This is a genomic window from uncultured Marinobacter sp. (assembly GCF_913055835.1).
Taxonomy (GTDB): Bacteria; Pseudomonadota; Gammaproteobacteria; order Pseudomonadales; family Oleiphilaceae; genus Marinobacter.
Window position 1 is genome coordinate 1 of record NZ_CAJXKQ010000004.1, and the last position, 56343, is coordinate 56343.

Genomic DNA, 56343 nt, shown 5'->3' on the forward strand with positions numbered 1-56343 from the left:
CCCAGTTCCCGCAAGCGGGCAACTTTGGCAGCCGGGGCAAGATGGACAAGTGCACGTTCTGTGCAGGCGGGCCGGAAGAAGACAATTCCACTGTTGAGTTCCAGAAGTACGGTCGTAACCGTATTGCTGAGGGCAAACTGCCGATCTGTGCGGAAATGTGCTCAACCAAAGCCCTGTTGGCCGGTGACGGCGACGAGGTTGCGGATATCTATCGCCAGCGTATTGTGAACCGTGGTTTCGGTTCCGGTGCATGGGGATGGGGCACTGCCTACGAGAAGAAGGGTGCATAAACTGGCCTGACGGATTTGGGGCTCTTCGGAGCCCCGAATTCGGTTACGGCATAGATTTCTTCTTGCTGATTCCGCTGGAGTGCTCTAGATGAACAAAAAACTGATAGGCGTCGTCGCCCTGGTGCTAGCGACGCTGTTATTCAATTCTGCCTGGGCGCAGGACATTCCCGAACCGGAACGAAGCGCAACCGGTGGGGCTCAAACCCTCGAAGACATCCTGCGACGCCAAAAGCAGCTGGAAGTCGACGACAGTTTCCGCTCCCAGAACCTCGGTAATCCGGAGAACGCACCCTCTGTCTCGGCGCCTTTGGGAACCCGGGGCGGCGTCTCCGATTCGGAGAACTGGCGGGCTATCCGCTACAACGAAATTGAGCCAACCACTCAGGTACGCGGCCCAGCCGCCGATGTGCTGATTCAGGACGGCGGCATGCCCTGGTGGAAGCTTCGGGAAGGCCCGATGATCACCTATGGCGGCGGCGCACTGCTCGCGATCATCGGCCTGCTGGTGGTGTTCTATTTTGTTCGCGGCAAAATCATGATTGATGGCGGGCCTGCTGGTACCACCATTGAGCGGTTCAAGGCTGTCGAGCGCTTTGGTCACTGGTTACTGGCCGGTTCGTTCATCGCACTCGGCCTGACCGGGCTGATCACCCTGATGGGACGCAGCTTCCTGATTCCGGTTATGGGGCCGGACGCGTTTGCCACGTTGGCAGCCGGTTCCAAATGGCTGCATAACAATGTGGCCTGGGCATTCATGCTCGGCCTGGTGATGACCTTCGTGATGTGGGTTGCCCATAACATACCCAACAAACTCGATTGGCAGTGGATCAAGGCTGGCGGCGGTATCTTTACCAAAGGCCACCCTTCCGCCAAGAAGTTCAATGCCGGCCAGAAGATCATTTTCTGGACGGTGATGATTCTCGGCGTCTCGGTATCCCTGTCAGGTCTGTCACTGCTGTTTCCGTTCCAGATGCCGATGTTTGCCGACACATTCGCGGTGATCAACAGCGTTCTGGGAACCAGCTTCCCGACCGATCTCGCGCCCCATGAAGAGATGCAATACGCGAACATCTGGCACTCGATTGTGGCGTTTGTGATGATGCTGGCCATCATTGCCCATATCTACATCGGCTCCGTCGGTATGGAAGGCGCGTTCGACGCCATGGGCAACGGGCAGGTTGATCTCGAGTGGGCTCGCCAGCACCACGACCTGTGGGTAGCTGAAGTTGAGGCCAAACAAGGCAAAGGAGGATCATCGTGAAGATCATGATTTCCGCGTTTGTCGCAGCTCTGCTGATTGCTACGGCGGCACCGCTGGTGCTTAACCAGTTTGGCTGGTCGTCGGCCGCACAAACCAGCGCCGAGAGCGTTCGCCTTGACTGATCAGTCTGAGGTATACCAGATCGACGCCGTCGGTCTGGTATGCCCCCTTCCCGTCCTGCGCTTCAAAAAACGGATCAAAGACCTGCCCAGCGGTACACAGGTAGATTTTCTGGCGGACGACCCCACCGGCCGCAAAGACCTTCAAGCCCTGTGTGAGATCACTGGCCACCGGATTGAGTGGACTCGGGAAGAGAGCCACGGCATTACCCGATACCGGATTCGTCTCGCCTGACTGACTTATTCTGCCAGCCTATTGGGCGCTTGAGAGCCTTGCCCCTAGTGACCCCCTCGCGGATGCTTACGGGCTTCCAGAGTACCCAGCGACATCTGTACGTCACGCTCTGAAAGCTCTGGAAGATCATCAAAATTTGAAACCTGCGGAAATTTCGAATCGATCAGCGTCGCCAGCGTAGCATCGACACACAGTGTGTCTGCGACCGCCCGGTGGCACCCCGGCATCAGGATTGCCCTGATCTCACCGATTTCCCGTGTCCCCGTTTCAACGTCGCCGGAGCGACTGGCGCTGATTACGGTAAGCTGCGCACCCCAATCCACATCACGACCGTCAACATGCCTGGCTTCAATCTGCTCACAGGCTGTCAGGGTTGCTTCAAGAAGGGTCCGGAAATTTGCCGATTCGGCGAGCCGCTCGGCCTTTTCCCGGGCACTGCGCTCCTCATCAGACAGCATTAATAGGTACGGCGCGTTATCAACAAAAACACCCCAGTATTCGGCCATACTTGCTTCGGGTTTCGGGTGATAAACACCAGCGGTCAGGGTCGAGTGCTTTTTTCTTCGAGCCAGCAAAGCCCCGTTTTCGTCACAATCCAATTCTTTGCCTCGGTCTTTTCCGGATTTCACTTCTTGCAGGTGCTCTCAGGGAATCGCAGTTGAGCAATTTGCCTCGGCTAAACCGAGCACCGCTTCATGGACGCCGAAATATGGTGATTGCGGAAAGGTTTTACAAACCTTCAGGCATCCAGTTCTTTAATTGAGAACGAATCGATCAGATATATATATTTTTGTTCACAGCAAAACCCTCGGATACTACACCCATTAAATACTTCTGATTCCGAGGTTCTCGCATGCTCGATGTTCAGGCGATCGAATCCCTGCTCTCACTTCTGGTACCGCTTCTCTACGGTGCTGGCGCTGTAGCAACAGGATTGGCAGCCAGGCAAAGCCACCTCCCGGCACGCTCGTTGACCTTCAAGCTTGCCTTTGTTGCCGCTGTGGGAGCCGTGATCATCAGCTGGCGCTGGCCAGGCGCTGGAGAGTGGATCAGCCACGCGCCTCTAGCCTCCATCATGCTGATACTGATTACGCTATTGGGGATGGTGCTCGGGCAGTTCTCTGAAAGGTACCTTGCCGGGGATCCGGGCCAACGCCGTTTCATGGTCTGGCTACAGGTGATCCTTGCAAGCGTTGCGGTGATTGCCACCACCAACCATCTCCTGCTGTTCCTTGCCAGCTGGATTGCGATCAGTGTGAGTCTGCACCAGTTGCTGATGTTCTTTCCTGATCGTCCCCGCGCTGCCCTGGCCGCCCACAAGAAATTCATTTTTGCGAGGATTGCAGAACTCTGTCTCGGGCTGGCGTTCCTGCTTCTTTATATCCAGTACGACACCCCATTCATCGACCGGATCCTCGCTCAGGTATCCGACGCAGCAGAGGTGCCCTTCGGCGCCCAGATCGCTGCGGTTCTGATGGCGGTGGCGGCACTGCTGAAATGCGCGCAGATGCCGTTTCACGGTTGGCTGATCCAGGTGGTCGAGTCGCCCACACCGGTTTCGGCCCTGCTTCATGCCGGCGTAGTGAATCTTGGCGGTTTCCTGATGATTCTGATGGCACCACTGATTTCCGAGGTCAACGCTGCCCAGTGGCTCTTGCTGGCGGTGGCGGGCCCCACCGCGGTCTTTGCCAGCCTTGTCATGATGACCCGTATTTCCATCAAGGTGAAACTGGCCTGGTCAACCTGCTCGCAGATGGGCTGGATGCTGGTGGAGTGCGCACTGGGACTGTACGAGCTGGCACTCCTTCACCTGGTGGCCCATTCCGCCTACAAGGCACACACCTTCCTGAACGCCGGCAACACCGTTGAGTTGTCCATGAAAAAACGTCTGGTTGCGATCAACGAGCCCGGGCCAAAGCAATGGCTTGCCGCAGCAGGCCTTGCCGCTCTGTTCATGCTGCCCACCATTCTGTTTTCCAGCCAGGGAGGTACGGCCCACGCGTTCTCATGGATCGTGCCAGGCATCGCGCTGACGATTCTGCTCTCGGAGTTTTTGTCGGCAGGTGGCGGCATTCTCACCGTTGGCCGTGGCTTGATGATTGGTGGAGCCTTCTGGGCATTGTACTGGCTTCAGAAAACCTTCTTCGGCATGGTGCTCGCGCCACCGGAGAGCCAGGCAAGCCTCATGGAGGTGGTTTTTGTCGCCGCCCTTATCGCTATCCTGGTGCGCGGCTACTACCAGATTCGCTACCACCGCTTCTCGCCCGCCGGCGCCAGGCTTTACCGGTTTCTGTTTGCCGCAGGCTACCTCGATGAGTGGTCCACACGCCTGACCCTGAAAATCTGGCCGGCAAAACTGCCCGACGTTGTTCGGCCCCGGGCCGTGGTCAGCGTGTCCTCAACTTCTGGTTCCAGGGAGTCCGTGTAATGTTAGCGTCGAGCCTTAATGCCACCACCAAAGCAAACACCGATACACCGGATTGGCAAGCAGCGGTCACCGATGCCTCCAGTCGGATTGCACCGTCGTGGCCGCTGGATCAGATGATCGCGGTCAACCCGTTCTGGGAGATGCGGGATCTGCCTTTTACCCGGGTCGCTTCGCGTATGGCGGCACTTAACGGTACCTGCTGCCAGAACCAGGCAGCCCTCGAGGGACTGGGCAACGGCGGCCCTGCGGCCGCGGAGACCGCCAGCATGCCCGAGCACTGGCAGAATCTCAGCGCCCAATTGGACCGCAACCGCGATACGGCCCATCACGTAGGTTGGCAGGATGAGGTTGTGCACCAGATCAGCCAGTTCTGCGGCGACTACTTCCAGCGCCTGGATGCGGGAGATTTCAAAGCAGATGCCCAGGATCTGTATCACACCTGGCTGGAGATGACCCGGGCGGACCGTGGCATTGCCATCGTCATGGAAGAACCGTCATTGCCTTCCCAGTTTCAGGTCCTGCCCGAGCAGCATGAGAAGCTGATCACCGACGCCTTCAACGCCCTCGCGGCGGAACCGTCCTATACGGCAGACTATGCCCACGCACTCCTTCTGGATATCAACGGATGGTCCTCCTGGGCCGCATACCTGCGCTGGCAGGCGAGACTGCGTGGCAGCGGGGAAGATCTGCTGCCGGGCCTGCTGGCCATCCGGCTGGCCTGGGAGTTGGCCATCTGGCGGCATGTCCAACACGTTGGCGGCGCGATCTTCGCTGAGCTGAAACGGGGATGGCTCAAGCAGTGGAGCGCCTGGCCAGAAATGCTCGAGATCCATGAGCAATCCCAAACCACCGGTTGGCGCCAGCTTTCAGAGGCCGAGGCGGGCTATCAGTCACAGTTGGCAGACAAGCTTCTGTCAAAACCGGACAAAAAGGCAGCGGACAACCAGCCGCCCAGGCTTCAGGCGGCATTCTGCATTGATGTTCGCTCCGAAGTCTTTCGCCGTGCGCTGGAAGCCCAGGATCCCGCGATCCAGACTCTCGGTTTTGCCGGTTTCTTCGGACTCCCCATTTCATACCGCCCGAAAGGCACAAGTTTTTGCCGGCCGCAGTTACCGGGTTTGCTGGCGCCGGCGCTTGAGGTCACAGAGGCCGCGTCTTCTGGACGCTTCAGTCGGCAGGCACTGGCCAATCATTCTCACTGGTCTCAGTTTTCCAACGCGGGGCCGGCCAGTTTCAGCTTTATCGAAAGTATGGGGCTGGCGGGCCTGGGACGCATGGTGCGCAAGACCTTTTTCGGCAAGTCATCCGCCAATCCGGTCGATCAACTCCATAAAGGGCATACCAACTTCGAGATCCGCCAGAACGGGGCCCTGTTGGGAGTTGAAGAGAAAGCAGAACTGGCGGGCGGTATTCTCCGGGCCATGACCCTGACTCATGAGTTTGCGCCCACCGTCCTGCTGGTCGGGCACGGCAGCAGCACCCGCAACAACCCGCATGCCGCGGGCCTTGACTGCGGCGCCTGCGGGGGCCAGACCGGCTCGGTGAACGTTCGTGTGCTCGCCGGCATACTCAACGACACCGAGGTACGCGCGGCCCTGGCTGAGCAGGGCATTTCAATTCCCGCGGAAACCCGCTTCGTGGGAGCACTGCATAACACCACCACGGACGATGTGGAATGCGCCGGTGACGTACCCGACGACATCCGGAAGTTCCTGGCCAGGGCCGGCGCCCAGGCACGCCGGGAACGCGCTGTCCGTCTTGGCATCGCAAACGACAATGACGTCGACAGCGCCATCAAAAAACGCAGCCAGGACTGGTCGGAAGTACGCCCGGAATGGGGGCTTGCCGGCAACGCCAGCTTTATCGTGGCGCCTCGCTCAGCTACCCGACACCTGGATCTGGGCGGGCGCAGCTTCCTGCACGACTACCGCTGGCGCGAGGATGAGGGCTTCAAGATCCTCGAACTGATCATGACAGCGCCCATGGTGGTCACCCACTGGATCAACCTGCAGTACTTCATGTCCGTCACCGACAACCTGCATTACGGCAGCGGCAACAAAGTCCTGCATAACGTGGTCGGTGGCCACCTTGGCGTGTTCGAGGGCAACGGCGGCGATTTGCGGATCGGTTTGCCGCTGCAGTCGGTACACGATGGCCAGCGCTGGATGCACGAACCCCTGCGCTTGAGCGTTTACCTGGCAGCGCCCAAAGAAGCCATTGCCGACATTGCACAGAAACACAAGGTGGTTCAGGACCTGATCGATAACGACTGGCTGTATCTGTTCCGTATTAACGACGAGCAGACCTCCATCGAGCGTCTGTATCGAAACCAGTGGCACACCATGTCCGTCAATCCGGCCATTAACTCCTGAGACCTTATGCCCGCGACCATCAAGTTAGACGCAACACAAACAGCTGACCTTGAGAAAGCTGCCAGCCTGCTGCTGGCCGGCCAGCTCGTTGCTGTGCCGACCGAAACCGTATACGGATTGGCGGCGGATGCCAGCAACGAACAGGCGGTCAGAAAAGTATTTGAGGCGAAACAGCGCCCGGTCGGACACCCGCTGATCGTGCATGTTGCATCGCCGGACAGGATCGGGCTCTGGGTCGACCACGTCCCGGACTCTGCCATGCAGCTGATCGAGTCATTCTGGCCCGGCCCGCTTACGCTGCTACTGCCAAAGAAGAGCGGCGTCAGCGATTTCATTACCGGCGGCAATCCAGGCGTGGCTGTGAGGATGCCCGCGCACCCTGCCACGGTGGCAACCATGGAACGACTTGGCCGGGACCTGGTAGCCCCCTCCGCCAATCCCTATGGCCGGATCAGTCCGACCACCGCAGAGCACGTGCTCGGGGGGCTGTCCGGGAAGATCGCGGCGGTCCTGGATGGTGGCGACTGTTCAGTGGGCATTGAATCCACCATTGTCGACCTGACCGGCGATACCCCGGTCATCCCCAGACCGGGGCAGATCAGCCAGAGCGATATTGAAGCCTGCCTCGGAATCACATTGGCACCGGGCAAAGGCGCCAGCCAGGTGGTACCGGGAAGCGTAAAGCGTCACTACCAGCCGGTCACCCCCACCATTGGAGTGGCAACGGATCAATTCGCGCTGCGTCTGCCAGCAATCACACCGTCGGGCGAGAGGGTTGGCGTGATCTGGTGGCAGTCAGCACCAGGCGAGCTGGCCTCAGAGTCCATAATGCTCAGCGCCGATCCGAGCGAGTACGCCCGCATGCTCTACACCGCGATGCACTCAATGGACCAGGCGAATGTCGATCAAATCGTCATCGAGCTCCCGCCCAGGGAAAGCCGGTGGCTGGCCGTCCACGATCGGCTGGGACGGGCCTGTACCGAACAATTCGGTTAAGCGGGCACACCCTGGCACTCGGGGCAATAGTAAAGCCGCCGGCTGGCCATCATGGTTTTGACAAGCGGCGACGCGCAATCATAGCACCGCTGCCCGTCGCGATTAAATACCATGTGCCGGCGCTGCCCGAACGTCCATCCCGCCTGCTTCAACCGCTCTGCTCTCTCGGGCGAATTGGTGATGCCCTTTAACTGATAGGTTCGCTGCACAAGAGTCATAATCGCCCCGGCCAGTCGCGACTGCTGATCGGCATCCAGGTCACGAGGTTTAGCCCAGGGTGAGAGACGCGCCTCAAAGAGGATTTCCGAGCGCAGATAATTACCGATTCCGGCCACAAACCCCTGATCCAGAAGCAAGCCCCCCAGGTTTCGGCCCCGGAAACGCGTATCGTCAAACACCGCCAGCAGCTGATCGACGCTAACATCCTGATTGAGAGGGTCCGGCCCCAGCCGTGAAAGGTAGGGGACTGCGTTCAGTTCGTCCGGCCGCACCAGCTGAATATCCGAAGCGCTGTACAACCGGGCGGCTTTCTTCGGAGCGACAATCGCAAACCGCAGTTGCCGGTTGGTCCTGGGTTCACGATCAGGCTTACCCATGCGCCACTTCCCATAAAGCTGGTTGTGGCTGTAAACACACCATGGGCCGTCTTCATCTGTCGCCTCGAAAAACACCAGGACGGCCTTGCTCCGGGCTTCCACCCGTTCCACTTTGCGGCCGCGAAGGGTGCTTTCAAAAGGTTTCAGGTGTTCAAATGCAAAGAAGACAGATTGCGCGGTCTTGCCGCCAACCGCCTTGTTGATGTCATCGACCATGCGGCGTATTTCGGGACCCTCGGGCATACTCATCTCCGCTGCTGACCAGTCTCTCTCCATCACAGGTGAGCTTAACCGTACGTTGCTGCCGGCGATTCAGAGTTGTCCAGCCACAAAGTTTTTGCCCGGGGGATGTAAGCCCTTTACCCATCCTGCTCGTAGGTTCTGCTGCATTTAACGCAAGAACAAGGTGGGTCATGAAGGGCACCAAGCTGGCTTTATTGATTGCAGCGATCCTGATTATGTTGGCGGCGATGACACGGCAAGACCCGGTTGCTTCGGAAAGCTGGGCCACGACCCAGGTGGTACCTCTGGTATTTGCCGAAAAGCGCGGCGCCGATCAGTGGCCAACCTCGCTTAAAGAACGGTTTCTGAACGACCCGGAGAACCAGATCAGGATGAGTCAGCCCGACAGTATTCTGCGTAACGAACGTGGTCCCGGCGAGTGGCTGCCGACATCCGGTCAATGCGATTATATGGGTAGGTTTATGGCGGTGATGGAGCGCTACCAGCTCCACCACCAGGAGCCCCAATGGCGGGACTGGCAGACGAAACGGCAGCGCTGCTATACCCAGTTCCAGTAAAAGCAGCCTGACGTTCCGCAAAGGGGCGCCTAGCGTTTATCGTCCGGCCCGACCAGGTCAGACAACTGCTTGCGAATGGAATCAATGTTGTCCTCGCCGCTCTGCTTGAGTTCATCCAGCTTTTTGCGGCCATCAGAGATTTTATCTTCGACCGAACGCAACGCATCCGACGCGCTCTGCTGGATATCGGCGCTGGCCTTCTCGTTCTCGGCCTCCGCTTCCTTGGCTTTGGCGTTGGCTTTCAGGGAATCGGCCTGCTTTTCCCATTCTTCCAGCTGCGTTTCAGCCTTTTTGATCAGTTCGTCTTTCAGTGACATAAATGCCCTCCATGAAGGAGTTAATGAATTACTCACAACTCCGTACTTGGGCGGGCAATCCGAAAATACAACCCACACCGCCGTTTCAAATCAGAGTCAGCGTCCATCAATTGGGAAAACCACGAGCCGTTCACATCGGCCCGCCGACTCTGATCGATCAGGATGAGTTTCAGGTAGCCGCGTAAGCCACGATCTCTACCAGCATTTCTTCACGCGCGAATCCTGAAACGATGATCGCAGCCCGATTCGGGTAGGGTTCCGCCACATACTCCGCATAGACCTTGTTGACCGCGGCAAGATGGGTCCTGTCGGTCACGTAGATAAGCGCCTGTGTGAGGCTTGCCATGCCGCCCCCCGCACACTCCAGGGTGTGTTTGAGGTTTTCCATGGTTTGCCGGGCCTGGGATTCAATTCCGCCGGCAACCACCTGGCCGCTGGCGTCGATCGGGATCTGGGCGGTAAAGAGAATGCCATTGGCGCTCACGGCCCATTCAAGGGGAGCCTTGGAGCGCGGCAGTTGGGTGGTAATGGGGGTAATCTCGGGCGTTGCGGTCATGATGGTTTCCCTGTTCGGTCGTAATCGATCAGTCGTTATCGCTGGTGCCTGCGCCAGCTCCGCTCCGGGAGGCATCGGTTGCCTCAACCAGAAGCCGGTCGGCCAGGGATTTCAGGTTGTGCCAGAGCTCGTCATCCACATCCATGCCCTCCACCAGCGCCCTGTCTCTCTGCCTTTCCAGATCCTCTTCGGTCTGGCGCATAAGATTGGTGAGCTCGTACTCCGAACGCAGGCTCGGCAGTAAATCAACATGGTTGGCCATGATCAGCGTAATGCCATCGTTTTTCTCGGTGTCATCCGGCGTATTTTCCAGACTGTACAGACAGATCTCGGGAACCGGATGCCCCGCCTTGAACCCCACCACCAGTTCGGTCAGCGGGTCATGGGCATTGCGCCAGAAAGCCGTGACATTCATTCCCCGACGGGCAAGCCGGGAAAGATAGCCGATTATCAGGATGCGATTGTGGCAATGGCGAATCTTGGTGACCGACAACCCTCGCCCCCTTGCTCTGGCATAGCCCAGTTCCACCGCCAGGCTCGCGTTGCCCAGGATGCTGTGGTTGTGGGCATCGAGAACGCTGAAATCCTCATCCTGATAGACCAGGGTTGGCGACTCGCTATGATCCTCTGCCAAAAGAAACCTCAGGCCTTTCTTGAGTGCTTCGACGCCCCCCAGGCCGTGGGCTTCCATCCAGGCAACCATTTCAGCCGCATCAATGGCATCACCCTCGGCAAAGCCGATCCCGATAAACGCTTTCCTGCCGATACCCTGAAGTTCATTGAAAGACACTTTCATGACAGATTCAGCTCCGGTTCCACGGGAAAGCTCCAGTCGTCCAGCTCCGCCAGACGCGCCTTGTCGGTACCGTGGTCACTGAAGAGTTCACAGAACAGGGGCGCCCCCTGAAACATCGTAACCCTTACCCAGCGGTCAGACTTGGGGTCAAATCGGCTGGCACCGAAGAACGAGAGCTTGGTTCTCAGCAAGTGCATGGGCTTCATATCCCGGTGCCAGAGATTGGCCTGGATTTCTCCATAGGGCGTGGCGGCCATGGTCTGGATCCGCCGCACGCATTCCTTTTGCCGGGGATGGGCCATCAGAAACTCCACTACCGAACCCCGCGGGCTCCGGTCCAGAAACGCGTCCAGTAACTGGTGTGTCCGGTGAATCCTCGGTCCGATGGCCAGGGGCATCTCTTTTTCCGAGCCGGGCTCAAGGGCGCGCACCCCCAGCCTGGGCTCCTCTTTCTCCGCAGAGCGATACCAGAACCAGTGCTGGTGATCGGGGTTCTTGGGGTCGTATTCCAGCGCCCAGGCGAACCGGGTCTCAATATCCTGCTTCAAAGTTGCCGCCCGCATTTCCGGCTGGAGCTCGAGGATTTCCTCACAGCCGAGCTCATCCTCCACCGAATCGATCAGCTCCGGATACAGCTCAATCAGCAGGGTATTGATCAGTTCCTGGGCTTCCAGCGAGCATTGCCCCTCTGCCCAACCCAACAAATCGTTCCAGAGGGTCGACGTGGCCGGCGTTCTCTCCAGCCAGCCAATCACCGCGTCAATGGAAACCACGGTGGCTTCATTACGCCGGGTCTGCTCGGCGTCCTCCGTGACCGTTTCAGCGAAGTGCTGACGGGCACGTTTCAGCAATGCCAATAACTCGCGGCGGCTGGCGTCATCAGGAACCTGCTGGCGGGCATAGGCCAGTGCCCGCTCGCGGCAGTAGACCCATTGCTGGATAAGCTGGGGATGATTGATTAGAAACGGTGCCATGCCCAGTCCAGTGGAATTACCGATTCCGAGGTAACGCTGCAAGGCGGGATGAAGCCCAACGGCCCGCTCCGGCGAGCGATTCCTGGCCAGGTGCTCCACCTGCTGTACCGAGAAGTGGCGCAAAAGGTAGACCGCAAACATCTGTGCCGAGAACGGCCGGTTGAAATCCGGGTTGTTCTGCAGGCGCGCGTAATCCGCGATTCCGAACTTGCCGTTGCCGTAAACCGCTGTGGTGCGGTACAGATAACCGACCTTTGTGAGCCAGGCGGGGTCCGGTTGTTTGCCGTCCGCCAGCGCGTCCACAAAATGCGCGAAGTTCCGCAGGCTTTTGTTGGCGCGAGACAACACCAGCAACCTTGGGTGTTGGCGGCCGGCCTCCTGTAGCGGCACATTTGCCGCCATCTGTTCAAGCAGGCTGTCCTCAACCTCTCCCTCTACCAGGGCGAAGGTGACATCCCACGCCTCGGCGATCACCCGGTCTGACCGGCGTTCAGGGTCCAGGTGCTGGGAGAACACCACACCGTGATAGATGTGGTGCGGCGTATTCAGGCGATAGATCACAACCCCGTGACCGTCGACATCGAGGTCGAATCGTGCCGTGGTCACCGTCCAGTCCTCCCGGGCCATCTGGCGCACCAGGCTGCGGCAAAAGCTCAGACGACTGGCGTGGAGGCTACCCAGCCGAACCAGGTTCATCACCTGGTTGGCTGGTCGAAGCTGAAGCTCCGGCTGCGCATCTAATGGAGTTGCCATGTTTCAGACTCCTGAGTTCTCGGACGAACCCGTCGTCGCCACGACCAGCGCCACTTCACCCTTGGGCGCAACAATGCCCTGCTCGCGGGCCATGGCGTAGGCCGATTTGGGGCCGATATAGAGTGACGGCAGCAGGATCAACGAGACCGGGATGGCCGTAATCACAATGAACTGCTGCAGTGCACTGATCTGCCCCGCCCCCATGTACAGCAGCACTGCCGCCATCAACGCCATGGCGACGCCCCAGAAGGCACGCACGATTGGCTCGGGCTCATCATGGCCGGCACTCACCACGGCGATGGCGTAGCTCATGGAATCGCCGGTGGTAGCCACAAAGATAGTTGTCAGCAGCAGAATCGCCAGAGCCATCATGGCCCCGCCCGGCAGAGCTTCGGCGATGGTCAGTGTGGCAACATCAAACTGGAAGTTGTTGAGGGCCTCGGTCAGATCGATCGCTCCGGTGATCTGGTAGAAAATCCCGGAACCACCAAGCAGAGTGAACCAGATGGTGGTGGCAACCGGCGCCATAACGCCAACCGCGAGAATCATTTGCCGGATGGTGCGTCCCCGGGAGATCCGGGCGACAAAGATGGCCATCAAGGGTCCGTACCCGAGGAACCAGGCAAAGAAAAACACCGTCCACCACTGCATCCACCAGCCTTCAGCCGTTCCCGAGGTCACTGTGGCCATGGCAAAGAAAGAACTGATGTATTCGCCAAAGCCCTGGGTGTAGGCGTTGGTCAGAAACAGGGTAGGGCCGAAGATGAAGATAACGGCGGCAATCGCCAGGGCCAGAAACACATTGAAGCGGCTGAGCATCTGGATACCCCGGTGAATACCGGTCATGGCCGAGGTCACATACACAGCCGCAAGTACGCCCAGAATGATCAGCTGGGTGCCATAACCTTCGGCAAAGCCAAAAAGCTCATGCAGACCAAAGCTCACCTGGGTCGCAAGAAAGCCGATCGGCCCCACGGTACCGGCAACCACCGCAATCACGCAGGCGGCGTCCACACAGCCGCCCAGCCAGCCTTTCATCACCCGATCACCAAACACCGGATACAGCAGGGTGCGCGGTTGCAGAGGCTGGCCCTTCACGTAATGGGCATGGGCCAGAACAATGGCAGACAAAGTGCCGAGAATGGCCCAGGCCAGAAAGCCCCAGTGCATGAAGGACTGGGCCAGCGCCGGCGCCACCGCCTCTGCGGTGCCCGCCTCCGTGTCGAATACCGGAGGCGTGACAACAAAGTGGTACACCGGCTCGCCTGCGGCGAAGAAAACGCCACCGCCTGCAAGCAGGGTACACATGATAATGGACAACCATTTGAACGTACTGAGCTCAGGCGTATCGAGGTTGCCCACTTTGGCACTGCCTGCCGGCGAGATCGCCACCCCCATCGCGATCAAGAAGGTGAGCAGCAACAGGAGCTGGAAGTATGAGCCAAGATACTTGGCGGTCCAGGCGAAGCCGTCGCTGATCAGCCCGGCCGTCCACTGAATGTCGTACAGGGAAAGGCCGAGAAAGAGCAGGATAAAGCCTACGCTGAGACCCAGAACAATCGGATCGCCGAAGCGCTTGATGCCCGTTTCCGGGATAGCTACAGAGCTGGCTGAGTTTGTCATTGCGATTACCTGTTGTTGTTTTTGGAACAGTGTGTAATCAGAACGCGGCGTTTACAGCGGGCCGCGTACCCTCGGTTAACTGCCTGAGCCAGTTTCGGCCCATGATCTTTTCAATTTCCTCGTGGTTGAATCCCTTCTGTCGGAGACCTTCCACGATATTCGGAAAGTGACGGTTGTCGCTGAACCAGGCCAGTGGCGAGGGCCAGCCTGCGTTAGCGGCACTGCCCTCGCCGTAGTCCATGGCCTTGCTCCAGCGCCCGTTACGCATCCATGTCAGTACCGACTCCGGCTGTCCCTGGCACAGGTCCGTCCCCATGCCGATGTGATCAATCCCCATCAGTTCGGCGGTATCGGCCACCATGCCGCAGAATTCGTCCAGAGTGCAGTCCGGACCGTTCTTGAGGTGGAACGGGTACACTGAAAATCCGAGTATGCCGCCGCTTTGCGCGATGGCACGCAACACCGTATCGGATTTATTGCGCTTGGCTGGGTGGAAGCTGGCCGGATTGGCATGGGAGATGATGACCGGCCGCTCTGACAGCTCGATAGCCTCCAGTGTCGACCGCTCGGCACTGTGAGACATGTCAATCAGCATACCCACCCGGTTCATCTCGCGGATTGCCTGCCTGCCAAACCGGGTAATGCCGCTGTCTTCCGCTTCGTAGCAGCCACAGGCCAGCAGACTCTGGTTGTTGTAGGTCAGTTGCATGATCAGCAAGCCCAACCGGCGCATGATGGCCACCAGGTCGATATCGTCCTCAATGGGCGAACAGTTCTGGGCCCCGAAGAAAATACCGACCCGGTTCGTTTCCCTGGCCAGTTCGATATCGCTGGCCTCAAGCACCGGCATGATCAGATCGGAATGTTCCTCGAAGCGGCGCTGCCACTCGCCGAACCGCAGCAGGGTTTCACGGCAATTCTCGTGATAGACAAGCGTGGCGTGCACCGCGTCCACACCGCCTTCCCGCATTTGCTCAAAAATGGCTCGCGACCAGTTGGAATACTGAAGGCCATCAATGGTAAGCACAGACTTTGACATGGTGGCAGACCTCAGGCCTTGGTGTAACAGGTTTTGATCACCGTATAGAACTCCCGCGCATACTGGCCCTGCTCCCGAGGCCCGAAGGAGGAGTCTTTTCTGCCACCGAACGGCACGTGGTAATCGGTGCCAGCGGTCGCCAGGTTCACCATCACGCAACCGGTCTCGGCCCGGGCCTTGAAATCGGAGGCACGTTGCAGGGAACGGGTGATCAAACCGGCGGTCAGGCCGTAATTGGTGTCGTTCAGCGTCGCCAGGGCGGTTTCATAATCCGGCACACGAATCACACAGGCCACGGGGCCAAACACTTCGTCGCGGTTGATGCTCATATCGTTGGTGGTATTGGTGAACAGCACCGGCTGCATGTAGTAACCGTCTGTACCCGCACTCACATGGTCGCCACCGAAGGCCATGGTGGCACCCTCCTCGAGGGCAACGCTCACCCAGCGTTGATTGGCCTCAAGCTGGCTTTTGCTGGCAATGGGGCCGATCGCGGTATTCTCGGACAGCGCCGGGCCAACCTTTGCACCGGCCAACTTCGCGGTCAGTTTGTCCACGAACTGGTCATGCACGGAATCCACAACGATCAATCTCGACGATGCCGTACACTTCTGCCCGGAGCCGGAATAGGCACCGGCAAACGCCGCTTCAACCGCCAGATCCAGATCAGCATCGTCGAGCACAATCAGGGCATTCTTCGAACCCATTTCCAGCTGGCATTTCACCAGGTTGGCTGCGGTGGCCGAGGCCACCCGCCGACCCACATCCAGAGAGCCGGTGAAGGTAATGGCCTGGACATCCGGACTGGTGATCAGGGCCTCGCCGGCCTCACGACCACTGCCGGTCACCAGATTGAAGGTGCCGGCGGGCAGGCTCTGGCGGCTGATGATTTCGGTCAGTGCCCAGGCACTGGCGGGCACCAAGTTTGCCGGTTTGAACACCACCGCGTTACCGAAGGCCAGAGCCGGAGCAATTTTCCAGACGGCGGTCGCCATCGGGAAGTTCCAGGGACTGATTACGCCAACCACGCCGAGCGGCTCACGGCGGGTCTCTATCTCAACACCGGGTCGCACAGACGCAACCCGATCATCGATCTGGCGAAGCACTTCTGCCGCGTAATACTGGAAGAACTGACCGGAGCGATACACCTCACCCTTGCCTTCTGCCAGGGGCTTGCCCTCTTCCCTGGACAGAAGCTCACCGAGCTCATCCTTGCGGGCGATCAATTCATTGCCAATCGCCATCAACACGCTGTAGCGGGTCTCAAGACCGGTTTCTGCCCAGAGTTTCTGGCCGGCCTGTGCGGCACGGATGGCCTGCTTTACCTGCTCGGCACTGGCCTGGTCGTAGTGGCCGATAATGTCGCTGAGGTCGGAAGGGTTCTGATTGGGCTGGGCGTCATGGGCGCCTGCAACCCACTCGCCGCCGATGTAGAGTGCGTGTGACTTTGGCATGGGATCCTCCTTAGATGATCCCCAAAGACTAGACGCCTCATCCCAATAAAGATAATCAAAAATATCGTGTTTTTAGTAAGTTTTTCTTATACCTTGGCGGGATAAACAGGTTAAGTCAGGTGCCACATGTCGATCGAACTCAAGATTCAGCCTCTGCGTTACGTTCTGGCGGTACGGGATGAGGGCAGCTTTCACGGGGCAGCCCTGAAACTCCATCGGAGCCAGCCAGCGCTGTCCATGGCCATTCGCGATCTGGAGGAGCGGCTCGGACAACCCCTGTTCGAGAAAACCCACAAAGGGCAGCTAACCCCGTTCGGCGAGTATTGCCTCCCCAGGTTCCAGGAACTGATCAACCAGCACGACCGGCTGGCGAACGAGCTGCAACACATGGCCGAGGGGCATCAGGGGCGTGTAACCCTGGCAACCGTACCCTCGGTTGCCAGCCGGCTTATGCCGGAATTTCTCGCAGCCTTTGTCGCCCGGCATCCGGACATCAACATCAACCTTCATGACGAAAACGCGGAGTTCGTGTGTCGACTGGTGGCCAATGGCGAGGTGGATCTGGGCATCAGCAGCATGTGGGTTCAGGATGAAACCCTGGCCTTCAGCCCACTGTTTGAAGACAACGTTGGCGTCGTCATGCGCAAGGACCATCCTCTGGCCCGGCGCCGCAGTCTGAAATGGCAGGAGCTGTCCGAAGAGCGCTTTATTGCCAACGGCACATCCCGGCTTCTGAAGCACACCCCCGCAGCCAGCCTGGTGGACAACAATGACTTTTTTATCTCCAACATGATCTCGCTGCTCGCCATGCTGGAAGCCGGCAGTGGCATCACTACGCTTCCGCGACTGGCTTTCCCGATCAACAACGACAAGCTGTGCTTTGTTCCTTTGAGCGAGCCGAAACTGGTACGCAAGATCGGCATCATCAAACAGGCTTCCCGCTCGCTGTCACCCTCCGCCCAGGCTCTGGAGAAGATGATTCATGCCGAGTTGGCGGGCATGGCCATATCGTGAATCGTCAATACCCGACGAACCGGCCTTCACTGGGACTGATCGGAATCATCTGATTCCGACCTTCCCTTACGCTCGGGCTGCAGTTCCTCTTCAACCCAGCGACGTACCTGATGCCGATCCTTTCTGCGCACCAGCTGTTCGCTGTGAATATTGCGCGGAAAAATCTGGGGGCCGCCCTCATGCTCCAGAGAAAAACTCCGTCGCACACCAACCGGATATTTTGTAGGTCCGTGAATCACCGCTGCCCGGATCTCAACGCCAGTAATGTCCTCGAACAGGTAATCGCTTTCACTTTCTTCGCTGCGACGTCCCAGAATGATGTTCCGGAAGGACCCAAGAACCAGGTACCCACCGGGCTGCAAGGGCCCCTGCCTTAATACCTGATGCACATTGGTATCGTCCGCGCCGACCCGACGGTACTCGGTCACCGTGATGGTTTTCTCTTCGCCGGCACGGGTATGGAGAACCACTTGGACACACTGCACGTGCACCGTTTCCTTGCCCATGTTCACCAGAAGACACAGGGCATCCGGGTTTTCATTCTGGGCGTGGTGAATCACCAGGTAGGGGCGGTTGTTCCTTTTGTACTGCAGGAAAAACAGCTGGAAGTAGACAATCCAGACGATCGCCATGACGGCACTGCTGACAGGAGCGATGTAATCCATCTATCCGTTCCTTCTTACCCATCTCAATCAATACGCTAGCTTGCTTTACCTGATTTTTACACCCCGTTGACGGAGCCTCCCCGTAAACCCTGCGATCATTCCGGAAAACAGGATCGATTCAGGAGTGGTTCATGACAACCAGTAAGGTCTTGCTGATACTCAGTGTTCTCGTAATGGGGCTGACCGGCTGCAAGGTCACTACTTCAGACGATTATCATCACCCGGATTCAGATGGCTTCGTTTCCGGCCTGTTCTACGACGCACGGGATACCGGTCGGCACTTTCCCACCGTAAGCTGGGCACTCACCGGCCCTACCGAAGCCTGCCGAAACGAACCCCTGTATTTCGAGACTCACAGCGGTCGGGTTCGGGTCTTTGGCTCGCCGGCTTACAGCGAGACCTCCTTCCGGGCTGCCGCGTCGGAGCTTGAACGTCGGATCGACGGTGTGCTGAGTCGGTTCCAGTTGCGTTGGTCCGATTTTGTCGAGGACCGCAGCGCGGCAGTTCCCTATCCCAGACAGGTAATCGGCTGCCTCAGCCCGGGGGTGCCACACACTGAGTTTGTGTCGGCCTCAATGGCCGCCGTAGCGTTCACCCCGTATTACGGTCAGTGGCCCTATGAGACCGGCCAGTTCGTTGCCCACGAGCTGGCCCATTTCGTCCAGGAAAACCTGTCCCGGTATGATGCGGGTTACAGCCTTCTGCCCTACTGGTTCTCGGAGGGCCAGGCCGTCGTTGTAGCAGGGGAGCCCGTTGCTCCGGTTTATCAGCACTATGACTACGATCCCCTCTGGGATGTCACCGCCGCCGACGCTGCAAACACACCGTATCGCTTTGAGCATTATGGCCTGGCGTACCGGTACCTGGAAAAAGCCAACGGCGCCCTGGCGATGACGGTATTGCTGGAAATGGTGCAACTGCTGGACTGGGACGGCGGTTTCCGCGGCGAGGTCAACACGGGAGAGTCCCGGGCCTTTGTAGAGGCGTTCAACTCAGCAGGTTTGGTGGACCATCGAAATAACCATCTGAGTTTTCAACGATTTCGAAGTGATTACCACGACCTTCTGAACAGCAGCTATTAGCCAGCGGCGACCTGAACTGGATTAAATCTGCCCAATCAGGGATAATTTCGTCCGTTTTTTAGCCAGCTGTGTCGTTTGGTAGTCTCTGGACATGACCATTTTCAGCGTTCTTCAGTTAATTATATTTTCTGTTCTGTTGCTCAACACCGTGCACCTGATGCCGGCCTTCGGCCGTTTGCTCAGGGGTGCCGAATCGGCCTTCCAGTCCGGCTATCTGTGCGCCATGCTTACCATGCGCCTGGCCCGCAACATTCTGGGCCTGATCCTGGTAACCGCCAGCACTGCGCCCAACCCTGAAATTCACGCCCTGGTCCCCAAGGGCATCCTGTTGTTCCTGGTTCTGGCAACACTCAATGCGGCATTGACCCAGTACGTGAAGCGGTCCCGGGTGGAAGAAGGCGCCGGTTTCTAGGCCGCCTCACTCTCAGGCGTAAAGCGACTCGATCACCTCGGTGTATTTCTCGTAGATGTTGCTACGGCGCACCTTCATGGTGGCCGTCACCTCATCGTCGTCGTGGTCCAACTCCTTGGTCAGCAAATGGAAGCGCTTGATCTGCGCTACCTGAGGTAACTTCTCGTTGCCCTTGTTCACTTCGGCCTGGATGAGTTCATTTACCCGGGGCTGCTCGGTCAGGCTCCGGAAGGTGGTGTAGGCAATCCGCTCCTGCTCTGCCCACTTGGCCACCGTGTCGAAATCAATCTGGATCAGCGCAGACACATATTTTCTGGCCTCACCGATCACAATGCATTCCTTGATGTAGGGACTGGCCTTGATGGTGTTTTCGATCTCCGTTGGTGAAAGATTCTTGCCGCCAGCAGTGATCATGATGTCTTTCAGACGGTCAACAATCCTGAGCTGGCCGTCCCGCCATTCACCCACGTCGCCGGTATGCAGCCAGCCGTCTTTCAGGGTTGAGGCGGTGGCCTCGTCGTTCTTGTAATACCCCTTGAACATGCTGCCACCGCGCATGATGATCTCGTTGTGCTCCCCGAGTTTCACCTCAACGCCGGAAATTGCCACCCCAACCGTGCCCAGATGCACGTCATCCAGTGGTTGCGCCGTGGCAACACCGGTGCTTTCCGTCTGGCCGTAGACTTCCACCAGAGGAATTCCGATGGTTCGAAAGAACTCCAGAATGCCGGTGGATATGGGGGCCGCCCCGGTGAGGGCAATAGTGCATCGGCGCAGGCCGATAAAATTCTGCAATGCCCGCAACACCAGCCAATAGCTGAGGCCATAGAGGCACTTTTCCTTCAGATTCCAGTCCGAGCGCCGCTTCGTGGCCATGGGCGAACACACGCGGATCGCCCAGTTGAACAAGGCCTGCCGGAACCGGCCGGTCTCCTGGACCTTGATGTAAATGGCGGAGTGCAATTTCTCCCAGATCCTGGGCACGCCCAGAAACACGGTCGGCGCAATCTCCCGCAAGTCTTCCTGTACGGTTCTCAGGCTCTCGCCAAAGCTGACGGTACTGCCGACGTAGACCGGCGCTATATTGGTAAAGGCCTGTTCTGCCACATGGCACAGCGGCAGGTAAGACAGGCTGGAGCCGTGCTCATCCGTCTGCAGGAGTTCGATCAGTCCCGGCGCCGCCGCATGCAGGTTCCGCCAGCTGATCATGGCACCCTTCGGGCGGCCCGTGGAGCCAGAGGTATAAATCATCAGAGCGGTGTCATCCATCTGCTGGCTGTCCAGCAATTCATCCACCAGCCCGGGATGCTGTGTTTCAAATTCCCGGCCGCGGGCCTCGATGTCCTCGAACGCCGATGGCGGCTCCGGGTAATAGCGCAGGCCCTTCATATCGATGGCAATGCAGTGCTTCAGTCTTGGCAGATCTGGCCAGGCCTCGAGCACCTTGTCGGTCTGTTCCTGGTCTTCACAGATCACGAATTCCGCGTCACTGTGCTCAAGAACATAGGCCACCTCGTTCCAGGGGCTGGTGGGATAAACCCCGACACAGATGCCCTGCACCAGGCCGATGCCCATCTGGCCGATGACCCACTCCACCCGGTTTTCCGAGATAATGGCCACGTGACCGCCAGGCTCAAGCCCCATGGCACGGAGCCCCAGCCCGAAGTGCCGGGCCCGCCGGTAATAGTCCTGCCAGGAATAGGCCTGCCAGATACCGAAATCTTTCTGGCGCAGTGCCAGGGCGTCCGGCCGTTCACGAGCGTGGGCACGCAACATTTGAGTGAGGGTCAGGTCAGGTACAGCAGGTGTTGTCATGACAGCCACCGTTTACGGCGTTTGTAGTGCTTGATATCGCGGTAACTGCGGGCTTCACCTTCCTTACCACCCACACCCAGATAGAATTCCTGAACATCTTCATTGGCCGTGAGCTTGTCGGCCGGGCCGTCGATCACGATCTTGCCGTTCTCCATGATGTAACCGTAGGACGCAATCGCCAGTGACACCGCCGCGTTCTGTTCCACCAGAAGAATAGCGGTCCCTTGTTCGCGGTTGATTCTGGCCACGATGGTAAAGATCTCTTCAACCAGCAGCGGCGCCAGACCGAGGGACGGTTCATCCAGCATAATCAGCTCCGGCTGGGCAATCAGGGCCCGCCCCAGGGCCAGCATCTGCTGCTCTCCTCCGGAGAGGTAACCGGCCAGCTGCTTGCGGCGCTCCTTCAGTCTCGGGAAATAGTTATAAACCAGCTCATAGCTGTCACTCAGGGACGGCTTGTTGCCGCTGAGAGCGTAGGTGGCGGCAATCAGGTTTTCTTCCACCGTGAGGTCTTCGAACACCCGTCGCCCTTCCATCACGTGGAACAGTCCGTTACGCACCAGCTTTTCCGGGGGCGTGCCTTTCACATCCTGCCCCCGGAAACGAACCTCGCCGGCGGTTACCTCGCCGTCTTCAAGTGTCAGCAGCCCGGAGACACTTTTAAGAGTGGTGGATTTGCCAGCGCCATTGGAGCCGAGAAGCGCCACGATGGCGCCCTCCGGCACCCGCAGTGACAGGCCCCGAAGGACCTGCACCGACTTGTTGTAGACCACCTCGATATTATCGATTTCCAGTAAGGCTTCCATACAGCCCCTCAGTCGAGGTGGATCCAGTCCGACACCGGCTCATAGCGACCTTCGTCAGCGTTGACCCGCCAGATGCGGCCTACCGGGAAGGACATGTCCCGCACGGTTACCGGAATCCCGATGATGCCGCCGGTATCCCAGTCCTCGATGGAAGCGAGGGCTTCCGCCATATTATCCGCGTTGAGCTCCTTACCGGCATCGAGGGTGCGCTTGATTACCTCCGTCCATACCATGGCGTTGAACCAGCCCTGGATATAGCCGGTCGGACGGTAACCAGCCTCCGGATCACTCTTCTCGGCCTGTGCCCTCAGGGCATCCAGCATCGGGCCGCTTTCCTCGCTGTCGTAGTAGTTGTAGGGCATCACACCCATGTAGCCGTCGGCATCCGCGCCCATCTTGTCGATGATCAGTTTGTCGGAGGACCAGAAGGTGCCCATGAACTGGGTGTCCAGACCCATCTGGCGCATCTGCACCATGAACTCGTTGATAGGTGACAGCACGTAGCCGTGGAATACCACGTAATCCGGGCGCACCCGGCGCAGCTTCAGCACCTCGGCGGAGACATCGACGCTACCCGGCTTGGTGACAATCTCTTCCACCACTTCGATGCCCAGCTCGGCGGCGCGGGCCTTGCCGTTCTCGATCGGGTCCTTGCCAAATTCGGTATCGCTGTAGACAAAGGCCACATTCGGCATATCGCCATCCTCACCCTGGGACGCGATGTACTCGAGGATGATGCCGAACATCTGGCTGTAGTTCGGCCCCGGAATGAACTGGTACGGATAGGTTTCGTTGTCGGTCAGCACGGTAGCGAAAGACGCGCCGCTCATCAGGGTGTTGCCCTGGCTGTTGAGCTCCGAAGCAATGGCCTTCATGAAACCGGTGCTGTCACCGTAATAGGTGGCTGGAGAACTGCTGCCGGAAATCTTCTTGAACGCCGCCACCGATCGGTCCACCTCGTAGGCGGTGTCTTCCATGACATATTCCACCGGGTGACCATTGATGCCGCCCTGGCTGTTGATCCAGTTGGTGTAGTCGGTCAGCCCTGCGTGCAGGTGAATGCCGGCGAAGGCAAAGACACCGGAGAGCGGGATAGAACCGCCGAATACGATGGGCTCCTTGTCCTGCGCCATCGCGGGGGTAGCAACTGTCAGCGCAGCGACCAGGCTACCCAGCCCGGCAAGCCGGCGACCTTTTTCGAGGATGTTTCTGAACATGTTTCTTCTCCTTGCTGCTTCTTGTTGTTGGTGGTGCATGGGTTCCCGGTAGCGAACCCGTTGAAACACGATTAATTACGGAACGGCCACAGGCGGAAGAAGCGGCGGATCCGATGCCAGATCTCGGCCAGGCCGTGAGGTTCAAAAATCAGAAAGCCGACGATCAGGGCACCAAAGATGATTTCCAGCATCGGCGACATGAACACCGGGGCGTTGGGATAAAAGGGCGTCAGTGCAGCGGTCAGCAGTTTCAGGGCTTCTGGCACCAGGGTCATGAAGGCGGCACCCAGAATGCCACCCAGCAAGTTCCCCATACCTCCCACGATCACGGCCGCCAGATAGAAGATGGACATGGAAAGCGGAAAACTCTCCGGCGTGACCACCCGATAGAAATAAGCGAACAGGCCGCCAGCAATCCCGGCGTAGAAGGAGCTGAGCGCAAAAGACATCAGCTTGTAGCGCAACAGGTTGATCCCGAGAATCTCGGCGGAAATATCCCGGTCACGAATGGCGATAAACGCCCGGCCAATGCGGGTTCTGAACACGTTTCGGGCCGCCAGCACCATCAGCACCGCCAGGGGCACAATGATGAAATACATCCTGAAATCGCTCTGGAAGGTCAGCCCGAACAGGTGCGCCGGCTCCAGGCTCAGGCCGCCCATACCCCCGGTTACCGACTCCCACTCGGCAAAAATGAAGTGCAGGAATACGCTTGCCGCCAAAGTGGCGATGGCCAGATACAGGCCTTTGACGCGCAGCGAGGGCAGGCCCACGAGGATCCCGACTGCCGCGGCCATAAGACCGGCCAGCAACAGAGTCACCGGGAATGGCAGCGCAGTGTTAATCGACAGCCAGGCCACAGTGTAGGCGCCCACCCCCATGAATCCCGCCTGTCCCAGGGAAATCAGGCCGGTAAAACCGGTCAGGATATTCAGGCCGGTGGTACTGATCACGGCGATGCCAACCAGGCACCCGAGATAGAGCAGATAGGAATTCACTACAAACGGAAAGACCAGCAGAATCAGAAGAAACAGCCCCAGCCAGAATTTCTGGGTCTGGCTGGTCCAGATCGCCTCATCGGCCTCGTAGCTCTGTTTTGCGTCACCGATGCGCATCTTACACTCGCTCTATTTCGTGGGTGCCGAAAAGGCCGTAGGGGCGGATTACCAGGATGATCGCCAGCACCAGGAAGGTGGCCGGCATCCGGTACTCGCCGCCCAGATAGGCGCCCGCCACGGTCTCCAGCCAGCCGATGAACACGCCGGCCACCAGGGCGCCGAGAATGCTGTCCAGACCGCCAACGATCACCACCACCAGTACACTCAGGCCGATGATCCCGAATTGCGGGCTCAACCCACCGGTGGCCGCCACCAGCACACCTGCAAGCGACGCCGCCAGGGAGCCGAACACCCAGGCCATGTTGAACACCCGGCGCACGTTGATGCCCATGGAATAGGCGGCCGCCTGGTCCGAGGCGGTCGCTCGCAGCGCCACGCCACCCCGGGAGAAGCGGAAATAGAGCAGGTAGATAATCAGCAATGCCGACCCGATCAGAAAGCCGTAGGCAATTTTGGGGGCCAGATACAGCTCACCGATAAACACCGGCTCCCGGGGCAGGAAATTGGGCAGCAGCTGGGGATCAGCGGTCCAGATAAACTCCACCAGGCCCACCAGGATGTTGGCGATACCGATGGTGACCATCACCACGGAAATTGGCGATTCCCCCAGCATCGGCCGGATCATGGTCTTTTCAATCACACCACCGAGAATGCTGCCACCGATAACGGCCATTGGCAGGGCAATCCAGGGCGACAGTTCCATGCCACCGGCAAACGCCAGGAAAAGGTAGGCCGCAAACATCATGATCTCGCCAATGGCAAAATTGATGACCTTCGTGGCCTTGTAGATGATCACAAAGCCCAGAGCGATAAGGGCGTAAAGGCCACCCATGGCAAGGCCGGCGAGGCTGATTTCGCCGAAGAACAACCAATCCATCAGGCAGCCTCCCCTTCGGCGTTGAGCTTCTTGCGCAGGCTGTCGATATCACTGTTGCCCAGGTACGCCTTGATCACCTCGGGGTTGTTCTGAACATCCGCTGGCAGGCCTTCGGTGATCACCTGGCCAAAATTGAGCACCGCAATGTGATCGGAAATGTCCATCACCATGCCCATGTCGTGTTCCACCATCAGCACAGTGACGCCCCACTCTTCGCGGATATCCAGAATAAACCGGGCCATGTCTTCTTTCTCTTCCCGGTTCATACCCGCCACCGGCTCATCCAGCATCAATACTTTCGGCTGCATGGCCAGCGCCCGGGCCAGCTCGACCCGCTTCTGAAGGCCGTAGGAAAGGCTCGCGACCGGTTGGCGACGGATGTGGTCTATCTCGAGGAAATCGATGATCCGCTCTTCCACATCCTTGCGGACGGCCATTTCCTCGCGCCGGGCCGGGCCAAAATAGGCCAGGGCACTGAGCAGCCCGCTCTTCATATGCACGTGGGCGCCCAGCTTGATGTTGTCGAGTACGGTCATGCCCCGGAACAGGGCTATATTCTGGAAGGTTCGGGCCAGGCCCATTGCCGCCCGTTTCGGTGGCTTGATATTGCCCGGCAGTGGCTGCCCCTGGTAATGAATCGCACCCTGCTGGGGCTTGTAGAAACCCGAGATGCAATTGAACAGCGATGTCTTACCAGCGCCATTCGGACCGATAATGGTCGTTACAGTGTTCTCTGGCACCCGGAAACTCACGTCCTGCAGCGCCTTCACACCACCAAACGACAGAGACAGGTTACTGATCTCAAGGATGCTCAAACTACCTCCCGGCACCCCTGGCGCCGGGTACACAGGCACGCGAACACGCCCTGACAATACCCATCCCACGCCCGAAGATGATTGTAATTTTTGTTTTTTCTTGTCGTCGGGGTGAACCCCGATTCAGGTTTAAAGTAGTCCATTCCGGCAAGATTAGGCAAACCGCTCTATCCTGATACCCGACCGAGGACAATTAATAATCCGCAGGTTTCTGATCTTCAGATCCGGGTAAACGGGAGGCGATTCACCATGACAGACACACTGGTCACCACCGCATTTGACGCCGGAACAGGGGTGGTCAGGTTGACCTTCAATCGCCCCGCGGCCCTGAACGCCATCGATGTGCCTCTGGCAGAGGCCTTTCTTGCGGCCGTTACGGAAATAAACGACCTTTCCGGTGTTCGTTGCATTGTTCTGACCGGTGCGGGAAGGGCTTTCATGGCCGGTGGCGACGTGTCCAGCATGGCCGGCACGTCGGAGCAGGCCGGGGCAGCCATCAACGCCATCCTGGATGCTGTCAATCCTGCCATCCTGCTCCTGCGCAGCATGGATGCCCCGTTGATCGCTGCGGTCAGGGGCGTCGCCGCCGGCGCAGGGCTCAGTCTCACACTAATGGCCGATCTGGTGATCGCCGAGGAAGACGCGAAGTTTCTGGTGGCCTACAACGGAATCGGCGCGGTTCCGGACTGTGGCGGCAGCTGGGCCCTGGCCCACAAGCTCGGCGCCGGCCGAGCGGCAGAGCTGATGTTACTGGGGCGCACCCTGAGCGCCTCCGAGGCCAGGGACTGGGGCATGGTCAACGAAGTAGCCCCGGACAGCGAATTCGACAACCGGCTGAACCGGATGATCGAAAAAGTCGCCCAGGGACCAACACGAGCCTTTGGCGCCTTTCGCCAACTGATTGATCGGGCCAACGGTGACCGGCTGGCCGACCATCTGGAAGCGGAGCGCGCAGCGTTTATTGAAATGACCCGGACCGGGGATTTTGCGGAGGGTGTGTCGGCGTTTCTCGCCAAACGGGCGTCAGAGTTTCGCGGCCGCTGACGCCGGCACAAACTCCGCCCGGTTGCGGCCATTATGCTTGGCCCGGTAAAGCGCCTTGTCCGCTGATGCCATGACGTCTTCAAAAGAGCCATGGTCCCGGGTGAGCGAAGCGCCACCGATGCTGGCAGAGAGATGCACCGGAACACCGCTTACCTCCCGACCTGCCTCAACGATTCTGTGCAACAGGCGCCCGGTTATCGCCTCAATCGCTTCGCGATTATTGTTGCGAAGCAAGGCTGCGAACTCTTCACCGCCAACGCGGCCAATGATGTCGTCATCCCTCAGCTCGGCTTTCATCAGACTTGCAACGACCTTCAATACCTCATCGCCAGTGGCATGCCCCCATCGGTCGTTGATCTGCTTGAAATGATCCAGGTCGATCATAAGCACAGTGACAAGGTTTCCATCCTGCTGCGCTTTTGCAAATGCCAGCTCGCCTTCCCGGTAGAACGCCCTGCGATTGTACAGCTGGGTGAGCCCGTCACGCTCCGCCAGCACCACCAGAGCCTGTTCGGAACGGGTGAACGCCAGTAACGGAAGCGCCATGGCCGTGGCACTCACCAGCAACAGGTGATTCATCAGAATGAGTTTCAGCAGCCCCTGAAGATCCAGCTGCGTACTTCCGCTCATAGCGACTGCGATCACCAGTACCTGGGTCATCATCAGCGTCCCGTGGACGCCGAACAGGGTTTGCAGAAGGCGAAGGGGTAGCCTGGGCCTGCGCTCGATCGAGCCCAGCCGGTAGATCGCCAGGCTGAACATCAATGCCGAGAACATCGCAGTCAGGAATCTGGCCACCACCGGATCCCAACCCGCACTGACAGCCAGGCCGAACAGATAGAGTAGCGAGGCGCCATGGATGATACGGGAGGATCTTCTGGTCCCCGCTATTGGCAAACCCACCAGCGCGTGGATACCCGCAAGGACCAACAACGGGGAACCACCAAGAAACAGGTGGGCGACGAATATCAGAACCCCTGGAGCGTCTGCCAGCTCATTGGCCACTGCGAATGCGGTACCCGACACAAAGGTCAGGCAGGCGAGGGCCCAAAACAGGAAACAGCGCTCCCGATGGCGAAGATGATAGATCGCCCATAGCATGCCGCCGATCAGGAGGTTGATCATGACCGAAGTGACCAGCAGCGTTGGCAGGTGCAGGTTCAGGTCCATAAAAGCACGGCGTTCCAGGCTAGACGATGAGATCTTCCAGCGTATCAGTTTGGCTTCCGCGCCTGCGCGCGAACTGTGTAGCGTTTGGTATGATAATTGTCACAGACTGGCGCGACATCCATGAACTCACTGCGAGATCCCATGAATCCAACCATAGAACTGCTCAAGTCCCACCGTTCCATCCGCAAATTCACCAGTGAAAAAATTCCGCCTGACCTGCTCAGGGAACTGATTCGCGCCGGCCAGTGCGCCGCCACCTCGAACCATGTGCAGGCCTACTCGATCATTCACGTGATCGATCCCGACAACCGCCGGAAAATCGCGGAACTCGCCGGTGGCCAGAGCTACATTGCCGATTGCTCGGACTTTCTGGTGTTCTGTGCCGATATGCGCCGCTCAACCGATGCCGCGGGACGAGCCGGGGCCGAGGTTGTAAGAGGGATGACTGAACAGTTGCTGGTGGCCACCATCGACACCAGTCTGATGGCCCAGAACGTGGCGGTCGCTGCGGAATCCGAAGGGCTCGGGCTGTGCTATATCGGCGGCATCCGAAACAACCCCGCGCCCATCAGCGAGATTCTGAGACTGCCGGAGCATGTCTATCCGGTGTTCGGCATGTGTCTCGGCTACCCGGACCATAACCCGGAGGTGAAGCCCAGACTGCCGGTGGAGGCCATCCTGAGGGAAGACTACTACTCCGATGCCCGGGACGAAGAGCTGGTGGCCGGATTCGATCGCACCATGAACGAGTATTACCGGGAGCGGACCGGCGGCAACAAGGACACCACCTGGTCCGAGCAGCTCAAGCCGCTGTTCACCTCGAAACTGCGGCCGCATATGCGCGATTTCCTGCGTAAATGCGGCTTCGAGATGAAATAGCCGCTAGGCAGTGACTTTTGGCCTGGTGACCCGATCCACCAGATACACCAGGCCATGGTAGTCGATACCGCTGTGGCGGCTGAGCCCGATCTCGCAGGTTCGGCTGGTGGAGATACCTTCCTCGCATCCGGCCGTCTGTTCTGCCAGCGTTTTCAGGGAGTGGGCGTTCAACTCGGGCACGTTGAAGCCCTTATCCCCCGCAAAGCCACAGCAGTGGATGCCCTCGGGAATAACCACATTGGTACTGCAACGACGGGCGATATCGATCAGCCCCTGCGACTCCCCGAGATGCTGGGTACTGCAGGTGACGTGCACCGCCAGCGGGGTCTGCTCCGGCTCGAAATCCAGACGCTCGTAGAGATGATCACGAATGAACCGGACAGGATCAAACAGCGTCAGGCCGGCCTCTTCGGCGGCCTCGCGGATCTGCAGGGTGCAGGGACTGGTGTCGCAGTAAATCGGATCCACCCCATTGCGACTGGCGCGCAGCAGCGCCGAAATCAGCTCGTCCTTCTTGGTCGCCGCCTGTTCCAGATAGCCTTTGGAGGCGAAAGGCTGGCCACAACACAGACTGTCCAGCGTCTCCGGGTACACCACCTGGTAACCGCCCTTCTCCAGCAACCGCCTGGTCACATTGATCAAGGGCTCCTGCGCCTTATCGCCCCGGGCCGGGCCCATGGTCCGGGACACACAGGCCGCCAGATAAACCACCCGGGGCCGGCCATCGGACGGTTCCGGCGTTTTCGGTGAAACAAACCGCACCGGCTGGGGCAGACTCGGATCCCACTGGGCGACCCGACCACCGGACACCTTGCGAACGCCGCCACTGAGTCGGGTCAGCAGGGGCGCACCCAGCAGTCTCTCGGCGATTGAAGCGCTGGCCAGCACAAAACGGGTCGCTTTCAGGGCGCCGGCGAAATGTTTTGCCAACTGGTTGGCCACAGACTGGCCGTTGGCCTTTTCACTGCGCAGCTTGCGCACCAGATCCCCGGTATTGATCCCAACCGGACAGCGTTGGGCGCAGAGACCGGTCGCTGCACAGGTATCCAGGCCGTGATACTGGTACGCCTTCTCCAGTTCGGCAGTGTCTTCACCGGCACGGCGGCGGGCCTGGATGTCCCGCCAGATCACGATGCGCTGGCGCGGCGACAGGGTCAGCCCTTCAGACGGGCACACCGGCTCACAGAAGCCACATTCGATGCACTTGTCCACCAGCGGATCTGCCTCGGGCAAAGGCTTCAGATTCTTGAGATGGATCTGCGGGTCTTCCGAAAGCACGACATCCGGGTTAAGCAGGTTTTCCGGGTCCAGCAGCCGCTTGATCTGCCACATCAGCTGCCAGGCATCGTGCCCCCATTCCAGTTCCACGAACGGCGCCATATTGCGGCCGGTGCCGTGTTCCGCCTTCAGCGAACCGCCAAACTCCACCGCCACCAGCTGCGACACATCCTGCATGAAGGCTTCATAGCGGGCGACTTCCGCGGGGTCGTCAAAGCCCTGGGGGAAGACGAAGTGCAGGTTGCCCTCCAGGGCGTGACCAAAGATGATCGCGTCGTCGTAGCCATGTTTCACGAACAGCGACTGCAGCCGGGTGACCCCTTCGGAAAGCTGATCGATGGGGAAGGTCACATCCTCGATGATCACGGTCGTACCTTTCGGTCGAACCGCGCCCACCGCCGGGAACGTGCCCTTACGAATGGCCCAGAGCTGGTCAGAGACTTTGGCATCGCGGGTGAAATCCACCTGTTGCTCAAGCGGGAAGTCAGCCAGGGAGGCCCTGATTCGGCTCAGTTGCTCATCCAGAACCTGCGGAGAGGAAGCCCGGGTCTCCACCAGCAGCGCGCAGGCCTCCTCCGACAGATCATGAATCCAGTCCGGCAGGCCGGGTTTGTCCTGCACCGAGCGAAGGCTGCGGCGATCCAGCAGCTCCACCGCCGCCACAGGCTGCGACCGCAACGCCGACGCCGCCCGGCAGCAGCTCTCCGCGTTCCGGAACACCAGCAGGGCCGTGGCTTTGTCGGGGTATTCGGGTACCGTGTTGTAAGTTACGGCGCTGACGAAGCCCAGGGTGCCTTCGGAGCCCACCATCAGGTGAGTGAGAATCTCGAGGGGGTCCTCAAAATCCACCAGGGCGTTCAGGGACAGGCCGGTGGTATTCTTCAGACGATATTTGTGGCGAATACGCTCCGCCAGCTCCGAATTCTCCCGGGTATTGCTGGCCAGCGTTTTCAGGGCCGCCAGCAAATCACCATGGCTGGTGCGAAACGCCGATACGCTCGCCGGATCCTCGGTATCCAATACGGCCCCGTCCGCCAGCACCAAACGCATGCCGGCCAGGGTGTGGTAGCTGTTCTGGGCCGTGCCACAGCACATCCCGCTGGCGTTATTGGCAACAATGCCGCCAATCTTGCAGGCATTGATGGACGCCGGATCCGGTCCGATCTTGAAGCCTTTCGGCGCGAGCCAGGCATTGGCCTGTGCGCCGATGACACCGGGCTGAAGCCGAATCTGGCGGCCCTCTTCCCGAATGTCGTGGCCGTTCCACTGATCGCCCAGGACAATCAGGATCGAGTCACTGATCGCCTGTCCGGAAAGACTGGTACCCGCGGCCCGGAAGGTCACCGGCACCTTGTGACTGCGGGCAATTGCCAGCAGATCGACAACCTCTGACTCATCCTGAACCCGCACCACCACCTTGGGAATCAGCCGATAGAAACTGGCGTCGGTTCCGAATGCGAGGGTGGAAACCGGGTCGTTAAAGACCCGGTTATCCGGAATCCGTTGCCGGATCTGTGTCAATACCGCTGCGGAAAAACTCATACGTCCTCCAGAACCAGCACAATGAGCTCACGGGGGCCGTGGGCACCGTATGCCAGCACCTGTTCGATGTCCGCGGTCTTGGACGGGCCGGACACCAGCAGAACATTTGTGGGCAACCCGGCGGCCCAGTCCTGAGCCACCATCATGTCATACAGATTGTCGTGAATCTCGCTGGCCCTGAGCAGGGCAATGTGGACCGGCGGTACCAGACTCATCAACCGCGGTTCGTGGCGATCCGGCCACAGGACGATTGTGCCGGTGGCGGCAATACCGCCAAGGGTGCCGGTCAGGCTGGCATCCACATTCCAGAACAGCTCTTCCTTCCAGGCTTCCACCGGCCGATCATAGGCCAGCAACTCGACCTTCTGCTCCGTGGCCTCGAAGTGAGCCTGCAGCGCCCGGCCGTGTTCTTTCGACGGCGCGCACAACAGGTTGGTGAGATTGCGCTTGTTCAGAAGGTCGGCCACCAATTCCGGCCAGTTGTCAGAACGGCACTGATGCACTTCCGTGTGGACTGCCTCCATCAGGCTGCGCAACCGGGCGATCCGGTCTTCCGGCGCATAGCGCCAGGGCCGGGTGACAAGGCCCTCATCGAACTCGTCGGGGCGCGGTGTGGTGCCGGCGAGGCTGTTTCTCAACTTACCAAGAATATTGCTGCGGGCACTCATGATGGCCGGCCTCCATTGTTATCAAGGTGCCGCGCCGCCAGATCATGCAGGGAACGGCGGGCGGGCACCGGTGCGCTGTGATTCTCAGTCCAGGGGCCGGCCTTTTTCGGAGCCAGCGCCCGGAAGCGGGTCGCGGCCCAGAGAAAACTTCGATACAGGCCTGGCCGTGTATTCAGCATCTGCCAACCACGCCAGATCCACCGTTCCGTACGGGAATATTTGGCCCCGCCACCTTTCACCTGCTGCGGCTGCTCCGGGTCTTTCACGTTTTCCTGGCGCAGGCGCTGCAGAAGTTCGGGAATGGGAATCTTGACCGGACAGACCTCTCCGCAGGCCCCGCACAGGGAGGAAGCACTGGGGTGGTCCGGCACCTTGTCCAGCCCGGCCATGTGCGGCGTGATGATCTTACCGATGGGGCCCGGGTAAACCTCACCGTAGGTGTGGCCGCCCACCCGGGTATACACCGGGCAGTGGTTCATACAGGCGCCGCAACGGATGCAGTTCAGGGTCTGGCGCATCTGGGCATCGGCAAAGGCGCCGGTGCGGCCGTTATCCAGTAGCACCAGGTGGACCTCTTCTGGGCCATCCAGTTCGTCTGGCTTGCGGGGGCCGGAAATCAGGTTCACGTAAGTGGTAATGGGCTGCCCCAGAGCTGAGCGCGTCAGCAAAGACACCAGTGGCACCACATCTCTCAGGTTCGGTACCACCTTTTCGATACCGGTCACGGCAATGTGCACCGGCGGCGCCGTGGTACTCATGCGACCGTTGCCTTCGTTTTCCACCAGCAGCAGGGTGCCGGTTTCGGCAATCGCAAAGTTCACCCCGGAAACGCCCACATCCGCGTCCATGAATTTCCGACGCAGAGTCCGCCGTCCGATCTGGATCAGCTGATTGACGTCTTCGGTCTCCGGCTCCCCCAGCTTTTCGTGGAACAGTTTGGAGACCTGCCGGGCATTCTTGTGAATCGCCGGCATGATAATGTGGGAAGGCTTTTCGTTATCGAGCTGGACGATGTACTCCCCCATGTCGGATTCCAGGCACTCGATGCCCCGCTCCGCCAGGTAATCGTTCATCTCCATTTCTTCGCTGACCATGGACTTGCCTTTCACCACCTGGCGGCCCTTGCGGGCTTCAATAATGCCATGCACCAGATCGTTGGCTTCCTCGACGGTCTCCGCCCAGTGAACCTTGACGCCGTTTTCAGTGAGCTTCTGTTCCAGCTGCTCCAGCAGGTCCGGTAGCCGCGACAGGGCACCGGCCTTGAGACGATTGCCCAGCTCCCTTAGCCCTTCACGCTCATCAGCATCGGGAAAGGCATTGGCCCGCTTGGTCATCAGCGAGTCCATGGCCACCCGGAAATTGTTGCGCAGCTGCCCGTCCGCGAGGGCTTCTTCGGCGCGGCCCCGAAAATCCGGGGCCAGTTCGGTTACCGGAATACGCTGGTTCATGCCACCTCCCCTTCGCTGGCGCCATTGATCCGCTCCCAGAGGAAACTGGCCAGGTGCCGGCCCCGGAAGCTCTCTTTCTGTTTCTCCAGGGAACCGTTGATGTTCATCAGGCAGCCGCCATCGGCGGTGACCATTTCCACCGCGCCGGAGTCCATCAGCGAACGGGTCTTGTCTTTGACCATGGCACCGGAGACTTCCGGCATCCGCACCGAGAAGGTGCCGCCGAACCCGCAGCATTCGCTTTCATGGTCGTGATCAACGCGCTCGACACTTTCAAGCTGCTGCAGCAACTCACGGGCATGGAGGTGGGTGTTCATTTCCCGCCGGGCCGAGCAGGAGGTGTGCAGGGCGATTTTGCTGGGCGTACCCCGGTCTGCCAGCTGCACCCGGCAGACCTTCAGAAGAAACTCGGTCAGCTCGAAGGTGCGCTCTGCCAGCGCTTCCACTCGCTTGAGCGTGTCGGGCTCGTCGTCGAACAGGGCCCGGTAATGATGCCGGAACATGCCGGCACAGGAGCCGGACGGGACCACCACTGGCAGGCCTGATCGATCGAGTATATCCAGCTGGGCACGGGCCACGGCTTTGGCCTCCTCGCGGTACCCGGAAGTCCAGGCGGGTTGCCCGCAGCAGCTCTGCTCCTGAGGGAAATGCACGCGAACACCTTCCCGTTCCAGCAGGCGGATAGCGTCCAGCCCGGCTTCCGGGAAGAACAGATCCACCACGCAGGTGCCAAACAGGGTGATGGCCTCGGGCTTCTCCGGGTATTGCCTTTCGGGTTCCCGCTCAGGGGCGACGCGGGTGGCATTGGGGGCGGCATCGTAAAACAGGTCGCTCATGGGCTGGTGCCTCAATACACTCTCAAACTGACCAATTTATAAATTGGTATTACCAATTGACATTGACGTTTTACCAAGGTATTTGAAAAAGACTGCCAATGTCAAAATTTTTTGATGCAAAAAGCACACTTTTACGGTCATCTTCAGGCTAACACTTGGTCCTGACGATCACTTGTGATATTGGTATTACCAATAAATTTCCGATACGAGAGAATTTGGAATGGCCATCGGACACATCGCGCCGAAAAGACTCGCAGACACCATTGTTGAACAGCTGGAAACCATGATTCTGGAGGGCACCCTGCAGCCCGGCGAGCGACTGCCACCAGAACGGGTTTTGTCGGAACAATTCGGAGTCTCACGCCCTTCGCTGCGCGAAGCCATTCAGCGACTCACTGCCAGGGGCTTACTGATAAGCCGACAAGGCGGCGGCAACTATGTCACCGAATCCCTCGGGGGGAGCTTCAGCGACCCGCTGATTCCCTTGTTGGAGAACCGCCCGGACGCACAGCGGGACCTGCTGGAGTTCCGGCGCACCCTGGAAGCGGACTGCGCCTACTATGCAGCATTGCGCGCCACCGAGGTGGACCGCGCCCATCTGAAAACTGCCTATGAGGCGCTGCAAGCCTGCTACACCACTGACAAAGAGCGGGATCTGGAAGCCGAAGGCGCGGCGGACGCACGCTTTCACCTGGCCATTGCCGAAGCCAGCCACAACGTGATTCTTCTGCACACCATTCGCAACCTGTTCAACATGCTCAAGAGCAATGTGGTGACCAATATCGGCGGCATGTACCGGAGGGAGGCAGAAACCCGACAGGGGCTGGTTGAGCAACATCGCATGCTGTACGAGGCAATCATCGAAGGCCGGGCGGACGAGGCCCGGGAACTGGCGGGCAAGCACATTCTCTACGTCCAGAAGGTGCTCTCGGAACGAAGCGAGAATAACCGCCGGCTGGAGCGGTCCCTGCGGCGGGACAAACTGGCGCGAACCTGAGCAAGCCCGAGACGGGGCTCAGAGCATTCGATTGATTTCTTTCCACAGCCTGCGATAGGCATCGGCGGCAACGGAGCTGGGCGCCAGCAGCTCCACCGGCGTGCCCTCCTCGCCCATTTTCTCAACCACGCTGGCGTTCGGGATGATGGTTTTCAGGCCTTTGGGCAGAATCTCATCCTGGGCGTTGATCAGCTCCCGATGCAGCCCTTTTCGGCGGTCCGCCATGGAGTAGAACGGGTGCAGCTTACCCGGCTTCAGCTTCTTGTCCTTCGCAAACTCCAGCAACTGCTTCCAGCTGTTCAGGGACAGCCAGGTGGGAATCACCGGCACAAACACCTCATCTGCCGCTTTCAGCACCTGCTCGGAGAGCCGGGACAGCGAAGGCGGGCAATCCAGCACTACCAAGCTGGTTTCCTCGGACAGAGGCGCCAGCCACTGCTTGATCAGGTTGCCGCCATCCTCCTGGTCCAGTTTCACATCGAGGTTACGAAAACTGGTATGGGACGGGATGAAATCCAGGTTTTCATAGTCGCTCTCATGGATGAACTCGGCGATGGGCGTCTTGCCCTTGAGCAGGTGCGACAGCTTGTGCCCTTTTATCTTGTCGGCCCCGGCCAGGTACCAGCTGGAAGCGCCCTGGGGGTCCAGGTCCCACAACAGAGTCGAATACCCGGCCTGGCTCGCCAGATAGGCGATGTTCACCGCAGCAGCGGTTTTGCCAACACCGCCTTTCAGACTGTAAAACGCAATGGTCCTCATCCTGTCAGATCCTTTTATCCAGGCATAAAAAAACCGGGGAAGTCCCCGGTTAAAGCATTCACACGATGCACAACACAATGCATGTCGTCCTGATGAGCTCTCAGGCTAAGCTTTTCCGGTGACAGTTTGATGACAGCCTTCAGGCCACCCTCAAAATTCCCGCATCCCTATTGACTCACTTTCTCCCAGACGGTCAGCTCGGAGAAGCTGTGCTGGAATTTGTTCCTCGTCTCCCTGATGACAAATGGCAGGCTCCAGGGTTCAAACAACAGCCGAAAATGGGGCGCAAGCATGTCTTTGAGTCCGTCGAAGGTCGAATAATCCTCACCGTTTTTCTTGTACCCGCCAACCCAGTGTTCCTTCGGCGTGTACTCTTCCAGCCAGGTATAGGGCGATGCAATCACCAGAAGCCCGAGTTCGTTGATCCGCTCATGGATGGTTTCCAGAAACAGCGAGGGCTGGTACAGCCGGTCGATCAGGTTGCCCGCCAGCACCAGATCGTAGCCGGTAAATTCCGGTTTCAGATCACAGGCATCGCCTTGATGAAACGCCACACGGTCAGCGGCCTCCTCCAGCCCGAGCGAAGCAAGGGACTGGTCCTGGAAGGTCACCAGTTCGCCCTCCTCGGGACGGGCATAGCGCACGCGTTTGTCCCGGGCCACTTCCTGACACTTGTTGACAAACGCGTTGGAAAAATCGATGCCGTCCACATGCCGGAAATGCCGGGCCAGCTCGAAGCTGGTGCGGCCCACGGCGCAGCCAATATCCAGCGCACGATCCAGGGGCCGGCCATCCATGGCATGCATGGCGGCATCCGCCAATGCCTTGGGGAAGTTGGCCTCACCATGCCACCGTTCGCCAAAGTGAAATTCCAGATATTGGGCGAGGGTGGTGTCGTTTTCATAGTACGCGGCTTGCTGCAATGGAATGCTCCTACCCTGAATGGTTCATCGGTTATCCCTAGCGTAACAGGAAGTTGCCAATACCCTGATCAATAACCGTCTCCTCCGAGCGGTCCTTGAGGGGCACCCCGGAAACCTGCTGGCGGCGGGCCTCCCCGAGCAGATACATCAGTCGCCGGCTCGCCTCTTCGACCGGCAACCCCGCGGGACGGATATTCGATATGCAATTTCGGCTGGCATCGGTCAGCCCTGACCGCGGCTGCCAGGTCAGGTACAGTCCCAGACTGTCCGGAGAACTCAGGCCCGGACGTTCGCCAATTAGCACCACGACGCAACGGGCGTTGAGCCGGTGGCCGACATCGTCCCCGATCGCAACTCTCCCCTGAGAGACAACGGTCAGTGGCGCCAGTTCCCAGGTTTGATCATCACCTTCAAGATCCGTCAGTAGCGCCTCGATAAATCCCACGGCGTTTTCCTGTACGCCATAAGAGGACAAGCCGTCTGCAACCACTATAGCCAGGTCGACGGGTGAGTCACCGGTGTGGCCCAGACGGTCCAGCACCTGACAGGAAGACTGGCTGAGTCTGCGGCCAAGGTCAGGGCGTTGCAGGTAGGTTACCCGGTCGCCTGCCTGACTTTGCAGATGAACCGGCTCATGGGGCAGTAACGCGTTTCTACGTAAGGTCAGCTCCTCCAGCGCCTTCAATAATGCCGCGGTATCCAATGGCAGATGAACCGCATCCCTGGCCTGGGCATGAGCCAGCTGAAACGCCAGCATTTCCTGCGTGGGCAGACTGACACCAGCCCGGCCAAGACCAATCCGGGCATCGGTCCAGGCCGAGAGCCTCCGCCATGGGTTGCCCGTTACGACAGGCTTGCTCTGTGTCATGACCCGCCTCCGGGCAAACTGGCCAGGCTTGCACGGAAGGACTCCGGCAACTTGTCTGCGGGCACCTTGCCCTCGCCATCCTGGAAAATCTGCATGCGGGTGAGCCACTGTTCGAATTCCGGTGCCGGGCGTTTGTCGAGCACCCGGCGCAGGTACAGGGCATCGTGAAACGAGGTGGTCTGATAGTTCAACATGATGTCGTCCGACCCGGGTATGCCCATGATGAAATTGCAACTGGCCACACCCAGCAGGGTCAGCAGGTTGTCCATGTCGTTCTGGTCCGCCTCGGCATGGTTGGTGTAGCAGATGTCGCAGCCCATGGGCAGGCCCAGTAACTTGCCACAGAAATGGTCCTCCAGTCCGGCCCGGGTAATTTCCTTGCCGTCAAACAGGTATTCGGGGCCGATAAACCCGACCACCGTGTTCACCAAAAGCGGCTGGAACTTGCGGGCCACGGCGTACGCCCGGGCTTCGCAGGTCTGCTGGTCCACACCGTGATGGGCATTGGCCGACAGCGCACTGCCCTGGCCGGTCTCGAAATACATCACATTGTTGCCAACGGTACCTCGATTCAGCGAGAGCGCCGCATCCCGGGCCTCGGCCAGAGTCGCCAGATCAAATCCGAAGCTCCGGTTAGTCGCCTCGGTACCGCCGATGGACTGGAACACCAGGTCCACCGGGGCCTTCTGTTCGATGGCTTCCAGGGTGTTGGTGACATGGGTGAGCACACAGGACTGGGTGGGAATCTCGTACTTTCGGATCACCTCATCCATCAGCTGCAACAGGCGGACACTCTGGGCCACGTTGTCCGTGGCAGGGTTGATCCCGATCACCGCATCGCCGCTGCCATACAGCAAACCGTCCAGGATGCTCGCGGCTATGCCGGTAATATCGTCGGTTGGATGGTTGGGCTGCAGACGGGTCGACATTCGGCCTGGCAGACCGATGGTGTTACGGAAAGCAGTCTGGACCCGGCACTTGGCCGCCACGAGGATCAGGTCCTGGTTGCGCATGATCTTGGACACAGCCGCGGCCATCTCCGGAGTAATGCCAGCCTGCACGCTCGCGAGTATCTCCTGGGTGGCATGGTCGCTGAGCAGCCAGTTACGGAAATCGCCGACGGTCAGGTGGGCAACAGGTTCAAAGGCGCCGACATCGTGATCGTCAAGAATCAACCGGGTAACTTCATCCTGTTCGTAAGGGATAACCGCTTCGCTCAAAAAAGTCTTCAGGGGCAATTCCGCGAGTGCCATCTGGGCGACCACCCTTTCCTCAGCGGTATCGGCGATCACGCCGGCCAGTCGGTCACCGGAGCGCGCGGGCGTGGCCTTCGCCATTAACTCTGCCAGCGTTGAAAACTGCCATCGCCGGTTTCCCAGACTGTACCGATACATTGCCCTCTCCCTGAGACTCACTCTTCTACTATCTTAGGTGAATATCACCCAGACAGATCAATGCAGGATGAAGCGATGACCGAAGAAGCGGTTCTGACCAGCGCAAACGATGGCATTTTCACAATCACCCTCAACCGGCCCGCCAAGCGCAATGCCGTCGATGGGCCCACCGCCGACGCCCTGCGCCGGGCATTCACCGACTTTGAAGAGAACGACGCATTGAAGGTGGCGATACTTTGCGGTGCCGGAGGTAATTTCTGCGCCGGCGCCGATCTGGAAGCGATCGGCGATGAGCAGCGGCGCAACCGGATTGATCCCCATGGCACAGGTCACGGCCCCATGGGCCCTACACGCATGCACTTTTCCAAACCGGTGATTGCCGCTGTTTCAGGGTACGCCGTGGCCGGAGGCCTGGAACTGGCCTTGATGTGCGATCTGCGGGTAGCGGAGGCGTCTGCGGTGTTTGGTGTTTTCTGTCGGCGCTGGGGCGTGCCCCTGATCGATGGCGGCACTGTTCGACTGCCCCGCATTGTCGGCCATGGCCGGGCCATGGACATGATTCTCACCGGTCGCCCGGTCAATGCGGAAGAAGCCCTGGGGATGGGGCTTGCAAACCGGGTGGTTCCGGACGGAACAGCACTGCAGGCGGCACAGGAACTGGCGGTAACCATTGCCGGTTTTCCCCAGCGATGCTTGCGGGCAGACAGGGCGTCCGCCATTCATCAATGGGATCTGGACGCGAAAGAAGCCCTGGAAGCCGAGGGAGCGGGGGGCTACCCAGTGGTTTTCGAAGAAGCCATCGCAGGGGCCCGGAAATTCAAAGACGGTGCCGGCCGTCATGGCCAGTTCTGAGCAATGCCGAGAGCCAGTCGGTCAAGTCGGGGTACGAATCCAGATTCAGCACAAATTCCTGCCCTCGGGCTGCGCAATCCAGGTAACACCAGGGTGATTTGAGCTGCCAACGCTCCGGTTTGGTGTGATAACTCAGAGGCGGGCGGTCTTCGCTCGGATAAAAAGCCGCAGGCAGGCGCCATCGGGTGGGCAGCCGGCTTTGCGGATCGGTCAGCACCAGCTCCTCCCTCAGTCTCGGGAACACGCCACTGCCCGGAAAGACCTCCACGCCGGTTGGCAACTGGCAGGCATCGGAAGACTCATAAAGCGTGTTGCCGGCGTCCGGCTGGCCATGGAAGTGGGGATGGTATCGGGCCCAGGGCATGGCTTCAGGTGCCAGCTTATCAATGGCGTGGACCTGGCCAATGTGCAGCCAGCCCCAGATGGCATGAAACGGGCGTGATCCGGGTACAAACCGCCAGCGCCGGTTATGCAGTTCAGAGCGGCGGAAAACCCCGAAGAACAGGAACAGGTCTCCGGGCTCAACACCCTGATTGCGCAAATGGCCCTGGGCAGAACCGGTCTGCCCCAACACCGGCCGCCAACCCTCCTTTCGCGGGTAGGCACCCACCACCAGATCCGGATCCAGGTGGGCGCCATGACCGCCACGAATCCGGCCACCGGTAAGATCGCGGGCGATCTTGCCCAGCCGGCGTTCTTGGAAAAGAACCTCGTCATAACGGATTCGGGACTGGGCATCCGGAATGGGTAATACACACAGGGAACCGTCGGGTAACACCGGGCTGGGACAACCGCCGGCAGAAGAATCGAATCCCTTCCGGCTCAGAATCAATCGCATGGCATCACGTGAAAAGCATGAGGGCTGAACAGGCAGTAAATGCTATCGTAGTTTCAACAATAATGCGCGAATGCCACCGATCGGAACCTTCAACACCATGAGAATTGTCTGCATCTCCGACACCCATAGCATGCATCGCCAGATCCAGGTACCGGACGGCGATCTGCTGATTCACGCCGGCGACTGCCTGGGTGTCGGCACTCTGGACGAACTGGAGGATCTGGACCTGTGGTTCTCGGAACTGCCTCACCGCAACAAAATCCTGATTGCCGGCAACCACGACTGGTGCTTCCAGGATGAGCCAGCCGAAGCCCGCGAACTGATACGTCATGCCCATTACTTGCAGGACAGCCCGTTGGAACTGGAGGGCCTGAAGTTCTGGGGCAGTCCATGGACCCCGGTGTTCTTCAACTGGGCATTCAACCTTGAACGGGGCGATGCTCTTGCCGAACGCTGGGCCCGCATTCCCGGCGACACCGATGTCTTGATCACCCACGGCCCTCCGGCCGGCATACTCGACAGGATCGATTCGCCGACCGGCATCATTCGTCCCGGCTGTGAGGCACTGGCCGAACGTGTGGCCAAATTGTCGCTGAAACTGCACATCTTCGGCCATATTCACGAAGACCATGGCCGGGAACAGATCGGCGACTGCCTCTACATCAACGCCAGCACCTGTAACGGGAGTTTCAAGCCACTGAACCCGCCGATTGTGATCGATCTGTAGAATGCGTTCCGGCTAATCTTGAAACAGGCGCCGGCAAACACCATGTTTGCTACGTCGCGAATTCCACTTTTGCTCCAGGAGCTCCATGCCTGACTGTCCTGATTACTCGCTGCTCGAACTGGCCTCCGTCCGCGAAGGCGACTCGGTAGGCACCACACTGGCCAACAGCGTGGCCTATGCCCAACGGGCTGAAAAGCTCGGTTTCAAGCGATTCTGGCTGGCCGAGCATCACAACATGGAAGGCATCAGCAGCTCTGCCACCTCGGTACTGATCGGCCATATCGCCGGCAAGACAGAAACGATCCGGGTCGGGTCCGGCGGTGTCATGCTCCCGAACCACCCGCCACTGGTCATTGCCGAGCAGTTCGGTACGCTTGAGAGCCTGTACCCGGGACGCATTGATCTTGGCCTGGGCCGCGCACCCGGCACCGACCCGGTAACCGCCCGGGCCTTGCGGCGCGACGGTCTGGGCGCGGAACAGTTTCCGGAAGATGTCGCCCGGTTGCAGTCCCTGCTCGGCCCCCTGCAGCCAGGCCAGCCTGTGAAGGCCATACCCGGAGCTGGCACCAACGTCCCCCTCTGGCTGCTGGGCTCAAGCCTTTACAGCGCACAGCTTGCCGCCATGCGGGGCCTGCCCTACGCCTTTGCCGGGCATTTTGCACCTCGGCTGTATCGCGAAGCCCTGAGAGTCTATCGGGACAACTTCCAGCCTTCAGAACAGCTCGAAAAGCCCTATGCCATGCTCGCCTTGCCAGCCGTTCCCGCCGACTCGGTCCAGGAAGCCGAGCATCTGGCCACAACCAGTTATCAGCGGATTCTGGCCCTGTTCCGGGGCCAGCCGCTCTGGATGAAGCCGCCCGTGGACTCCATGGACGGACTCTGGAACGCTGGCGAAAAAGCCAGCGTGAAAGATTTTCTCGGACTCCAACTGCTTGGGAATGCTGAGTCTATCCAGCGGCAGCTTGATCAGATTCTGTCCGGCATTGAGGTCGATGAACTGATGTTTACCGTGGACATCTACGATCCCGGGAAACGCAGGCATGCGCTCGACATCCTTGCACAAACCAGAAAGCCCGAGAAGGCACTCTCCTAGAGCACAGATTCCACTGCGCTGATCAGTTCAGGATCCTCGGGGCGGACACGGCTTGGGAATGACTCCACCACCGTGCCGGACCGATCAATCACGTACTTGGTGAAGTTCCAGCGTGGTGGTTGGCTCTGCTCGTTGATGGCCTGGAATACAGGATTGGCATCCGGTCCGGTCACAGCTCCCGGGGCAATCATGGTGAAGGTTACCCCGAAGTTCTTGAAGCAGACGGTGGCCGCTTCGGCTTCCGTCTCTGCCTCCTGCCGGAAATCGTCGCTGGCAAAACCAACCACGACCAAACCGTCCTTCGCGTATTGCTTGTGCAGGGCTTCCAGGCCCTCAAACTGGCCGGTGTATCCGCAACGACTGGCGGTATTGACCACCAGCATGGGCTTGCCGGCCGCCAGCTCGCAGAGATTCACGGTGTCGGTGGAGTGCAGTTTACGTTGCTCATGATCAAGAAACGCCGGGCAACTGTCCGCAAATGCCTGAGGCGCACCCATCAGTCCGGCAACCAATGCTGGAATCATCAGAATCTGTTTCAGGTCTTTCATGGATCCGGTTTCCTTGTTCGGTCAGGTATGTTTATACGCGCCGACCGGACGGCTAGCTCAGCCCACACGGTGGACAGAAACGGTTCAGCTACCCATTATTCCGGATAAAACAGCGTTCAGAGCAGGAGCCACGTTCATCATGACCGACACCCCGATCCATGTCTTTCTTTCCCACGGCCTGGAAAGCGGCCCCGGCAGTACCAAGATTCAGGCCATGAAAGCCGAAGCCGAAACCTTGCCGAATATTCGGGCACACGCAATTGACCACAGGAGCACCAAGGACCCGGCGACCCGCCTGGCGCAGATGCAGGAAGCCATGGACCAACACGGCGCCAATCCGGCCCGTACCATCCTGGCAGGTTCCAGCATGGGCGGCTGGGTATGCGCCCAGACGTCGGCGGAGACCCCTGTTCTGGGTTGTTTTCTCCTGGCACCAGCCCTCGCGATGAGCCGGTATCCGCAGTCCAGCCCGGTCATCCAGGCCCGCCACTGTCAGATCATCCACGGCTGGGATGACGAAGTGGTACCGGTCACCCCCGTACTGGATCTGGCCCGCGACCAAGGCCTTCCGATCCTGGTACTCCCCGATGGCCACCGGCTGGAAAACAGCCTTGCCCGGGTTGTAAGCGAGTTTCGCGAATTCCTCCAAACCTGCCTTTCAGATATGAATCAACCGTGATTTCATGAACTTGCGAAATCGGGAAAACCACCTTTGCATAAATGATTGTTTTGGCCATTTTCTTGCGAAAACCACTTTGTTTTGCCAGTCTTTATTAATGTAACAATACATTTCGATAAAAAAACGAACGGAGAAAACCCGATGAGCAGCATGAGCAAGTTCAAAAAACTGGCCGGAATTTCAGCGTTCGCGTTCGCTGCGATGTCCATGGCGAACTCTGTCAACGCCGCTAACTGGCGCTATGCGCACGAAGAATATGAAGGCGACGTACAGGACGTGTTCGCTTACGATTTCAAAGAGTACATTGAGAACAATTCAGACCACACCTTGCAGGTCTACCGCTTCGGCGAGCTGGGTGAATCTGACGACATCATGGAGCAGACCCAGGCGGGCATCCTGAATTTCGTGAACCAGTCGCCCGGCTTTACCGGCTCCCTGATTCCCGAAGCCCAGATCTTCTTTATTCCCTACCTGATGCCGACCGACATGGAGACGGTTATCGAGTTCTTCCGGGAAAGCGAAGCCATCAACGAGGACTTCCCGAAGCTGTACGCGGAAAAGGGACTTGAACTATTGCAGATGTACCCGGAAGGCGAAATGGTTGTGACCGTGGACGAGAAGGTCACCAAACCAGAGGACTTCAACAACAAGAAGATCCGGGTGATGACCAACCCGCTTCTGTCCGAAACCTATTCTGCCTTTGGTGCAACACCAACCCCGCTGCCCTGGGGTGAAGTATACGGTGCCCTGCAGACCAACATGATCCAGGGCCAGGAAAACCCGATCTTCTGGATCGAGTCCGGCGGTCTGTATGAAGTATCTCCGAACCTGGTCTTCACCAAGCACGGCTGGTTCACCACCGCCATGATGGCCAACAAGGACTTTTATGATGGCCTCGGTGAGGAAGACCAAAAGCTGATTCAAGACGCTGCTGACTACGCCTTCGAAAAGATCATCGTACACATCGACGGCCTGGCCGAGCGTTCCCTGGAAAAGATCCGGGAAGCGTCTGACGAAGTCACCGTTACCCGCCTCAACGATGAGCAGATCGAAGCCTTCAAGGCCCGCGCGCCCCAGGTGGAAGAGAAGTTCATCGAAATGACTGGCGAGAGCGGCAAGGAACTGCTGAACCAGTTCAAGGAAGACCTGAAAGAAGTTCAGAACGACTGAACCTGAGGGAACCATTCCCGCCGGCTCCGGCCGGCGGGACGCTGTACTAACCCCCGCCCCGCCGGGGACTTCCTACCGGCCGGGAGCGACATTCTCTGGAGCAGACCCCATGTCCGAGAATTCCCCGGATCTTGAAGACGATACCGGCACCTACGAGTCGGGCCTGCCCGGCTTCCTGGGAACCATCGACGTCTGGATCAGCAAGATTGAAGCCGTGATGCTGGCAATGGGGGTCATCCTCATGGCCATCAACACCTGTGTTAACGTCATCGCTCGCTATATCTTCGGCGAAGGCCTCTTTTTCTCCGGTGAGATAAACCGGATTCTGATTATTCTGATCACCTTTGCGGGCATTGGCTATGCAGCACGGCATGGTAGGCATATCCGCATGTCTGCGATCTACGATGCCATCCCGACCAAGGGACGCAAGGTGCTGATGATCATCATCGCCCTGTTCACCTCAGTGGTCATGTTCTTCCTGTGCTACCACTCGTTCGAATACATCCAGACCCTGTACAGCCGCGGTCGCATTCTGCCTGCTCTGGGTTTTGAAATCTGGTGGATCTATATCTGGGCACCGGTGGGGTTTGCCATTACCGGCATCCAGTATTTCCTCACGGCGATCAAGAATTTCACCAGCAAGGATGTATACCTTTCGACCGGGGTCGTGGACGGTTACGCGGATACCGAATCGGAAGTATGAACCCTGCAGCTGACATTAAGGAAGGATAAGAAATCATGGCAACTATAATGATGTTGATCATGATCGGGTTGCTGCTGCTGGGCTTCCCGATGATGGTTCCACTGATCACCGGCGCCGTGGTTGGCTTCGTGATGATGTTTGATGGCTTCGGCCAGATGGGGACCTTCATTCAGCAAATGATGGGCGGTATCCGCCCTGCCTCGTTGATTGCTGTTCCCATGTTTATTCTTGCCGCGGACATCATGACCCGAGGCCAGTCTGCAGACCGTCTTATCAATATGGTCATGGCGTTTATCGGTCATGTTAAAGGTGGTCTGGCAATCAGTACCGCCACATCCTGCACCCTGTTCGGTGCGGTATCAGGCTCCACCCAGGCAACGGTGGTGGCAGTTGGCTCGCCCCTTCGGCCCAAGCTGCTCAAAGCCGGCTATTCGGATCCGTTCTCGCTCGCGCTGATTATCAACTCCAGTGATATTGCCTTTCTGATACCACCCAGTATCGGCTTCATTATTTACGGGGTTATCTCGGAGACATCCATCGCTGAGCTTTTCATTGCGGGTATCGGGCCGGGGCTGATGATTCTGATCATGTTCTCGATCTACTGCCTGATCTATGCCCGCGTAAATAACCTTCCGACCGAGGAAAAGTCCACCTGGCGTCAACGCGCCGTGGCCATGCGGGAAGCCTTGTGGCCGTTGTTTTTCCCGGTCATTATCGTTGGTGGTATCTATGGCGGCATTTTCAGCCCCACCGAAGCCGCGGCGGTTTGCGTACTCTATGCGTTCCTTCTGGAATTCGTGGTGTTCAGGTCACTCAAGCTTGCTGATGTCTATCGAATCGCCAAGTCCACAGGTCTGATCACCGCCGTCGTCTTCATTCTGGTAGCCGTGGGCACTGGCTTCTCCTGGATTATCTCCTTCGCCCAGATTCCCCAGTCCATTCTGGACGCAGTCGGAATCAGCGATATGGGGCCGGTCGGCGTGATGATTACTATCTGTATCGCCTTCTTTATTGCCTGTATGTTCGTGGACCCCATCGTGGTGATCCTGGTTCTGACGCCGATCTTTGCACCAGCTATTGAGGCCTCTGGCATCGACCCGGTACTGGTAGGTGTGCTGATCACCCTGCAGGTTGCAATCGGCTCTGCAACGCCGCCATTCGGCTGTGACATCTTTACCGCGATAGCGATTTTCAAGCGCCCCTATCTCGAGGTTATTCGCGGCACGCCGCCGTTCGTAATCATGCTGATAGCTGCTGCCGGGCTATTAATCGCGTTCCCGCAAATTGCGTTGTTCCTGCGCGACCTGGCCTTCAGGTGATTTGACCACCCTGGAGGGTGAATACAAAGGAGAGCGACATGTTCAAACGGATTCTGGTGGCAGTAGACGGTTCAATGACCTCTTTCGAGGCCCTGAACAAGGCTATTGAGCTGCAAGAACTGATGACCGACGCGGAGATCTACCTGCTTTGCGTCTACAAGCATCACAGCCTGTTTGAGGCATCCTTGTCGATCGGGCGACCGGCAGAGATGGATATTCCGGATAAAGTGCTTTCGGAGTACGCCAAGGATGTTGTGAATCACGCAAAACAACTGGCGGCAGAACGCGGAGGGAAGAATGTACGCGGTTTCGTTAAGGCTGGTAGGCCATCGAGGGTCATCGTAGACTTTGCCAAGGAGAAAGGTGTGGACCTGATCGTCATCGGCACCAAGGGAACGCACAGTGACAAGGATGGTCTGTTCCTTGGAAGCGTGTCGCACCGGGTCGCATCCCATGCCAAATGCCCGGTGCTGGTAGTGTGATCCTCTAGCCAGAGATTTCGACCCGATTACGGCCGGCTTCCTTGGCGCGATAGAGCGCCTTGTCGGCCAGGGTCAGAATCTGTAACGGTTTCGTGCCACTGTCTGGCCAGCTGGCAACACCCACCGAAACTGTCAGCGCCCCGAGATCCCGTTCACGATGGATGATCGGCACCTGCCGAACTGCTTCGCACAGCTGGTTCGCTTTGTCCCGGGCGGCGTCTGATGTCGCCCCCGGCATTACCACCACAAACTCTTCACCACCGTACCGGCAAACGATGTCACTCTCCCGGAACTGCTTCTGCAGAATGCAGGCCACAATCTTCAGGGCATCGTCTCCCGCTTCGTGGCCGTGGGTGTCGTTGAACCGTTTGAAGTGATCGATATCGACAATCAACAGGGATAGCGGTAAATCGTTACGCTGCGCGACGGCGCTTTCATGCTCAAAAAGCTGATCAAAGTAACGGCGGTTTTTCAGTCCAGTGAGTGCATCCTCGTAGGAAAACTTCTGCAACTCTTCCCGCAGGGCAATGCTCGAGAGGGTAATACTGATTCTCTGGATGGCCTGATCCAGCGCCGCAAGCAAACGTGCCGAGCCATACTCGCTCTCCGCCTTACCGAAAACGCCATCGCCCTCCAGCAGAAGAACACCCTCCGTCACATTGCCGGCACTGGCCGACTCAACGTTTACCCAGAAACACAAGGTACCGCTCTCGGCTTCGCTACCCTCCACTTCGGCGCCCTGCCACTGTTTCAGTTGCGGCAGCCTGGAGGGTTCCGGGAGACCTTTGCGGGCATCCAGAAGCACCGGCAGCGGAACCGGGCGACTGAATCCCCAGACAGCGACCCGATCATACCGGTCGCCCGAGCCCCGCTGATAGAAGGCGCCTTTCAGTGGGCTGCAAATATCCGGGAGCGCCCGGACAAGCAGCCCGAACGCCTGTTTCAGGCCCAGACAATCCTGGAGATCGGTAATCACGTCGCCCAGAATCCGGTTTTTCTCGTTTTCAAAGGTCAGCATCCGGACCCGCGCCTGCTCACGCCGGGCCAGAGCCTCCGCCTTGGCGGTACGTTCGGCAACCTTTTCTTCCAGTGACACGTTCAGCCGCTTCAGCGCCTCCTGGGTGCCCGCGTAGTGCCACAGTGAAATTACCACCACCGCCAGGGAGAACAGGAGCATTCCCCAGCTGACCGGGACCCGGCCCCAGGGAAGCACGCCATGTGCCACGGCCATATCCACAATCAGCAGCGCACAGAAAAAGCCGAAAGCCAGCAGCAGAACCTGTTGCTCTCGCAACATTCGACGGATACGACGCAGCACAACGGCAAAAATAATAACCAGAGAGACCAGAAACATGGCATCAAATGGCGGGAACGTAGACGACAGGTCAAACACGCCCGCCAGCGCGCCCAGCAGTGCACCCACCAGGTATACAAGATGAACTTTCCAGATCAGATTGATCACCCAGGGGCGATGATTGGTCAGCCACTGTTCGAGCAGCAGGGCCAGGGCCACCGGCAGCATGTAATAGGATCCGGCAGCCAGGTAATCCCACATCAGCGGCTGGTAGGCAATCAGCAGACTGGCCTGGCTTTCCGATACCAGCATCAGCGCTGAAGCCAGTGTGAACAGCGAGATAGTCGCAAAGGTTTTCTTTTCCGCCTGCAGCAACGCAAAAATGATCGCCAGCAGCGCAATCAGGGTGGCGAAGCCGGCAATTACCAGGGCTTCCAGGGAGTTTTTGAGGATGTACAACACCAGGTCCGGGTGATCCATGATGGAAACTTCACCCCAAAGACCGATATCCGTGTAGTTGGAAAAGATCCGGAAATAGACCGGCTTGCCTTCATAATTCTCCGGCAACACGATTTCATGCCACGGCCAGCCCTCAAACCGGCCACGACCCTGGGCATCAAACTCCCCATACTGGTAGATTTTCTCACCCTCAACCCAGACCTGAACGATCAGATCGACACTGAAGATATAGAGCACGGGCTCCTGCCACTCTCCGCTAGGCAGGGTGACCCGGAACCAGACGTTTTCACGTCCTTCACGGCCGGGTGGATTGGAGGGAAAACCAATGCTTTGCCATTGTTCGGGTGCATCCTGCAACACCCACTCCGGGACACCATCTTTGGTAAAGGGAGAGTCACCCCAGCGGTACTCCCAACCTTCGGCTACTGGCTGGGACGCTCCATAGGTAAGTGCAGGCATTATCAAGGCCAGAAGCAGCGCGGTAACCAGACGTAGCAGGCTAATCTGTGGCATCAGGAAGGCAAACCTGAGTTGTAGGGCGATCAGATCTGATTATAGCCCAGTCCCTGCGAAATCCGGAGCGCTCTGTCAGGGCATCCGGCCGGTGCGTTCAAGGCGATTCGTGACCATACGATGATAGAGGCGGCTCAGCATGGGACGGATGAGTGGCAGGCCAATGAGCCAGGCCAGAGGTTTAAGCAGGGGAGCGCGGGACATAAGCAGAATGTAGGCGTCCAGTTCACTGTGGATCACGCCTTCGTGGTCTTCCACATGCAATTCCTTTAAGGCCATTTCCGGATCGATTCCCCGGGCTTTCAGTTCCTCATCGCGACCGGTGATATCCACCCATTCAACCTGGTCAGCAGCCTGCCCCGCCAGGCGTTCGTACTGGCGCCGATCCCGACGGCAGCTGGGGCAGGCTCCATCGTAGAAAACGCGAATGGTATTGCCCTTTTCAGTCATTGCGGCTCCACCACCCATTCCGGGTCTTCAAACTCACCAATGGGTTTGATATCCACAAACGGCGCCGCACTGCGAATGATGGCGGCCACCTCGGGGTTATGCTGCCCTTCCATCGCATCCCGTTGTTCCTTGCTCTCCCAGGAGGCGATGGCAATCAACGTATTGGGGTCGCCAATCTTGCGGTGCAGTTCAGTGCCCCTGGCCCCCGGCGCCTGCTGGATAATTTCGCTCGCTCTTACCCAGGCATCCGCGTATTCCTCCGCGGTGTGACCTTCCCGGATATGCACTTCGAAAATAAACTTCATGGGACCTCCCGGCGACTGCCGGCCCAATCACCTCGCGTTATCCCATGATGGCGGCGAACACCGTTAACGTGAGGAGCGGCCCATCACCAGCAGAGCCAGGAGCGCAGAGCCCACCATCAGCAACAGTGCCACCGCATTGAGCACGGGCGTCGACCCTTCCCGAAGGCGATTGAACAGGGCCACCGTCAACGGTGTATCACTACCTGTCAGCATAACGGTGGTATTAAAGTTTTCAAATGACATCAGGAAAGCCATGGCGGCGGCTCCGAAAATAGACGGCAACAGCCAGGGCAGAGTCACCGTGAACCAGGCTACCAGGGGCGTGGCGCCCAGATTCAGGGCGGCTTCTTCCAGCTGGGGATCAAATTTGCGCAGGCGGGCGGCAATTACCAGGGTACTCAGAGTCGCGATGAAGGTCACCTGCCCCATAACCACCAGGGGCATACCGGGCCGGAACAGATCCAGCTCGATGCCCCAGGCTGCCGACATATCGTTGGCCATACCGCTGTAAAACACCAGTATGGACACCCCCAGAATGACCCCGGGAATCACCAGCGGCAGCAGCATGAGCAGGTACAGGAATTCCTTGCCCCGGAACTGTACCCGCTCGAACAACACGGCGTTAACACACCCCAGGGCAACGCTCACCAGCGTTACCCAGAAAGCAATTTTGGCACTTACCCAGAGCGCCGTAAGCAGCCCATCATCGTGGAAGAGTCCGGTGCGGCCCTCGCTGCCATCTGCGAAATACCAGTCCAGAGTGAAGCCTTTCCACGGCAGCGACGGGAAAGGCGCGTCATTGAAGGCAAACACGGCGGTAACCAGTAGCGGCAGAGCCAGGTAAACGAAAAACGCCACCAGGTACGCCAGGTAGAGGCTATCGAACAGACGGGACCGGGGTACCGAACGGATCATGGCTTCACCTTCACCCCATTACCTTGCGCAACGACTGACCGGAGATTTTCAGCCCGAGCCAGACGATGACCGACGACAGTACCAGCAGCAGAACACCGAGTGCTGCCCCCTGCTCCCAGTTAAACCGGGTGATGAACTGGGTGAAGATCTGCTCAGTAAACCAGGCGCTGTCCTTCCCGCCCATGAGCACCGGGGTCAGATAGCTGCCAAGGGTGAGCATGAAAACGACGATGCAGCCGGAAACAATGCCAGGCATGGCCCAGGGCACAACAATTTCTCGCAACACGGTGCCGTGGCCGCCACCCAGGTCGTAGCCGGCTTCCACCAGATTCTCGTCCATACCATCCAGCGTGGTTACCAGCGGTACCACCATAAACAACAGCCCGTTGTAGACCAGGCCGATAATGACCGCCACGTCGTTGTAGAGCATTTCCACCGGACCATCCACCCAGCCCAGTGCCTGCAGCCAGGAACTGAACAGGCCGCTTTCACGCAGCAGAATCATCCAGCCGTAAGTGCGTACCAACTCACTGGCCCAGAACGGAATCAGACAGGCCAGAAACAGGATGCCTTTGGAGCGGCCCCTGGCAAGACGGGCAATGTACCAGGCAATGGGAAAGGCAATGATCAGCGTCAGAAAGGTAGTGAACAGCGACATCACTCCGGTACGCACAAACGTCCGCCAGTAATAGGATTCGGTAAAGAAGTTCTGGTATTGCTCAATGCCCCAGGCAATGGTGTCCCAGCTTTCCCTGACCTGGAACGACACCCGTAACATCTGAAGATGGGGCAAGAGCACCAGCAAGACGATCCAGAGCAGGAACGGCGTGAGCAGCAACCACAGCGATAAGCGACTGACCGAGGACTTCACGGACTGTCGGCTCCAAAGACCCTGGCCAGCGCAGGATTCCAGGCCAGCCGGATGGAACTGTCGGCAGGCAGCCTGGGTGCCGAGCCATCCTGGGGCAGGCGGGCATACACCGGCTGTCCACAGCTCTCCGCCTCGACCCGGCTGTTGGCGCCATCGAACAGGGTGGTGCGTACTTTCGCCTGCATTGATGAGAAGCCGGCACTGAGCGCATCCCCGGACAGCACCAGGGATTCGGGGCGGATATACAGTTCGGCCCGATGGCCGGCCTGAAGGTCGTCCGATGCCACTCTGCCCTGAACCAGTACACCATCATCCAGACGGATGTCTGCCAGATTATCCCGCACCGACACCAGCTCACCGGACAGGCGATTGTTATCGCCGACGAACCCGGCTACGAACGGCGTGGCCGGCTCCCGGTACAGTTCCTCCGGTGGCGCCACCTGATCAAATCGGCCGTCCCGCATAACCGCCACCTGATCCGACATCACCATGGCTTCGGACTGGTCGTGGGTGATGTACACGAAGGTGGTGCCGAACTGCTTCTGGAGGTGTTTGAGTTCCACCTTCATTTGCTCACGCAATTTCAGGTCGAGTGCGCCGAGGGGTTCGTCCAGCAGCAAAAGCGTGGGCTCCAGTACCAGGCAGCGCGCCAGGGCCACCCGCTGTCGCTGGCCACCTGACAACTCCTGGGGGTTACGGTGCTCAAGATCCGGCAAGCCCACCTGTTCCAGCACCCGGGCAATGCGCTTTCGACGCTCCGCCAGTGGCATTTTCCGGCGCTTCAGCCCATAGCCGATGTTGTCACCCACCGTCATGGTAGGGAACAGGGCCAGATGCTGAAACACCATGTTCACGGGCCGACGGTTGGGCGGCACATCGTTCATGCGCTGGCCACGAATGTGGATGTCACCCTCATCTGGCTTGTCGAACCCGGCCAGGAGTCGCAACAGGGTGGTTTTGCCGCAGCCCGAGGGGCCAAGAATGGAGAAAAACGTGCCCGAAGGCACGTCCAGGGATACGTGATCCACCGCGGCATTAGTGCCAAACCGGCGGACCAGTCCCTCACAGAACAGGTCCGAATCCATTCCCATAGGAATCAGTTCGCGGCCTGGACGCGATCCAGCACCTGCCCTTCCATGGTTTCCAGCCCCGGCGGAACCGGCGGATACCACTTGATATTGTTGATGGCGGCGTCATCAAAGCTTTCGCGATAAGCGTCCCGCAGATCGGCTTTGACATACTCATCGGCGCCTTTCGAGGCGGTAAAGTTGCCTGACGCATTGGTAATACGGGCCGCAATCTCCGGCTGCATCACGAAATTGATCCACTTGTAGGCGGCTTCTTCGTTCTCGCTTCGGCGAGGAATGGCGAAGGTGTCGATCCAGCCCAGGGCACCGGATTCGGGGGCAACAAACCGGATGTCCGGGTTTTCGGCATTCAGTTTCCAGCCGCCGGCATCCCAGGCCATGGCCGCTTTCACTTCACCGGTCCGAAGCAGGGCCAGCAACTGATCGCCACCGGTCCAGTAGGTTTTCACATTGCTTTTGCAGTCAATCAGCTTGTCCTCGACCTTTGCCATGATCGACTCGTACTGATCCCGGTTATCGTAGGCTGCGAACGGGTCCATCCCCATGGCAAAGGCGAAACCGATCAGTGTCGGTCGCTTGAGCCGGTAGCTGACCTGGCCCTCAACACCGGCGTCACACAGGTCGGTGTAATCGTTCACCATATCCGCCACCGAGCTGTGCACGATCAGACCACTGGTTCCCCACACCGACGGCACACCATAGAATTTGCCATCCAGTTCGGTGGAATCCTGGGTCGCCTTGACCATGGACGGCTGCAACTGATCGGTGTTTACGCGGCTGAAATCGATCGGTTTATAGATATTGAACTGGCGCTGCACGCCGACAATGCGGTCCTGGCTCGGTTGGGCCAGGTCAAACCCCGCACCGCCCGTCGCGCGGAGCTTGGAAATCATGTCTTCATTGTTGGAGAGGGTCACCTTCACATCGATGCCGGTCTCCTCCTCAAACTGGGCGACCACATCGTCCGGGGCGTAGCCACCCCAGGTAATCAGACGCAGCTCTTCGGCCAGGGTAGTGCCGGAAAAACCCGTGGTGGCAAGGGCTGCAGACAGCACAAAAGCACGGTTCCGTGTCGAACGGGAGGGCATGATCATAACGTGTCCTTACTGATGGCAATTCCAGAAGTTTGCTAACCATTGGTTATCAGGAAGTTATAGACCATGTATTGCAGTTTTGTGAAACCCGGTACGAAAAAACGGAGGCCGCAGCCTCCGTTTTCAGTGGTGCCATGAACTACCGGTGCATTTAACGCCCGGACTTCAACATTTCCCAGTACTTGGCATAGACCTGAAGGGCGTCGTCGCCAATGTCGGTCTGGAATTCGGCATTGATCATATCGGTCGCGTTCGGATAGCTTGCCCGGTTATTCGCCACTTCGTCTGGCAGCAGGTCCCGTGCCGCCAGGTTCGGAGTGGCATAACCGATCTCTTCGCTGATCAAAGCGGAAATTTCAGGCTGCAACACGAAACTGATGAACTGGTGGGCCGCTTCCGGATTCTTCGCGTTTTTCGGAATCACGAAACTGTCCAGCCAGGCAATGATGCCTTCTTCGGGATAGACGTACTCCAGCGACTCCATGGTGTCCTTGCCCATCACAGCCTCGCCGTTCCAGATCATGCCGACATCAGTCTCGCCTTCCAGGTAAGGCATGCGGGGCGCATCGGAATTGAAGGTGCGAACCGAGGGCATCAGCTCGGAAAGCTTTTCATAGGCCGCCTCGATTTCATCCGGATTGGTGCTGTTGCCGGAATAGCCCAGTACCCGCAGGCCAACGTGGAAGACTTCCCGCATATCGTTGGTG

General features: G+C 58.8%; 56 protein-coding genes and 1 pseudogene (1 of these 57 only partly in view). 22 read left to right on the top strand and 35 right to left on the bottom strand.

Annotation, left to right across the window (positions count from 1 at the left end; translation table 11 throughout):
* From QZ534_RS03570 to QZ534_RS03585, 4 genes and pseudogenes are all read left to right on the top strand, one after another.
* Positions 1–290: pseudogene (locus tag QZ534_RS03570) on the top strand (formate dehydrogenase); the annotation flags it as partial.
* An 88-nt stretch (positions 291–378) separates the two neighbouring features.
* Positions 379–1551, top strand: a complete 1173-nt coding sequence (locus QZ534_RS03575; RefSeq protein ID WP_296931506.1) for a formate dehydrogenase subunit gamma — start codon at positions 379–381, stop codon at positions 1549–1551.
* Entirely contained in the window at positions 1548–1673 is a 126-nt protein-coding gene (locus QZ534_RS03580) for a hypothetical protein (RefSeq protein ID WP_296931833.1), read from the top strand. The genes QZ534_RS03575 and QZ534_RS03580 overlap by 4 nt, the downstream gene beginning before the upstream one ends.
* Positions 1666–1905 (top strand): sulfurtransferase TusA family protein, encoded by a 240-nt coding sequence (locus QZ534_RS03585; protein ID WP_296931508.1) that lies wholly within the window; start codon positions 1666–1668, stop codon positions 1903–1905. Before QZ534_RS03580 ends, QZ534_RS03585 begins: the two co-directional genes overlap by 8 nt.
* A gap of 44 nt (positions 1906–1949) precedes the next feature.
* Here the strand turns inward: QZ534_RS03585 and QZ534_RS03590 are convergent, their stop codons facing one another.
* Positions 1950–2411, bottom strand: a complete 462-nt coding sequence (locus QZ534_RS03590; protein WP_296931510.1) for a hypothetical protein — start codon at positions 2409–2411, stop codon at positions 1950–1952.
* Positions 2412–2758: 347 nt separating this feature from the next.
* Here QZ534_RS03590 and QZ534_RS03595 point away from each other — a divergent pair, with 347 nt between their 5' ends.
* Genes QZ534_RS03595 through QZ534_RS03605 form a run of 3 tightly spaced genes read left to right on the top strand, consistent with a single transcriptional unit; the run spans position 2759 to position 7701 of the window.
* Positions 2759–4333 (top strand): NADH-quinone oxidoreductase subunit L, encoded by a 1575-nt coding sequence (locus QZ534_RS03595; protein ID WP_296931511.1) that lies wholly within the window; start codon positions 2759–2761, stop codon positions 4331–4333.
* The gene (locus QZ534_RS03600; RefSeq protein WP_296931513.1) at positions 4333–6705 is read left to right on the top strand and encodes a YbcC family protein; all 2373 of its coding nucleotides are present in this window, start codon (positions 4333–4335) and stop codon (positions 6703–6705) included. Before QZ534_RS03595 ends, QZ534_RS03600 begins: the two co-directional genes overlap by 1 nt.
* 6 nt (positions 6706–6711) lie before the next feature.
* Entirely contained in the window at positions 6712–7701 is a 990-nt protein-coding gene (locus QZ534_RS03605) for an L-threonylcarbamoyladenylate synthase (RefSeq protein WP_296931516.1), read from the top strand.
* Here QZ534_RS03605 and nei read toward each other — a convergent pair.
* Positions 7698–8540, bottom strand: a complete 843-nt coding sequence (gene nei / locus QZ534_RS03610) for an endonuclease VIII (protein WP_296931518.1) — start codon at positions 8538–8540, stop codon at positions 7698–7700. The genes QZ534_RS03605 and nei overlap by 4 nt on opposite strands.
* 170 nt (positions 8541–8710) lie before the next feature.
* Between nei and QZ534_RS03615 the strand changes: the two genes are divergently transcribed.
* Complete coding sequence (locus tag QZ534_RS03615) at positions 8711–9097, top strand: hypothetical protein (protein WP_296931520.1); 387 nt, start codon at positions 8711–8713, stop codon at positions 9095–9097.
* A gap of 29 nt (positions 9098–9126) precedes the next feature.
* Here QZ534_RS03615 and QZ534_RS03620 read toward each other — a convergent pair whose 3' ends face one another.
* From QZ534_RS03620 to QZ534_RS03650, 7 genes are all read right to left on the bottom strand, one after another.
* Positions 9127–9414: a hypothetical protein gene (locus QZ534_RS03620; protein ID WP_296931522.1), complete on the bottom strand. Its 288-nt coding sequence runs from the start codon at positions 9412–9414 to the stop codon at positions 9127–9129.
* 169 nt (positions 9415–9583) lie between these two features.
* Entirely contained in the window at positions 9584–9970 is a 387-nt protein-coding gene (locus QZ534_RS03625) for a RidA family protein (protein WP_296931524.1), read from the bottom strand.
* Positions 9971–9998: 28 nt separating this feature from the next.
* The gene (locus QZ534_RS03630; RefSeq protein WP_296931528.1) at positions 9999–10766 is read right to left on the bottom strand and encodes a DUF3726 domain-containing protein; all 768 of its coding nucleotides are present in this window, start codon (positions 10764–10766) and stop codon (positions 9999–10001) included.
* A complete protein-coding gene (locus tag QZ534_RS03635; RefSeq protein WP_296931530.1) occupies positions 10763–12493 on the bottom strand; it encodes a hypothetical protein in 1731 nt (576 codons plus the stop codon). The genes QZ534_RS03630 and QZ534_RS03635 overlap by 4 nt, the downstream gene beginning before the upstream one ends.
* 3 nt (positions 12494–12496) lie before the next feature.
* Positions 12497–14116, bottom strand: a complete 1620-nt coding sequence (locus tag QZ534_RS03640) for a BCCT family transporter (protein ID WP_296931531.1) — start codon at positions 14114–14116, stop codon at positions 12497–12499.
* Positions 14117–14153: 37 nt separating this feature from the next.
* Positions 14154–15155 (bottom strand): membrane dipeptidase, encoded by a 1002-nt coding sequence (locus QZ534_RS03645; protein ID WP_296931533.1) that lies wholly within the window; start codon positions 15153–15155, stop codon positions 14154–14156.
* A gap of 11 nt (positions 15156–15166) precedes the next feature.
* Positions 15167–16609, bottom strand: a complete 1443-nt coding sequence (locus tag QZ534_RS03650; RefSeq protein WP_296931535.1) for an aldehyde dehydrogenase family protein — start codon at positions 16607–16609, stop codon at positions 15167–15169.
* A 126-nt stretch (positions 16610–16735) separates the two neighbouring features.
* Here QZ534_RS03650 and QZ534_RS03655 point away from each other — a divergent pair, with 126 nt between their 5' ends.
* On the top strand, positions 16736–17623 hold the full coding sequence (locus QZ534_RS03655) for a LysR family transcriptional regulator (RefSeq protein WP_296931537.1): 888 nt from the start codon (positions 16736–16738) through the stop codon (positions 17621–17623).
* A 26-nt stretch (positions 17624–17649) separates the two neighbouring features.
* Here QZ534_RS03655 and QZ534_RS03660 read toward each other — a convergent pair whose 3' ends face one another.
* Positions 17650–18288: a hypothetical protein gene (locus tag QZ534_RS03660; RefSeq protein ID WP_296931538.1), complete on the bottom strand. Its 639-nt coding sequence runs from the start codon at positions 18286–18288 to the stop codon at positions 17650–17652.
* A 131-nt stretch (positions 18289–18419) separates the two neighbouring features.
* Here QZ534_RS03660 and QZ534_RS03665 point away from each other — a divergent pair, with 131 nt between their 5' ends.
* Positions 18420–19370 (top strand): hypothetical protein, encoded by a 951-nt coding sequence (locus tag QZ534_RS03665; RefSeq protein WP_296931540.1) that lies wholly within the window; start codon positions 18420–18422, stop codon positions 19368–19370.
* A gap of 91 nt (positions 19371–19461) precedes the next feature.
* Positions 19462–19782, top strand: a complete 321-nt coding sequence (locus QZ534_RS03670; protein ID WP_296931542.1) for a hypothetical protein — start codon at positions 19462–19464, stop codon at positions 19780–19782.
* Positions 19783–19794: 12 nt separating this feature from the next.
* Here the strand turns inward: QZ534_RS03670 and QZ534_RS03675 are convergent, their stop codons facing one another.
* The 6 genes from QZ534_RS03675 to QZ534_RS03700 all read right to left on the bottom strand — a co-directional run bounded on the left by QZ534_RS03675 (position 19795) and on the right by QZ534_RS03700 (position 26430).
* Positions 19795–21597, bottom strand: coding sequence for an AMP-binding protein (locus QZ534_RS03675; RefSeq protein WP_296931544.1), 1803 nt, complete (start codon positions 21595–21597; stop codon positions 19795–19797).
* Positions 21594–22403: an ABC transporter ATP-binding protein gene (locus tag QZ534_RS03680; RefSeq protein ID WP_296931547.1), complete on the bottom strand. Its 810-nt coding sequence runs from the start codon at positions 22401–22403 to the stop codon at positions 21594–21596. Before QZ534_RS03680 ends, QZ534_RS03675 begins: the two co-directional genes overlap by 4 nt.
* 8 nt (positions 22404–22411) lie before the next feature.
* Positions 22412–23620 (bottom strand): ABC transporter substrate-binding protein, encoded by a 1209-nt coding sequence (locus tag QZ534_RS03685; protein WP_296931549.1) that lies wholly within the window; start codon positions 23618–23620, stop codon positions 22412–22414.
* A gap of 71 nt (positions 23621–23691) precedes the next feature.
* Positions 23692–24735: a branched-chain amino acid ABC transporter permease gene (locus tag QZ534_RS03690; RefSeq protein WP_296931551.1), complete on the bottom strand. Its 1044-nt coding sequence runs from the start codon at positions 24733–24735 to the stop codon at positions 23692–23694.
* Between the two features lies 1 nt (position 24736).
* Positions 24737–25615, bottom strand: a complete 879-nt coding sequence (locus QZ534_RS03695) for a branched-chain amino acid ABC transporter permease (protein WP_296931553.1) — start codon at positions 25613–25615, stop codon at positions 24737–24739.
* Complete coding sequence (locus QZ534_RS03700; RefSeq protein ID WP_296931555.1) at positions 25615–26430, bottom strand: ABC transporter ATP-binding protein; 816 nt, start codon at positions 26428–26430, stop codon at positions 25615–25617. The genes QZ534_RS03695 and QZ534_RS03700 overlap by 1 nt, the downstream gene beginning before the upstream one ends.
* A gap of 249 nt (positions 26431–26679) precedes the next feature.
* Between QZ534_RS03700 and QZ534_RS03705 the strand changes: the two genes are divergently transcribed.
* Complete coding sequence (locus QZ534_RS03705) at positions 26680–27474, top strand: enoyl-CoA hydratase-related protein (RefSeq protein ID WP_296931556.1); 795 nt, start codon at positions 26680–26682, stop codon at positions 27472–27474.
* On the opposite strand, the gene QZ534_RS03710 is transcribed toward QZ534_RS03705, so the two are convergent.
* Positions 27454–28644 carry a diguanylate cyclase gene (locus QZ534_RS03710; protein WP_296931557.1) on the bottom strand — a complete coding sequence of 397 codons (1191 nt, stop codon included), beginning with the start codon at positions 28642–28644 and terminating at the stop codon, positions 27454–27456. The genes QZ534_RS03705 and QZ534_RS03710 overlap by 21 nt on opposite strands.
* A 141-nt stretch (positions 28645–28785) precedes the next feature.
* Between QZ534_RS03710 and nfsA the strand changes: the two genes are divergently transcribed.
* Complete coding sequence (gene nfsA / locus QZ534_RS03715; protein ID WP_366935809.1) at positions 28786–29523, top strand: oxygen-insensitive NADPH nitroreductase; 738 nt, start codon at positions 28786–28788, stop codon at positions 29521–29523.
* 3 nt (positions 29524–29526) lie between these two features.
* Here the strand turns inward: nfsA and QZ534_RS03720 are convergent, their stop codons facing one another.
* From QZ534_RS03720 to QZ534_RS03735, 4 genes are read right to left on the bottom strand one after another with little or no spacing between them, the layout of a single operon-like run.
* Positions 29527–32343: an FAD-binding and (Fe-S)-binding domain-containing protein gene (locus QZ534_RS03720; protein ID WP_296931560.1), complete on the bottom strand. Its 2817-nt coding sequence runs from the start codon at positions 32341–32343 to the stop codon at positions 29527–29529.
* Positions 32340–33011, bottom strand: coding sequence for a lactate utilization protein C (locus tag QZ534_RS03725; protein WP_296931562.1), 672 nt, complete (start codon positions 33009–33011; stop codon positions 32340–32342). Before QZ534_RS03725 ends, QZ534_RS03720 begins: the two co-directional genes overlap by 4 nt.
* A complete protein-coding gene (locus QZ534_RS03730) occupies positions 33008–34459 on the bottom strand; it encodes a LutB/LldF family L-lactate oxidation iron-sulfur protein (protein ID WP_296931564.1) in 1452 nt (483 codons plus the stop codon). Before QZ534_RS03730 ends, QZ534_RS03725 begins: the two co-directional genes overlap by 4 nt.
* Positions 34456–35295: a (Fe-S)-binding protein gene (locus QZ534_RS03735; protein ID WP_296931566.1), complete on the bottom strand. Its 840-nt coding sequence runs from the start codon at positions 35293–35295 to the stop codon at positions 34456–34458. Before QZ534_RS03735 ends, QZ534_RS03730 begins: the two co-directional genes overlap by 4 nt.
* Before the next feature lie 220 nt (positions 35296–35515).
* Here QZ534_RS03735 and QZ534_RS03740 point away from each other — a divergent pair, with 220 nt between their 5' ends.
* Entirely contained in the window at positions 35516–36292 is a 777-nt protein-coding gene (locus QZ534_RS03740) for an FCD domain-containing protein (RefSeq protein ID WP_296931568.1), read from the top strand.
* 18 nt (positions 36293–36310) lie between these two features.
* Here the strand turns inward: QZ534_RS03740 and QZ534_RS03745 are convergent, their stop codons facing one another.
* The 4 genes from QZ534_RS03745 to QZ534_RS03760 all read right to left on the bottom strand — a co-directional run bounded on the left by QZ534_RS03745 (position 36311) and on the right by QZ534_RS03760 (position 40236).
* Positions 36311–37051 (bottom strand): AAA family ATPase, encoded by a 741-nt coding sequence (locus QZ534_RS03745; RefSeq protein WP_296931570.1) that lies wholly within the window; start codon positions 37049–37051, stop codon positions 36311–36313.
* A gap of 167 nt (positions 37052–37218) precedes the next feature.
* Complete coding sequence (locus QZ534_RS03750) at positions 37219–37974, bottom strand: putative 4-mercaptohistidine N1-methyltransferase (RefSeq protein WP_296931571.1); 756 nt, start codon at positions 37972–37974, stop codon at positions 37219–37221.
* Between the two features lie 37 nt (positions 37975–38011).
* Positions 38012–38842, bottom strand: a complete 831-nt coding sequence (gene eutC / locus QZ534_RS03755; RefSeq protein WP_296931573.1) for an ethanolamine ammonia-lyase subunit EutC — start codon at positions 38840–38842, stop codon at positions 38012–38014.
* Positions 38839–40236, bottom strand: coding sequence for an ethanolamine ammonia-lyase subunit EutB (locus tag QZ534_RS03760; protein ID WP_296931574.1), 1398 nt, complete (start codon positions 40234–40236; stop codon positions 38839–38841). Before QZ534_RS03760 ends, eutC begins: the two co-directional genes overlap by 4 nt.
* Positions 40237–40311: 75 nt before the next feature.
* On the opposite strand from QZ534_RS03760, the gene QZ534_RS03765 reads away from it, so the two are divergent.
* The gene (locus QZ534_RS03765; RefSeq protein WP_296931576.1) at positions 40312–41088 is read left to right on the top strand and encodes a crotonase/enoyl-CoA hydratase family protein; all 777 of its coding nucleotides are present in this window, start codon (positions 40312–40314) and stop codon (positions 41086–41088) included.
* Here QZ534_RS03765 and QZ534_RS03770 read toward each other — a convergent pair.
* Positions 41054–41926, bottom strand: a complete 873-nt coding sequence (locus QZ534_RS03770; protein ID WP_296931578.1) for a hypothetical protein — start codon at positions 41924–41926, stop codon at positions 41054–41056. The two genes, QZ534_RS03765 and QZ534_RS03770, sit on opposite strands and share 35 nt — an antisense overlap.
* Positions 41927–42023: 97 nt before the next feature.
* On the opposite strand from QZ534_RS03770, the gene QZ534_RS03775 reads away from it, so the two are divergent.
* Both QZ534_RS03775 and QZ534_RS03780 read left to right on the top strand, forming a co-directional pair.
* The gene (locus tag QZ534_RS03775) at positions 42024–42653 is read left to right on the top strand and encodes a metallophosphatase domain-containing protein (protein WP_296931581.1); all 630 of its coding nucleotides are present in this window, start codon (positions 42024–42026) and stop codon (positions 42651–42653) included.
* 85 nt (positions 42654–42738) lie between these two features.
* Entirely contained in the window at positions 42739–43746 is a 1008-nt protein-coding gene (locus QZ534_RS03780; RefSeq protein WP_296931583.1) for an LLM class flavin-dependent oxidoreductase, read from the top strand.
* Here QZ534_RS03780 and QZ534_RS03785 read toward each other — a convergent pair.
* Positions 43743–44270 (bottom strand): glutathione peroxidase, encoded by a 528-nt coding sequence (locus QZ534_RS03785; RefSeq protein WP_296931827.1) that lies wholly within the window; start codon positions 44268–44270, stop codon positions 43743–43745. The two genes, QZ534_RS03780 and QZ534_RS03785, sit on opposite strands and share 4 nt — an antisense overlap.
* Before the next feature lie 163 nt (positions 44271–44433).
* Between QZ534_RS03785 and QZ534_RS03790 the strand changes: the two genes are divergently transcribed.
* The 5 genes from QZ534_RS03790 to QZ534_RS03810 all read left to right on the top strand — a co-directional run bounded on the left by QZ534_RS03790 (position 44434) and on the right by QZ534_RS03810 (position 48647).
* Entirely contained in the window at positions 44434–44973 is a 540-nt protein-coding gene (locus tag QZ534_RS03790; protein WP_296931585.1) for a YqiA/YcfP family alpha/beta fold hydrolase, read from the top strand.
* 141 nt (positions 44974–45114) lie between these two features.
* Positions 45115–46143 carry a TRAP transporter substrate-binding protein DctP gene (dctP, locus tag QZ534_RS03795; RefSeq protein WP_296931587.1) on the top strand — a complete coding sequence of 343 codons (1029 nt, stop codon included), beginning with the start codon at positions 45115–45117 and terminating at the stop codon, positions 46141–46143.
* Between the two features lie 109 nt (positions 46144–46252).
* Entirely contained in the window at positions 46253–46846 is a 594-nt protein-coding gene (locus QZ534_RS03800) for a TRAP transporter small permease (protein ID WP_296931589.1), read from the top strand.
* 35 nt (positions 46847–46881) lie between these two features.
* Positions 46882–48165 carry a TRAP transporter large permease gene (locus tag QZ534_RS03805; protein WP_296931591.1) on the top strand — a complete coding sequence of 428 codons (1284 nt, stop codon included), beginning with the start codon at positions 46882–46884 and terminating at the stop codon, positions 48163–48165.
* A gap of 38 nt (positions 48166–48203) precedes the next feature.
* Positions 48204–48647, top strand: coding sequence for a universal stress protein (locus QZ534_RS03810; protein ID WP_296931593.1), 444 nt, complete (start codon positions 48204–48206; stop codon positions 48645–48647).
* A gap of 4 nt (positions 48648–48651) precedes the next feature.
* Here the strand turns inward: QZ534_RS03810 and QZ534_RS03815 are convergent, their stop codons facing one another.
* The 8 genes from QZ534_RS03815 to QZ534_RS03850 form a co-directional block, all read right to left on the bottom strand.
* Positions 48652–50913 carry a GGDEF domain-containing protein gene (locus QZ534_RS03815; protein WP_296931595.1) on the bottom strand — a complete coding sequence of 754 codons (2262 nt, stop codon included), beginning with the start codon at positions 50911–50913 and terminating at the stop codon, positions 48652–48654.
* Between the two features lie 75 nt (positions 50914–50988).
* A complete protein-coding gene (locus QZ534_RS03820; protein ID WP_296931597.1) occupies positions 50989–51363 on the bottom strand; it encodes a thiol-disulfide oxidoreductase DCC family protein in 375 nt (124 codons plus the stop codon).
* A complete protein-coding gene (locus QZ534_RS03825; protein WP_296931599.1) occupies positions 51360–51668 on the bottom strand; it encodes an antibiotic biosynthesis monooxygenase in 309 nt (102 codons plus the stop codon). The genes QZ534_RS03820 and QZ534_RS03825 overlap by 4 nt, the downstream gene beginning before the upstream one ends.
* 63 nt (positions 51669–51731) lie before the next feature.
* Positions 51732–52583: an ABC transporter permease gene (locus QZ534_RS03830; RefSeq protein WP_296931602.1), complete on the bottom strand. Its 852-nt coding sequence runs from the start codon at positions 52581–52583 to the stop codon at positions 51732–51734.
* 10 nt (positions 52584–52593) lie between these two features.
* Entirely contained in the window at positions 52594–53454 is an 861-nt protein-coding gene (locus QZ534_RS03835) for an ABC transporter permease (protein ID WP_174805025.1), read from the bottom strand.
* Complete coding sequence (locus tag QZ534_RS03840) at positions 53451–54545, bottom strand: ABC transporter ATP-binding protein (protein ID WP_296931605.1); 1095 nt, start codon at positions 54543–54545, stop codon at positions 53451–53453. Before QZ534_RS03840 ends, QZ534_RS03835 begins: the two co-directional genes overlap by 4 nt.
* Before the next feature lie 5 nt (positions 54546–54550).
* Positions 54551–55636 carry an extracellular solute-binding protein gene (locus QZ534_RS03845; protein ID WP_296931606.1) on the bottom strand — a complete coding sequence of 362 codons (1086 nt, stop codon included), beginning with the start codon at positions 55634–55636 and terminating at the stop codon, positions 54551–54553.
* 151 nt (positions 55637–55787) lie between these two features.
* A protein-coding gene (locus tag QZ534_RS03850; RefSeq protein ID WP_296931608.1) for an extracellular solute-binding protein crosses the window boundary here: on the bottom strand, positions 55788–56343 show its 3' portion. Its footprint extends 485 nt past the window's final position; 556 of the gene's 1041 nt are visible here — the last part of the coding sequence; its start codon lies beyond the right edge, outside the window — the gene reads right to left on this strand; its stop codon occupies positions 55788–55790.

What these genes read in the sequence shown, in the direction of transcription:
- QZ534_RS03740 (WP_296931568.1), top strand. Translation starts at nt 35,516, where the DNA reads ATGGCCATCGGACACATCGCGCCGAAAAGACTCGCAGACACCATTGTT.
- QZ534_RS03705 (WP_296931556.1), top strand. Translation starts at nt 26,680, where the DNA reads ATGACAGACACACTGGTCACCACCGCATTTGACGCCGGAACAGGGGTG.
- QZ534_RS03625 (WP_296931524.1), bottom strand. Translation starts at nt 9,970, where the DNA reads ATGACCGCAACGCCCGAGATTACCCCCATTACCACCCAACTGCCGCGC.
- QZ534_RS03670 (WP_296931542.1), top strand. Translation starts at nt 19,462, where the DNA reads ATGACCATTTTCAGCGTTCTTCAGTTAATTATATTTTCTGTTCTGTTG.
- QZ534_RS03790 (WP_296931585.1), top strand. Translation starts at nt 44,434, where the DNA reads ATGACCGACACCCCGATCCATGTCTTTCTTTCCCACGGCCTGGAAAGC.
- QZ534_RS03605 (WP_296931516.1), top strand. Translation starts at nt 6,712, where the DNA reads ATGCCCGCGACCATCAAGTTAGACGCAACACAAACAGCTGACCTTGAG.
- QZ534_RS03760 (WP_296931574.1), bottom strand. Translation starts at nt 40,236, where the DNA reads ATGTATCGGTACAGTCTGGGAAACCGGCGATGGCAGTTTTCAACGCTG.
- QZ534_RS03730 (WP_296931564.1), bottom strand. Translation starts at nt 34,459, where the DNA reads ATGAACCAGCGTATTCCGGTAACCGAACTGGCCCCGGATTTTCGGGGC.
- QZ534_RS03735 (WP_296931566.1), bottom strand. Translation starts at nt 35,295, where the DNA reads ATGAGCGACCTGTTTTACGATGCCGCCCCCAATGCCACCCGCGTCGCC.
- QZ534_RS03815 (WP_296931595.1), bottom strand. Translation starts at nt 50,913, where the DNA reads ATGCCACAGATTAGCCTGCTACGTCTGGTTACCGCGCTGCTTCTGGCC.
- QZ534_RS03655 (WP_296931537.1), top strand. Translation starts at nt 16,736, where the DNA reads ATGTCGATCGAACTCAAGATTCAGCCTCTGCGTTACGTTCTGGCGGTA.
- QZ534_RS03645 (WP_296931533.1), bottom strand. Translation starts at nt 15,155, where the DNA reads ATGTCAAAGTCTGTGCTTACCATTGATGGCCTTCAGTATTCCAACTGG.
- dctP (WP_296931587.1), top strand. Translation starts at nt 45,115, where the DNA reads ATGAGCAGCATGAGCAAGTTCAAAAAACTGGCCGGAATTTCAGCGTTC.
- nei (WP_296931518.1), bottom strand. Translation starts at nt 8,540, where the DNA reads ATGCCCGAGGGTCCCGAAATACGCCGCATGGTCGATGACATCAACAAG.
- QZ534_RS03840 (WP_296931605.1), bottom strand. Translation starts at nt 54,545, where the DNA reads ATGGGAATGGATTCGGACCTGTTCTGTGAGGGACTGGTCCGCCGGTTT.
- QZ534_RS03660 (WP_296931538.1), bottom strand. Translation starts at nt 18,288, where the DNA reads ATGGATTACATCGCTCCTGTCAGCAGTGCCGTCATGGCGATCGTCTGG.
- QZ534_RS03830 (WP_296931602.1), bottom strand. Translation starts at nt 52,583, where the DNA reads ATGATCCGTTCGGTACCCCGGTCCCGTCTGTTCGATAGCCTCTACCTG.
- QZ534_RS03800 (WP_296931589.1), top strand. Translation starts at nt 46,253, where the DNA reads ATGTCCGAGAATTCCCCGGATCTTGAAGACGATACCGGCACCTACGAG.
- nfsA (WP_366935809.1), top strand. Translation starts at nt 28,786, where the DNA reads ATGAATCCAACCATAGAACTGCTCAAGTCCCACCGTTCCATCCGCAAA.
- QZ534_RS03595 (WP_296931511.1), top strand. Translation starts at nt 2,759, where the DNA reads ATGCTCGATGTTCAGGCGATCGAATCCCTGCTCTCACTTCTGGTACCG.
- QZ534_RS03615 (WP_296931520.1), top strand. Translation starts at nt 8,711, where the DNA reads ATGAAGGGCACCAAGCTGGCTTTATTGATTGCAGCGATCCTGATTATG.
- QZ534_RS03640 (WP_296931531.1), bottom strand. Translation starts at nt 14,116, where the DNA reads ATGACAAACTCAGCCAGCTCTGTAGCTATCCCGGAAACGGGCATCAAG.
- QZ534_RS03630 (WP_296931528.1), bottom strand. Translation starts at nt 10,766, where the DNA reads ATGAAAGTGTCTTTCAATGAACTTCAGGGTATCGGCAGGAAAGCGTTT.
- QZ534_RS03685 (WP_296931549.1), bottom strand. Translation starts at nt 23,620, where the DNA reads ATGTTCAGAAACATCCTCGAAAAAGGTCGCCGGCTTGCCGGGCTGGGT.
- eutC (WP_296931573.1), bottom strand. Translation starts at nt 38,842, where the DNA reads ATGACACAGAGCAAGCCTGTCGTAACGGGCAACCCATGGCGGAGGCTC.
- QZ534_RS03785 (WP_296931827.1), bottom strand. Translation starts at nt 44,270, where the DNA reads ATGATTCCAGCATTGGTTGCCGGACTGATGGGTGCGCCTCAGGCATTT.
- QZ534_RS03745 (WP_296931570.1), bottom strand. Translation starts at nt 37,051, where the DNA reads ATGAGGACCATTGCGTTTTACAGTCTGAAAGGCGGTGTTGGCAAAACC.
- QZ534_RS03780 (WP_296931583.1), top strand. Translation starts at nt 42,739, where the DNA reads ATGCCTGACTGTCCTGATTACTCGCTGCTCGAACTGGCCTCCGTCCGC.
- QZ534_RS03590 (WP_296931510.1), bottom strand. Translation starts at nt 2,411, where the DNA reads ATGGCCGAATACTGGGGTGTTTTTGTTGATAACGCGCCGTACCTATTA.
- QZ534_RS03635 (WP_296931530.1), bottom strand. Translation starts at nt 12,493, where the DNA reads ATGGCAACTCCATTAGATGCGCAGCCGGAGCTTCAGCTTCGACCAGCC.
- QZ534_RS03770 (WP_296931578.1), bottom strand. Translation starts at nt 41,926, where the DNA reads ATGCGATTGATTCTGAGCCGGAAGGGATTCGATTCTTCTGCCGGCGGT.
- QZ534_RS03695 (WP_296931553.1), bottom strand. Translation starts at nt 25,615, where the DNA reads ATGGATTGGTTGTTCTTCGGCGAAATCAGCCTCGCCGGCCTTGCCATG.
- QZ534_RS03725 (WP_296931562.1), bottom strand. Translation starts at nt 33,011, where the DNA reads ATGAGTGCCCGCAGCAATATTCTTGGTAAGTTGAGAAACAGCCTCGCC.
- QZ534_RS03845 (WP_296931606.1), bottom strand. Translation starts at nt 55,636, where the DNA reads ATGATCATGCCCTCCCGTTCGACACGGAACCGTGCTTTTGTGCTGTCT.
- QZ534_RS03765 (WP_296931576.1), top strand. Translation starts at nt 40,312, where the DNA reads ATGACCGAAGAAGCGGTTCTGACCAGCGCAAACGATGGCATTTTCACA.
- QZ534_RS03575 (WP_296931506.1), top strand. Translation starts at nt 379, where the DNA reads ATGAACAAAAAACTGATAGGCGTCGTCGCCCTGGTGCTAGCGACGCTG.
- QZ534_RS03675 (WP_296931544.1), bottom strand. Translation starts at nt 21,597, where the DNA reads ATGACAACACCTGCTGTACCTGACCTGACCCTCACTCAAATGTTGCGT.
- QZ534_RS03775 (WP_296931581.1), top strand. Translation starts at nt 42,024, where the DNA reads ATGAGAATTGTCTGCATCTCCGACACCCATAGCATGCATCGCCAGATC.
- QZ534_RS03665 (WP_296931540.1), top strand. Translation starts at nt 18,420, where the DNA reads ATGACAACCAGTAAGGTCTTGCTGATACTCAGTGTTCTCGTAATGGGG.
- QZ534_RS03805 (WP_296931591.1), top strand. Translation starts at nt 46,882, where the DNA reads ATGGCAACTATAATGATGTTGATCATGATCGGGTTGCTGCTGCTGGGC.
- QZ534_RS03820 (WP_296931597.1), bottom strand. Translation starts at nt 51,363, where the DNA reads ATGACTGAAAAGGGCAATACCATTCGCGTTTTCTACGATGGAGCCTGC.
- QZ534_RS03710 (WP_296931557.1), bottom strand. Translation starts at nt 28,644, where the DNA reads ATGGACCTGAACCTGCACCTGCCAACGCTGCTGGTCACTTCGGTCATG.
- QZ534_RS03720 (WP_296931560.1), bottom strand. Translation starts at nt 32,343, where the DNA reads ATGAGTTTTTCCGCAGCGGTATTGACACAGATCCGGCAACGGATTCCG.
- QZ534_RS03810 (WP_296931593.1), top strand. Translation starts at nt 48,204, where the DNA reads ATGTTCAAACGGATTCTGGTGGCAGTAGACGGTTCAATGACCTCTTTC.
- QZ534_RS03680 (WP_296931547.1), bottom strand. Translation starts at nt 22,403, where the DNA reads ATGGAAGCCTTACTGGAAATCGATAATATCGAGGTGGTCTACAACAAG.
- QZ534_RS03690 (WP_296931551.1), bottom strand. Translation starts at nt 24,735, where the DNA reads ATGCGCATCGGTGACGCAAAACAGAGCTACGAGGCCGATGAGGCGATC.
- QZ534_RS03620 (WP_296931522.1), bottom strand. Translation starts at nt 9,414, where the DNA reads ATGTCACTGAAAGACGAACTGATCAAAAAGGCTGAAACGCAGCTGGAA.
- QZ534_RS03825 (WP_296931599.1), bottom strand. Translation starts at nt 51,668, where the DNA reads ATGAAGTTTATTTTCGAAGTGCATATCCGGGAAGGTCACACCGCGGAG.
- QZ534_RS03650 (WP_296931535.1), bottom strand. Translation starts at nt 16,609, where the DNA reads ATGCCAAAGTCACACGCACTCTACATCGGCGGCGAGTGGGTTGCAGGC.
- QZ534_RS03600 (WP_296931513.1), top strand. Translation starts at nt 4,333, where the DNA reads ATGTTAGCGTCGAGCCTTAATGCCACCACCAAAGCAAACACCGATACA.